This window comes from Streptomyces sp. AHA2 (assembly GCF_036857595.1).
GTDB lineage: Bacteria > Actinomycetota > Actinomycetes > Streptomycetales > Streptomycetaceae > Streptomyces.
In genome coordinates this window covers 115,344-173,014 of the sequence record NZ_JAUQWJ010000007.1, presented here as the reverse complement: position 1 = coordinate 173,014, position 57,671 = coordinate 115,344, and the positions used below count along the sequence as shown (strand labels likewise).

Here is a 57,671-nt window from a genome sequence, read left to right as displayed (position 1 = left end):
AGGAGTTCCTGCCCGCCGAGGACGCCGACGCCGTGCGCCGGCCCGTCACCCGGCACTGGACCGTCGCGGACGTGCCGCTGCTGGACGAGGCCGCCGAACTCCTCGGCCAGGACGACCGGCTCGCCCGGGACCGCGCCGCGCGGGAGCGGGAGCGGCAGATCGCCTACGCGCAGGGCGTGCTGGACGTGTCGTACGCCTCCCGGACCTACGAGTTCGAGGACAAGGAGGAGGACGACCCCGAGGGCTCCGAGGTGCTGTCCGCGCACGACATCATCGACGCCGAGCGGTTCGCGGAGCGGCACGAGGAGGACGACCACCGCAGCGCCGCCGAGCGCGCGGCGGCCGACCGCACCTGGGCGTTCGGTCACATCATCGTCGACGAGGCGCAGGAGCTGTCGCCGATGGCGTGGCGGCTGCTGATGCGGCGCAGCCCGACCCGTTCCATGACCCTGGTCGGCGATCCCGCGCAGACGGCGGAGGCGGCCGGGGTCGGCTCCTGGGCCGGCATCCTCGCCCCGTACGTGGAGGACCGCTGGGAGCACACCCGGCTGGGCGTCAACTACCGCACCCCGGCGGAGATCATGGACGTCGCGGCGGCCGTGGTGCGGGCCGAGAACCCGGAGTTCGAGCCGCCCGGTTCGGTCCGCTCCACCGGTGTGCGCCCCTGGGCCCGCGCCAGCGACGACCTCCCCGGCGCCGTCGCCAAGGCGGCCGGGGAACTCACCCCCGCCGAGGGGCGGCTCGCGGTGATCGCCCCGCGCGACCTGCACCGCTCCCTCGCGGCGCGGCTGGACGGTGTCACGGCGGGCGCGGAACCCGACCTCACCCGCGGTGTCGTGCTGCTCGACCCGCGCCAGGCCAAGGGCCTGGAGTTCGACTCCGTGCTCGTCGTCGAGCCCGGGCGCTACGGCACCAGCGACCTGTACGTGGCGCTGACCCGGGCCACCCAGCGGCTCGGCGTGGTGCACACCGGCCCGCTGCCGAAGGCACTCGCCGACGCCCTGGCGTGACGCGCCGAGGCCGTACCCGTCCCTCCCGGGGCGGGTACGGCCTCACCGCGGCGTCACCGGTCCGTCAGGCCGGCCGCAGCCAGACCGTGGCCAGGGGGGGCAGGGTCAGGCGGATGCTGGCCGGGCGGCCGTGCCAGGGCTGGGGTTCCGGCTTGACCGGGTCGGGGGCCGTCACGTCGCTGCCTCCGTAGCGGGCCGCGTCGGTGTTGAGGACCTCGTGCCAGGCGGGGATCTCCTCGGGCACGCCGAGGCGGTAGTCGTGGCGGATCACCGGTGCGAAGTTGGAGACCGCCAGCAGGGGGTTGCCCTCCGGGTCCAGCCGCAGGAACGCCACGACGTTGTCGTCGGCGGCGTCCCCGACGACCCACTCGAAGCCCGCCGGGTCGGTGTCCAGCCGCCACAGCGCCGGGGTGTCGCGGTAGACGGTGTTGAGATCGCGGACCAGGTCGCGCACGCCCCGGTGGTCCGCCTCCGCCCCGTAGCCCGGGTCGAGCAGCCACCAGTCCGGGCCGTGCACCTCGGACCACTCCGCGCCCTGCGCGAACTCCTGGCCCATGAACAGCAGTTGCTTGCCCGGGTGGGCCCACATGAAGCCGAGGTAGGACCGCACCCCGGCCCGCTGCTGCCACCAGTCGCCCGGCATCTTCGACACCAGCGAACCCTTGCCGTGCACGACCTCGTCGTGCGAGATCGGCAGCACGTAGTTCTCGCTGTAGGCGTACACCATGGAGAAGGTCATCTCCCCGTGGTGGTACTTGCGGTACACGGGCTCGTGGCTCATGTACTGCAGCGAGTCGTGCATCCAGCCCATGTTCCACTTCAGCCCGAAGCCGAGACCGCCGAAGCCGCTCGGGCCCTTGTGGTGGGTGGCCCGCGTGACGCCGTCCCACGCGGTGGACTCCTCGGCGACGGTCACCACGCCGGGCACCCTGCGGTACACCGTCGCGTTCATCTCCTGCAGGAACGCCACCGCGTCCAGGTTCTCCCGGCCGCCGTGCTCGTTCGGCGTCCACTGCCCCGGTTCGCGCGAGTAGTCCAGGTAGAGCATCGAGGCGACCGCGTCCACGCGCAGCCCGTCGATGTGGAACTCCTCGCACCAGTACACGGCGTTCGCCACGAGGAAGTTGCGCACCTCGTTGCGCCCGAAGTCGAACTCCAGCGTGCCCCAGTCGGGGTGCGCGGCCCGCAGCGGGTCCGCGTGCTCGTACAGCGGACGCCCGTCGAACTCGGCCAGTGCCCAGGCGTCACGCGGGAAGTGCGCCGGCACCCAGTCCATGAGGACGCCGATGCCCGCCTGGTGCAGCTTGTCGACCAGGTACCGGAAGTCGTCCGGCGTGCCCAGCCGGGCCGTCGGCGCGTAGAAGCCGGTGACCTGGTAGCCCCAGGACCCGCCGAAGGGGTGCTCGGCGACCGGCATCAGCTCGACGTGCGTGAACCCCAGGTCCTTCACGTACGCGGGCAGCTGCTCGGCGAGTTGACGGTAGGTCAGTCCCGGCCGCCAGGAGGGCAGGTGCACCTCGTAGACCGAGAACGGCGCCTCGTGCGCCGGGGCCTGCGCGCGGCGCTCCAGCCACTCGGCGTCACCCCACTCGTAGTGCGAGGAGGTGATGACCGACGACGTGGCGGGAGGCACCTCGGTGCGGCGGGCCAGCGGGTCGGCACGCATCGTCTTCGAACCGTCGGGCCGGGTGATCTCGAACTTGTACAGCTCGCCCTCGCCGACGTCCGGCAGGAACAGCTCCCACACCCCGGACGAACCCAGCGACCGCATGACGTGCCCGGTGCCGTCCCAGAAGTTGAACGTGCCGGCCACGCGCACGCCGCGCGCGTTCGGCGCCCACACCGCGAACCGGGTGCCGGTCACGCCCTGGTGGGTCATCGGGTGGGCGCCCAGCGCCTTCCACAGCTCCTCGTGGCGGCCCTCACCGATGAGGTGCAGGTCGAGATCGCCCAGCGTGGGCAGGAAGCGGTAGGCGTCCTCCGTCTCCAGCAGCGTCCCCTCGTACTGCACCAGCAGCCGGTACTCCGGGACCTCCGTCAGCGGCAGCAGCCCCGAGAAGAACCCCTCGCCGTCGTCGTGCAGCTCCGCCCGCACCTCGCCGGCGACGACCGTCACCGACAGGGCGTACGGTCGGAACGCCCGGAAGGCGATGCCGCCGGGAACGGGGTGCGCGCCGAGCACGGTGTGCGGGTCGTGGTGTGCGCCTTCGAGCAGCCGCGCACGGTCCTGGGGACCGACGGCGGGGGAGACGGCGACCTCCATCTCCGGGGGGACCACCTGGGCGGCGGTGTCCTGCCCGCCCGCGGACGCCGCCCCGGCGGAGACCTCCCGCGCCGGAGCCTTCGTGCCCGGGGCCTTCGAGGCCGGGGTCTTCCCGACGGCCTTCTTGACGGCCTTCTTCACCGTCGCGGCCTTCGCGGGGGCCGCCTTCCTCGCCGCGGTCTTCCTCGCGGGCGCCCCGGCGGCAGCCGGGGCGGCAGCCGCGGCCTTCGTGGCCGTGGCCCTGGCGGTCGCGGTCTTCTTGGTCGCGGTCTTCTTGGTCGTGGTCCTCTCGGCCGTGGCCGTGGCGGTCGTCTTCTTCGCCGCGGTCTTCTTGACGGCGGCCTTCTCGGCGGCAGTCTTCTCGGCCGTGGTCTTCTTCGCGGTGGCCTTCTCGGCGGCGGACTTCACCGCGGCCGCCCCGGTGGCCGTGGCCTTCTTCGCCGTGGCCTTCTTCGCGGCCGTGGCCGGTCCGGCGGTCGTGGCCGGTCCGGCGGACGCCTTCTGCGCCGCGGTCTTCCGCGCGGCCGTCTTCGTCGCGGCCACCTTCTTGGCCGCGGACCTGGCCGCGGCCGGCTTCGCCACAGCCTGCTTGGCGGTCGTCGCCTTCGCGGCGGCCGCCTTCTTGGTGACGGCCTTCTTCACGGCCGCCTTCTCGGGCGCCGCCTTCGCGGCAGTGGCCGTCTTCCTGACGGCTGCCTTCTTCGCGGCCGCCGTCTTCTTCACCGCTGCCTGCTTCGGCACCGCCGTCTTCTTCGCGGCGCTCTTCTGCTGCGCGGCCGTGGGCTGCTCGGGGATCTTCTCCCCGGCCGTCCCCTTGGGACGCGGACCGCTGGACTCAGGGCGGGGGGTCACGGGCGGAGCCTCCAGGGCGAGGGGGTGGGTCAGGTCAGGTGGCCGGACGAGGCCAGCCGCTCTATGGCGGCCATCGGCACCGGCAGCCAGTCGGGGCGGTGCCGGGCCTCGTACACCACCTCGTAGATCGCCTTGTCCGTCTCGAAGGCCCGCAGCAGGACCGGGTCGGTGCGCGGGTCGTGGCCCGAGGCGTCGGCGTAGCCGGAGCAGAAGGCGGCCCGGCAGGTCTCGGCCCACTCCGGCTGGGCCGGGTCCACCGAGCGCGCCGCGTAGTCGAAGGAACGCAGCATCCCGGCGACGTCCCGCACCGCGGGCTGCGGCATGCGCCGCTCGGGCAGGGGGCGGGCCGGTTCGCCCTCGAAGTCGATCAGCCACCACTCGCCGGACGGCGAGCGCAGGCACTGCCCCAGGTGGAGATCGCCGTGCACGCGCTGCGCGGTCCAGATCCGGCCCTCCGAGGCCAGGTCGCCCAGCGCCGTGAACGCGGACCGCAGCCCGTCGGCGTAGGGCCGCAGCGCGGGCACCGCCTGGACGGCCGCGTCCAGCCGCTCGACCATGCCGTCGACCATGAGCCGCAGCTGGGCGTGACCGAGCGTCACGGTGGGCAGCGCTCGGGCCAGCGCGGTGTGCACCTCGGCGGTGGCCCGCCCCAGGGCCCGTGCCTCGGCGGCGAAGTCCTCGCCCTTGGCCAGTTCGCGCAGGGCCAGCTCCCAGCCGTCGGAGGCGCCCTGCAGGAACGGCTGCAGCACCCCCAGCACGTACGGCTGTCCGGCACTGTCCGCCGGGCCGCCCAGGACGACCGGATCGGCCGCGGGGTCGACGTCCGCCACCATCCAGGCCGTCGGCGCGGGCACCCGGGGGCAGCCCTCGCGGGCCAGGGCCAGCGGCAGTTCCAGATCGGGGTTGATCCCCGGCACGATCCGCCGCAACAGCTTCAGGATGAACGTATCTCCGTAGACGATCGACGAGTTGGACTGCTCGGCGGTCACCACGCGGGGCACCAGCCCGGAGCGGATCTCCTGCTGCGGGTCCCGGTCGAAGCGCAGCCCGCCGATCCGTGCCCGGGTGCGCAGGGCCTCCAGGAGCAGTTCGGCGGGCCTGGTGTCGTGCAGGGCGTCGTAGACCGTGCGGCCGGCCAGCGGCCCCGTCGACACGTGTCCGATGAGCGCGGGCGCCAGCCGAGGCGGCAGCGCCTCGCGCACGCCTATCAGCAGCTGATAGCAGTCACCGGGGTGGTCGGGCGCCCCGTGGGACGGCACGAGCGGCTGGTGGGCGCGTACGAGCAGGTGGTAGAGGCCGAGCTTCGCGGTGCCCGGGAGCAGCTCGGTGGCCGCGACCAGGGTGAATCCGGTGACCGGCCGTCCCTTCCCCGCGAACCAGCGCTGCCGCGGCAGCCATTCCCGCAGCAGCGGCTCCAGGGATGCGAGGAGGCCGGGCGGGGTGGCGACGGTACGTGTGGCGGCTTCCGACATGGCCTCGCGTCCTTTCACCCATTCTTGATGCGCCCCCTGATGCCTGCAACCGGCCCGGACGGCGCTCCTCCGGCATACGCGGGTGGGCGGGGTGTTACTAGTGCGTGCCCCGGGCGGGGCGGAGGAAACGCCCCGCCACGGGGGATTGCGGCCCGCCGCGCGGATCAGGCCTCAGCGGGCCTGTCGTTCGGGTCTCACACGGCGTCCTTGCGGAGCCGGAACCAGTAGAAACCGTGCCCGCCGAGGGTCAGCAGGTACGGCAGTTCACCGATCGCGGGGAAGCGGACCCCGCCGAACAGCTCCACCGGGTGCCGGCCCTCGAAGGCGCTCAGATCCAGCTCCGTGGGCTGCGCGAAACGCGAGAAGTTGTTCACGCACAGCACCAGGTCGTCCTCGTACTCCCGCAGGAACGCCAGCACGGCGGGGTTGGACGAGGGCAGTTCGGTGTAGGAGCCGAGGCCGAACGCGGGGTTCTGCTTGCGGATCTCGATCATGCGCCGGGTCCAGTGCAGCAGCGACGACGGCGAGGCCATGGACGCCTCGACGTTGGTCACCTGGTAGCCGTAGACCGGGTCCATGATCGTGGGCAGGAACAGCCGCCCGGGATCGGACGAGGAGAAGCCCGCGTTGCGGTCGGGAGTCCACTGCATCGGCGTGCGCACCGCGTCGCGGTCGCCGAGCCAGATGTTGTCGCCCATGCCGATCTCGTCGCCGTAGTACAGGATCGGCGAACCGGGCAGCGACAGCAGCAGGGCCGTGAACAGCTCGATCTGGTTGCGGTCGTTGTCCAGCAGCGGGGCGAGCCTGCGGCGGATGCCGATGTTGGCCCGCATGCGCGGGTCCTTGGCGTACTCGGCCCACATGTAGTCGCGCTCTTCGTCGGTCACCATCTCGAGCGTCAGCTCGTCGTGGTTGCGCAGGAAGATGCCCCACTGGCAGCCCGAGGGGATGGCCGGGGTCTTGGCCAGGATCTCGGAGACCGGGTAGCGGGACTCGCGGCGCACGGCCATGAAGATGCGCGGCATGACCGGGAAGTGGAAGGCCATGTGGCACTCGTCGCCGCCGCTCGGGTAGTCGCCGAAGTAGTCGACGACGTCCTCGGGCCACTGGTTGGCCTCCGCCAGCAGCACGGTGTCCGGGTACTGGGCGTCGATCTCCTTGCGCACCCGCTTGAGGAACGCGTGGGTCGCCGGAAGGTTTTCGCAGTTGGTGCCCTCCTGCTGGTACAGGTACGGCACCGCGTCCAGCCGGAACCCGTCGATGCCCAGGTCCAGCCAGAACTTCAGCGCGGAGATCATCTCCTCCTGCACGGCCGGGTTCTCGTAGTTGAGGTCCGGCTGGTGGGAGAAGAAGCGGTGCCAGAAGTACTGCTTGCGGACCGGGTCGTAGGTCCAGTTGGACGCCTCGGTGTCGACGAAGATGATCCGCGCGTCCTGGAACTGCTTGTCGTCGTCGGCCCACACGTAGTAGTCGCCGTAGGGCCCGTCGGGGTCCTTCCTCGACTCCTGGAACCACGGGTGCTGGTCGCTGGTGTGGTTCATGACGAAGTCGATGATCACGCGCATGCCCCGCTGGTGGGCGGCGTCGACGAACTCCACGAAGTCGGCGAGGTCGCCGAACTCGGGCAGGACGGCGGTGTAGTCGCTGACGTCGTAGCCGCCGTCACGCAGGGGCGACTTGAAGAACGGCGGCAGCCACAGGCAGTCCACGCCGAGCCACTGGAGGTAGTCCAGCTTGGCGGTCAGGCCCTTGAGGTCGCCGACGCCGTCGCCGTTGCTGTCCTGGAACGAGCGGACCAGCACTTCGTAGAAGACGGCGCGCTTGAACCAGTCGGGGTCGCGGTCCCTGGCGGGAGTGTCCTCGAACGTGTCCGGCACGGGTTCGTTGACGATCATGTTGTGGGTGACCCTCCGATCTGCGGGGTGGACGGTCGCAGCACCGAGAAGACGTGCGCGGGACGGTGGCCCGGCTCGAGGCGCACATAGTTGGCCCTGCCCCAGTGATAGGTCTCGCCGGTGAGCTCGTCGCGCACCGGCACCGACTCGTGCCAGTCCAGGCCGAGTTGCGGCATGTCCAACGAGACCGTGGCCTCCTGGGTGTGGTGGGGATCGAGGTTCACGACCACCAGAACCGTGTTCGAACCCTTCCGCTTCGAATACACGATCACCGAGTCCTGGTCGGCGTGGTGGAAGTGCAGGTCGCGCAGTTGCTGCAGGGCCGGGTTCTCCCTGCGGACGGTGTTGAGGCGGGTGATCAGCGGGGCGATGCTGCGCCCCTGGCGTTCGGCCGCCTCCCAGTCGCGGGGCCGCAGCTGGTACTTCTCCGAGTCCAGGTACTCCTCGCTGCCCTCCTTCAACGGCACGTTCTCGCACAGCTCGTAACCCGAGTAGACACCCCACGTCGGCGACAGCGTCGCGGCGAGCACCGCCCGCACCTCGAAGGCGGGCCGCCCGCCGTGCTGCAGGTAGGCGTGCAGGATGTCGGGGGTGTTGGCGAAGAAGTTCGGCCGCATGTAGGAAGCCGCCTCACCCGACAGCTCCGTCAGGTACTCCGTCAGCTCCTGCTTGGTGTTGCGCCAGGTGAAGTACGTGTACGACTGCTGGAAACCGATCTGCGCCAGCGTGTGCATCATCGCCGGCCGGGTGAACGCCTCGGCCAGGAAGATCACATCCGGGTCGGTGCGGTTGATCTCCGCGATCACCCGCTCCCAGAACACCACCGGCTTGGTGTGCGGGTTGTCCACCCGGAAGATGCGCACCCCCGCGTCCATCCAGTGCCGCAGCACCCGGCACGTCTCCGCCACCAGACCGTCCATGTCCGCGTCGAAGGCGATGGGGTAGATGTCCTGGTACTTCTTCGGCGGGTTCTCCGCGTAGGCGATCGTGCCGTCGGGCCGGTGGTGGAACCACTCCGGGTGCTTGTGCACCCACGGATGGTCCGGCGAGCACTGCAGCGCGAAGTCCAGCGCGATCTCCAGCCCCAGCTCCCGCGCCTGTCCGACGAACCACACGAAGTCGTCCATCGTGCCCAGATCGGGATGCACGGCGTCGTGACCGCCCTCGGGCGAACCGATCGCCCACGGCACCCCCACATCGTCCGGACCGGGCGAGAGGGTGTTGTTCCTCCCCTTGCGGAAGGTGGTGCCGATCGGGTGGATCGGCGGCAGGTACACCACGTCGAAACCCATCGCCGCGATCGCCGGCAGCCGCCGCGCCGCCGTGCGGAACGTACCGTGCGGCCGCTCCGCCGTGCCCTCCGAACGCGGGAAGAACTCGTACCACGACCCGTACAGCGCCCGCTCCCGCTCCACCAGCAAGGGCAGGGGGTCACTGCTCGTGACGGGGTCGCGCAGCGGGTACCGGGCCAGGACCTCGTCGACGTCCGGGGTCAGGGCCGCCGCCAGCCGCGACGCCGCAGGACGCGTGTCGTCCCGCAGGGCGGCGGCAGCGGCCGTGATCACGCCGCGCAGTCCCTCCTCCTCGGGCACCCCGGCGGCCGCTCGCTCGTACAGGCGTGCGCCCTCCTCCAGGACGACGTCCGTGTCGATGCCCGCCGGGATCTTGATGCGGGCGTGGTGGCGCCAGGTGCTGACGGGGTCTCCCCACGCCTCGACCGTGAACGTCCACAGACCCGGTTCCCCGGCGGTGACGGTCGCGCCCCACCGGTCCGTCCCGGGCGCCAGCTCCCGCATCGGCGTCCACGGACCCGGGCGGCCCTCCGGGTCCCTCAGGACGACGTTGGCCGCGACCGCGTCGTGCCCCTCCCGGAACACGGTCGCCGAGACCTCGAAGCTCTCGCCGGTGACGGCCTTGGCGGGACGGCGTCCTCTCAGGACGGCGGGCCGGACGTCGAGGACGGGTATGCGCCCGACGGCCGTCGCCCCGTCGCCGGACGGTGGTGCCGCCCCCGACGAGCCGTGGTCCGCCGGGGGCGCGGGGCGTGCGTCGCCGCCGGGTGCGCGCGCCCCGGTGGTACGGCGGTTCGGGGGTGCTGGCGAATGGTGCTTGGCGGGCATGACCGCTCCTGTCCGCGTCAACGTGGGTGGGCGGATGACTGTGGGGAGGTGGGTCCTGCGTGGTGTTCCCGAGAGGGGTACCCGCTGGAGCCTTCCCACCCTGTTCGGGTGGGCAATCCGGCACTTTGTTAACTACTCACGCGTATGTCGACACACAAGACCGGCCTCCTCCGGGGCACACGGGACCGGCCTTCCGAGTGGCCGCTCCTTCGCCCTACCCCCGTCTTCCGCGCAGTAACTTGTCCGATCGACGTCCGTTGCGCACCGGCGTCCCGCCGGTCGTCGCTGGGACGGCCGCACCCATGCCGACCTGCGCCGGAGTTGCCGCCGGCCGGTTCGCCGGCCGAAGTGCGACCGTGCTCACGGCATGGACCGGCGCCGTCGCGGTACTCGGTCAGGTCCGGTCCCGACGCGGACGCGGGCGTGGCCCGGACGCCTCCGCGGCCGAGGGGACCGGCGCCGGACCGCGCTCGCAGAAGTCCGGTTTCGTACCCCCCGGGGCCGGTCGTCCCACGGTGTGCGCCCCCTTTTCGATCCGGCGCGCGGCCGTGGCGCCGCGGCGCGCACGGCGAACGCGGCCCGGGGCGCCGGGAGCGGCCTTCCGTGACGCATGCGTCCCGCGGCCGGCACCCGGGGAACGGATCCGGCCACGTCCGGGGACGGTGCCGCCCGGGCCGATCGGGGGTCCGGTCGCGGAGCCTCAGCGGAGGCGGCGCCGACGCCGGTAGTGTCGTAGGCGACGTCGATGCAGCCCTGCGTCGAAGCCCAGCGTGACGAGGTGGAAAGTGAAGGCGATCCGTCGGTTCACCGTCCGACCCGTGCTCCCCGAACCCCTCAGGCCGCTCAGCGATCTCGCCCGCAACCTGCGCTGGTCGTGGCATGCCGAGACCCGTGACCTGTTCCAGTCCGTCGACCCCGGGCGCTGGTCCGCCTCGGGGGGCGACCCGGTCCGCCTGCTGGGGAGCGTGCCGCCCGCACGCCTCGCCGAGCTGGCCGGGGACCGCCGCTTCCTGCGCCGCCTCGCCGCGGTGGCGGGCGACCTGCACGACTACACCACCGGCGACCGCTGGTACCAGGCCCAGACCGAGGCCCTGCCCGCCGCCGTCGCCTACTTCTCACCCGAGTTCGGCATCACGGCCGCCCTGCCGCAGTACTCCGGCGGCCTCGGCATCCTCGCCGGCGACCACCTGAAGGCGGCCAGCGACCTCGGCGTCCCGCTGATCGGCGTCGGCCTGCTCTACCGGCACGGCTACTTCCGCCAGACCCTGTCCCGGGACGGCTGGCAGCAGGAGCACTACCCGGTCCTCGACCCCAACGAGCTTCCCGTCGCGCAGTTGGAGGAGCCCGACGGCACCCCCGCCCAAGTCGCCCTCGCGCTGCCCGGCGGCAGGCAGTTGCACGCCCGGATCTGGCTGGCGCAGGTCGGCCGCGTCCCCTTGCTGCTGCTGGACTCCGACGTCGAGGAGAACGACCTCGGCGAACGCGGAGTGACCGACCGGCTCTACGGCGGCGGCAGCGAGCACCGGCTGCTGCAGGAGATGCTCCTCGGCATAGGAGGCGTCCGGGCGGTACGGACGTACTGCCGGCTGACCGGCCACCCCGAGCCGGAGGTGTTCCACACCAACGAGGGGCACGCCGGGTTCCTCGGCCTGGAGCGCATCGCCGAACTGTGCGACGCCGGGCTGGACTTCGACTCGGCGCTGGAGGCCGTCCGGGCCGGAACCGTCTTCACCACCCACACGCCCGTGCCGGCCGGCATCGACCGCTTCGACCGGGAACTGGTCGCCCGGCACTTCGGCCCCGGCGCCGAGCTGCCCCGCATCGACGTCGACCGCGTCCTGCGGCTCGGCATGGAGACCTATCCGGGCGGCGAGCCCAACCTGTTCAACATGGCCGTGATGGGCCTGCGCCTGGCCCAGCGAGCCAACGGGGTGTCGCTGCTGCACGGCAACGTCAGCCGCGAGATGTTCTCCGGCCTGTGGCCCGGGTTCGACGCCGACGAGGTGCCGATCACCTCCGTCACCAACGGTGTGCACGCGCCCACGTGGGTCGCCCCCGAGGTGTTCCGGCTCGGCGCCCGGCAGATCGGCGTCCAGCGCGCCGAGGACGCGATGAGCGTCGGCGGCTCGGAGCGCTGGGACTCGGTGGCGGACATCCCCGACCAGGACATCTGGGACCTGCGGCGGGTGCTGCGCGAGCAGCTCGTCGAGGAGGTCCGCGAGCGGCTGCGGGCCTCCTGGCGGCAGCGCGGCGCCGGTACGGCCGAACTGGGCTGGATCGACGGCGTGCTCGACCCGGACGTGCTGACCATCGGCTTCGCCCGGCGCGTGCCGTCGTACAAGCGCCTGACGCTGATGCTGCGCGACCGGGACCGGCTGATGGACCTGCTGCTGCACCCCGAGCGGCCGATCCAGATCGTCGTCGCGGGCAAGGCGCACCCCGCCGACGACGGCGGCAAGCGGCTGGTGCAGGAGCTGGTGCGGTTCACGGACGACCCGCGGGTGCGCCACCGCATCGTGTTCCTGCCCGACTACGGCATGGCGATGGCGCAGAAGCTCTACCCGGGCTGCGACATCTGGCTGAACAACCCGCTCCGGCCGCTGGAGGCCTGCGGCACGTCCGGTATGAAGGCCGCGCTCAACGGCTGCCTCAACCTGTCCGTCCTGGACGGCTGGTGGGACGAGTGGTTCCAGCCCGACTTCGGCTGGGCCATCCCCACGGCCGACGGCGCCGGGACCGACCCGGACCACCGCGACGACATAGAGGCCGCGGCGCTGTACGACCTGCTGGAGCAGCGGGTGACCCCCCGCTTCTACGAGCGCGGGCGCAGCGGCCTGCCCGACCGCTGGATCGAGATGGTCCGGCACACGCTCGGTTCGCTCGGGCCGAAGGTGCTGGCCGGGCGGATGGTCCGCGAGTACGTCGAGCGGCTCTACACGCCGGCTGCCGTCGCCCACCGTGCCCTGGGGCCGGACACCGCGCGGGACCTCGCCGAGTGGAAGGCCCGGGTGCGCGCGGCCTGGCCGGGCGTGACCGTCGACCACGTGGAGACGTCGGCCTCCGAGGCCCTGGCCGAACTCGGCATGACCCTGGGGCTCCGGGTGCGGGTCGGGCTCGGGGAACTCGGGCCCGAGGACGTCGAGGTCCAGGTGGTGTCCGGGCGGGTGGACGAGCAGGACCGGATCGGCGACGCGACGGTCGTCCCGCTGAAGGCGGTGGGTTCCGCCGAGCAGGACGGGCGGTGGGTCTACGAAGGGTCCCTGTCGCTGGACCGGACCGGACCGTTCGGGTACACGGTGCGGATCCTCCCCGCGCACCGGCTGCTGGCGTCGAGCGCGGAGCTGGGCCTGGTGGCCGGACCCTCCGAGGACCTGGTGGCGGCCGGGGGACTGCTGATGCGGTGAGTTCACCGCCCGCCGGGGCGTGGGACCGGGCCGCGCCCGATGGCGGAGGCCGCGGCGCGGTACGGTCCCGCACCCCTCAGGTGGCCGCGCCGCCCTGCGCCACCAGGTTCCGCAGGACGGTCCCGCACCGGCGGGCGTACGCGTGCTGGAAGCCCCGTGTCGCGGGGCCGCCGGCCTTCGCGTACCACTTGGCGGGCCGGCTGAAGGCGCTCACCGTCAGCCAGACGGTGCCGTCCCCCGTGCGGTCCACCACGAAGGACTCCTCGCCGCTCTCCGGGTGGCCGGGCAGCGTGCCGTACGCCCAGCCGGCGCGGCGGGGTTCCTCCACGGTCCACACCACCCGGCAGGGCGCCTTGATCATGCCGGCCAGGGTGACGGTGACGTCCACGCCCGGGGCCGCGCGGTCCGCGCCCGCGTCGAGGCCCACGCCCAGGGCGCGGTGCATCTCCCAGGTGAGGACGGCCTGTGAGGCCCGGCGGAAGACGTCCTCGCCCTCGCCGAGACGGGTGCGCACGCGCAGGGGACGGAAGCCCGGCGGGCAGAAATCCCGCTCACGGGTGGCGCCGACATCGGCGTAGGTGAAGTCCTGCGGATCCGTAGAAGACACGGTCCCCAAGAGTAGGGCGGTACCCGGACCCGCCCGGGTCCGGGTACCGCCGCAGGGCGTGCTCCGGTCAGTTGACGTTCACGGCGGACCAGGCGGCCGCGACCGCCTTGTACTCGGCGCTGGACGCGCCGTACAGGGCCGAGGCGGCGTTCAGCGTCGCCGTGCGGGCCTGCGCGTACTTCGTCGTCGACGTCATGTACGTGGTCAGCGCCTTGTACCAGATCTGCAGCGCCTTGGTGCGGCCGATGCCGGTGACCGTGGAGCCGTTGGACGTGGGCGAGTTGTAGGTCACGCCGTTGATCGTCTTCGATCCGCTGCCCTCGGCCAGCAGGTAGAAGAAGTGGTTGGCGGGACCGGACGAGTAGTGCACGTCCACGCCGCCCAGGCCGGAGGACCAGGCGTCCTTGGAGGCGCCGTCCTTGCTGGGCTTGTCCATGTAGCGCAGCGGCGTGCCGTCGCCGTTGATGTCGATCTCCTCGCCGATGAGGTAGTCACCGGCGTCGGCGGAGTTGTTCGCGAAGAACTCCGCGCCCGCGCCGAAGATGTCGCTGGTCGCCTCGTTCAGGCCGCCGGACTCGCCGCTGTAGTTCAGGCCCGCGGTGGCCGAGGTCAGGCCGTGGCTCATCTCGTGGGCCGCCACGTCGAGCGAGGTCAGGGGGTTGGCGTTGCCCGAGCCGTCGCCGTAGGTCATGCAGAAGCAGCTGTCGGACCAGAAGGCGTTGACGTAGTTGTTGCCGTAGTGGACGCGGGAGTAGGCGGCCCTGCCGTCGTTGCGGATGCCGTTGCGGCCGAAGGCGCTCTTGTAGAAGTCCCAGGTGACCTGGGCACCGTAGTGGGCGTCGGCGCCCGCGGTCTCCGCGTTGGAGGGGCTGCCGTTGCCCCAGACGTCGTCGGAGCCGGTGAAGAGCGTGCCGGTGCCGGAGGTGCCGCGGTTGAGGTTGTACGTCTTGTGCCCGCCGCGGGTGCCGTCGGTGAGGTTGTACGAGGTGCCCGACCCGGTGGTGGTCAGGGTGACCTGGCCGCTGTAGGTGGTGTTGCCCGTACCGGTCTCGATGGCCTGGTACTCGTACAGCTTCTTGCCGGTGGCCGCGTCGGTGATGACGTGCAGCTCGTTCGGGGTGCCGTCCTCCTGGAGGCCGCCGACGACGGTCTCGTAGGCGAGGACCGGCTCGCCGCTCGCGGCCCAGATCACCTTGCGCGGTGCGGACTCGGGCTCGGTCCTCTCCGAGCCGGCCGCCTCGGCGAGGGTCACGGCCTGCTTCTCGGCCTTGGCGGCGGCGATCACGGGCTTGAGCGAGGCGACCTTGATCGCGGCCTTCGTCGCTCTGGTGACCCCCTGGGCGGCCCCGGACCTCGAGGTGTGCACCACGAGGTCGCCGCCGAGCACCGGCAGGCCCGCGTAGGTGCGCTCGTAGCGGGTGTGGACGGTGCCGTCGGCGTCCTTCACGACGTCCTTGACGACGAGTTCCTCCCGGGCGCCGAGGCCTATCGCGTCGGCGGTGCGCGCGGCGCCGGCCTGCTGCTGCTGGACGAGCGCGGTGCGCGCGGGGGCGGAGAGCAGGACGGGCGCGGCGGCGGGCGTGCCGGGGGACTCGGCGGCGACGCTGCTGCCCGAGGTGAGGCCGGTGGCGAGGAGGGCGCCGGAGGCGACGGCGGTGGCGATGGCCAGCGTGGCGCGCTTACGACGCGGGTGACGGGAGGTGGACACACAGGCTCCTAGGTGTGGGGGAAGCTGCGGTGCTGTGCGGTGGGTGGGGGAAGAGTGGCACCGAGGACGCGTACATGTCAGGAGTGGCGGATGATGTTGGCCGGAAAACGACGGCGCATGATTGCCCCTGCACAGGAAGCGGGCGCCGCCCCGGGGGATTCGAACCCGCCGGGGCGACGCCCTGACTCGTGGCCTGCGACCTGCCGTTTCTACGGGAAGGTCAGCTTCCAGCTGTTGATGTGGCCGGTGTCGGCTGCCGCGTTGTCCTGGACCCGCAGTTTCCAGACGCCGTTGGCCACTTCGGAGGAGGCGTTCACCGTGTAGGTGGTGTTGATGTTGTCCGCGCTGCCGCCGGTGCCGTAGCCCTTGAGGGTGTAGGCCGTCCCGTCGGGGGCCACCAGATCCACCTTGAGGTCACCGATGTAGGTGTGGACGATGTCCACGGCGACCTGGAGGTTGGACGGTGCGTTGCCCGTCCGGCCGGAGACGGTGATCGAGGAGGTCACCGCCGAGCCGCGGTCCGGGATCGCCACGTCGGCGGTGTTCTCGAACGAGGTGCCCCCGCCGCCTCCGCCGCCGGAGCGGGCGCCGACGTTGACGCCCGCCCACGCGTCCTGGACCGCCTTGTACTCGGCGCTGTCCGTGCCGTACAGCTCACCGGTGGCCGCGAGGGTGCCCGTGCGGGCGCCCGCGTAGTTGGTGTTCGAGGTGAACTTCGTGGTGAGCGCGCGGAACCAAATCTTCTCGGCCTTGTCGCGACCGATGCCGGTGACCGGAAGGCCGTCCGAGGTGGGCGAGTTGTACGTGACACCGTTGATCGTCTTGGTGCCGCTGCCCTCGCTCAGCAGGTAGAAGAAGTGGTTGGCGGGACCCGACGAGTAGTGCACGTCGATCGAGCCGATGCCCGAGTACCAGGCGTCCTTGGAGGCCCCGTCCTTGCTGGGCTTGTCCATGTAGCGCAGCGGCGTGCCGTCGCCGTTGATGTCGATCTCCTCGCCGATGAGGTAGTCACCGACGTCGGAGGTGTTCTTGGCGAAGAACTCCACCGTCGAGCCGAAGATGTCGCTGGTCGCCTCGTTGAGGCCGCCCGACTCGCCGCTGTAGACGAGTCCGGCCGTGTTCGAGGTGAGCCCGTGGGTCATCTCGTGGGCGGCCACGTCGATCGACGTCAGGGGGTTGGCGTTGCCCGAGCCGTCGCCGTAGGTCATGCAGAAGCAGCTGTCGGACCAGAAGGCGTTGACGTAGTTGTTGCCGTAGTGCACCCGCGAGTACGCGCCCACGCCGTCGCCGCGGATACCGCTGCGGCCGTGCACGTTCTTGTAGTAGTCCCAGGTCAGGGCCGCGCCGTAGTGCGCGTCGGCGCCGGCGGACTCCAGGTTGGACGGGCTGCCGTTGCCCCAGATGTCGTCCGGGCCGGAGAAGAGGGTGCCCGTGCCGGAGGTGCCGCGGTTGAGGTTGTACGTCTTGTGGCCGCCGCGGGCGCCGTCGGTGAGGTTGTACGTCGACCCGGACTGGGTGGTGGTGAGGTCGACCGTGCCGGAGTACACCGTGTTGCCGGTGCCGGTCTCGATCGCCTCCCACTCGTACAGCTTCTCGCCGGTGGTGGCGTCGGTGACGACGTGCAGTTCCTGCGGGGTGCCGTCGTGCTGGAACCCGCCGACGACCGTCTCGTAGGCCACGACCGGCTTGCCGCTCGCGGCCCAGACCACCTTGCGGGGCTCGCGGTTGATGTCGGCGGTCCTGGCCTCGGCCCTGCCGGCGGTCAGCGCCTGCTTCCGGGCCTTGGCGGCGGGCAGCGCGGCGGTGGTGGTGGCCGGCCTCACCGAGGCACGGACCGCCTTGACGACGTCCCGGGTCGCACCGGACTTCGCCGTCTCGACCACCAGGTCCCCGCCGAGGACGGGCAGGCCGTCGTAGGTGCGCTCGTAGCGGGTGTGAACCGTGCCGTCGCGGTCCTTGACCACGTCCCGGACGACCAGCTTCTCCTCGGCACCGAGGCCCAGCTTCTTCGCCGTCTCCGCCTTGGCGGCGTCGGCGTCCCGGATCAGCGCGGCGCGCTGCGCGGGGGTCAGCCTGACCGACTCGGAGCCGGGGTTCGCCTTGCTCGCGGCCGACGGTGCCTTCTCCGGGGCTGCGACGGCGGTGCCGCTCTGGACGGCGGCGGCGATCAGCGCGGCGACGCCGGCCAGGGCCACGGCTGCGGTGCGGCGGGTGCGGGGAGCGGGTCTGTGGGAGGTGGCTCTGCGCGAGGAACTGCTTCTCAACACGGACTCCTTCTGCGGGACCGGGGATCGCCCGGCCTGGGGAGGTGGAGGTGTTGCTGTGGGGTTGCTGTGGAGCAGTCGCCACGGAAGCGTGGCAGGGGACCGCGCTTTCTGTCAGGGGCGCGTCAACACTATGGCCGGAAACGGTTCGTTGACCGGAAGTTCATGTTCGCAATACGAACACCTCGCCCGACCGGCACGGGCCCCCGGGAGGCCCGCGAGGCCCGGCGGTCCTACGTCAGACTGTCCCGCCAGGCCCGGTGCAGGTCTGCGAACCTGCCCGTGCCGTCGATGAGTTCGGCCGGGGTGCCGTCCTCGACGATCACGCCCCGCTCCATCACCAGGACGCGGTCCGCGATCTCCACCGTGGACAGCCGGTGGGCGATCACCACGGCCGTACGGCCCTTCAGCACCGTCGCCATCGCCCGCTGCACCGCGCGCTCGCCCGGGATGTCCAGCGAACTGGTCGCCTCGTCGAGGATCAGCACCGCCGGGTCGGCCAGCAACGCCCTCGCGAAGGCGACCAGTTGCCGCTGCCCGGCGGAGATGCGCCCGCCCCGCTTGCGCACGTCGGTGTCGTAGCCGTCGGGCAGCGCGGCGATGAAATCGTGCGCGCCGATGGCCTTCGCCGCCTGCTCCATCTCCGCACGGGTCGCGTCCGGGCGTCCGATCGCGATGTTGTCGGCGACCGTGCCCGAGAAGAGGAACGCCTCCTGCGTCACCATGACCACCCCGCGCCGCAGTTCGGGCACGGCCAGGTCGCGCAGGTCGACCCCGTCGAGCAGCACCCGGCCGTCGGAGGGGTCGTAGAAGCGGGCCAGCAGCTTGGCCAGGGTCGACTTGCCGGCGCCCGTGGAGCCCACGACCGCGACCGTCTGGCCGGCCGGGATCGTCAGGTCGAAGCGGGGCAGGATCTCGCGGCCCGTGCGGTAGGCGAAGCGCACGCCGTCGAAGACGACCTCGCGGCCCGGATGCTCCCCCGCGAGCGGCGGCAGTCGCCGGGGGTGCGCCGGCTCGGGCACGGACGGGGTCTGGGCCAGCAGACCCGCGATCTTCTCCAGGGAGGCCGCCGCCGACTGGTACGAGTTGAGGAACATCCCGAGCCGGTCGATCGGGTCGTACAGGCGCCGCAGGTACAGCACGGCCGCCGCCAGCACACCGAGGGCGAGCGTGCCGTCCGCGACGCGGTGGGCGCCCCACAGCACGATCGCCGCGACCGCCGTGTTCGCGATCAGCCGCGAGCCGGTGACGTAGCGGGCCATCTCCAGCAGCGCGTCGCCGTTGGTGCGCTCGTGCCGCCGGTTCAGCACGCCGAACTCCGCGTCGTTGGCGGCCTCGCGGCGGAAGGCGCGCACCGGCCGGATGCCGTTCATCGTCTCGACGAACTTGACGATGACGGCGGCGATCGCGGTCGACCGCGCCCGGTACACCCGTCCCGCCCGTCGCTGGTACAGCCGCACGAGCGCGTACAGCGGCACCAGCGACGCCACCGCCACGCCTCCGAGGCCGAGATCCAGCCACAGCAGCATCGCCGAGATGTAGACGAACGACAGGACGACCGTCACCAGCTCCTGCAGCCCCTCGTCCAGCAGCTCGCGCAGCGACTCCACGTCCGCCGTGGAGCGGGAGATGAGCCGGCCGGAGGTGTAGCGCTCGTGGAAGTCCACGCTCAGTGCCTGGGCGTGCCGGAAGATCCTGCCCCGCAGATCCAGCAGCACGTCCTGGCTGACCCGGGCCGCCGCGGCGACGAAGGCGAACTGCAGCCCGCCCGCCGCCAGCGCACAGGCCAGGTACCCGGCGGCCACCGCGACGAGCGGCCCGTGGTCCTGCGCCCGGAAGGCCGGAACGGCCCGGTCGATGGCGTACGCCACCAGCAGCGGACCTGCCTGCACGACCGCCTGCTGCACCAGCAGGAGCAGCGTCGTCACGACGACCCGCGCCTTCATCGGCGCGAGCAGGGACCGCAGCAGCGCGGCGGTGGCGCCCGGCGGGGTGGGCAGGACGTCCTGGTCGAAGGGGTCGCCGGCGGCCACCGCCGGGTCGTCCCCGGGCTGCGGGCCGGCCGGTGCCGTGGTGGCCGCCGTCATCGTGCGTCCTCCTCTTGCCCCGCCGGCTCCCCGGCCATCAGATGCGCGTACTCGGCGCTGGTGCGCAGCAGTTCGTGGTGGGTGCCGACCGCGGTGATCCGGCCGCCGGACAGCAGGGCGACGCGGTCGGCGAGCAGCACGGTCGACGGGCGGTGCGCCACGATCAGGGCCGTGGTGTCCGCGAGCACCTGCCGCAGGGCGGCCTCCACGGCGGCCTCCGTGTGCACGTCCAGGGCCGACAGCGGGTCGTCCAGCACGAGGAACTCCGGCTGCCCGACGACCGCCCGTGCCAGGGCCAGGCGCTGGCGCTGGCCACCGGACAGGCTCAGGCCCTGTTCGCCGACCCGGGTGTCCGCGCCCTGCGGCAGCGCGTGCACGAAGTCGGCCTGCGCCACGGCCAGGGCGCGCTCCAGGTCGGCCGCCGAGGCGGTGTCCCCGGCGCCCATGAGGACGTTCTCGCCCACCGCGGCGGAGAACAGCGTGGGCTCCTCGAACGCCACCGCTACCTTGGCCCGCAGTTCCTGCCGGGACAGCTCGGTGATGTCGGTGCCGTCGAGGGTGATGCGCCCCGAGGTGACCTCGTAGAGCCGGGGGACCAGGGCCGTGAGGGTGGTCTTGCCGCTGCCGGTGGCGCCCACCAGGGCCATCGACTCACCGGGGCGGATGTGCAGGTCGATGTCGCGCAGGACCGGCGGCGTGCCGGGCGGCGCGTCCGGATAGCGGAACGTCACGTCGTGGAAGCGCAGGCCCCTGTCCCGCGCGGGTGCGGCGGGGACGGTACGCGCCGCGGCCGGGCCGGCGGTGGCCCCCTCGGGCTCCTCGTCCATCACCTCGAAGTACCGCTCGGTGGCGGTCGCCGCCTCCTGGCTCATCGCCAGCAGAAAGCCGATCGACTCCACCGGCCAGCGCAGCGCCAGCGCCGTCGACAGGAACGCCACCAGCGTCCCCGCGGACAGCTCCCCGTCGGCGACCTGCACGACCCCCACCACCAGGGCGGCGCCGATCGCCACCTCCGGCAGCGTGACGATCACGCCCCAGATCGCCGCCAGCAGCCGCGCCTTGCGCAGTTCGGTGCCGCGCAGGGTCCGCGACAGGTCCCGGAACGCCGTCGCCTGGCTGCGGTGGCGGCCGAAGCCCTTGATGATGCGGATGCCGAGCACGCTCTCCTCGACGACCGTCGTCAGGTCGCCGACCTGGTCCTGGGCGCGCCGGGCCACCGCCGCGTAGCGCTTCTCGAAGATCACGCACATGACCACGACGGGCACCGCGGGCCCGAGGACGACCAGCCCGAGCGTCACGTCCTGGACCAGCATGATGATCACGCCGACCAGGATCGTGACCCCGTTGACCAGCAGGAACGTCAGCGGGAAGGCGAGGAACATGCGCAGCAGCATCAGATCCGTCGTCCCGCGGGACAGCAACTGCCCCGAGGCCCACCGGTCGTGGAAGGCCACCGGCAGCCGCTGGAGGTGGCGGTACAGATCCGCGCGCATCGACGCCTCGACCCGGGACAGCGGACGCGCCACCAGCCAGCGCCGCAGCCCGAACAGCAGGGCCTCCGCGAACCCGAGCAGCAGCAGGTACAGCGCGCCGAGCCAGACGCCGGCCGGGTCCCGGTCCGCGATCGGCCCGTCCACCATCCACTTCAGCACGAGCGGGATGACCAGCCCCACGCAGGAGGCGAGTATCGCGACGAACGCGGCGGTGAACAGCCGCACCCGGACGGGGCGTACGTACGGCCACAGGCGCAGCAGCGAACGTACGGCGGAGCGGTCCTGGGCGGGGGCGGGTGTCGTGGGCATCAGCAGCGAGCCTACGGTTCACCACTGACACTGCCCACCGGATTTCCGCCCGATCCGCCTCGGCCTGCGGTCCTACGACCTGCCTGTTCGCGGGACCGGGACGACCCCGGCCGGTACCGCGCGCCGGCCCGGCGCGGGGTGGACCCGCACGGGGTGGACCCGCACGGGTGGTCCGGCGCAGGGCGGTCATGTCGCCGGTGGGCGTCAGCCGCGGCGCTCCCGGCCGCGGTGGAATCAGCCCGCCACCCGCAGCAGCAGCACCGCCCTGGCCGGCATCGTGATCTCCGTCCCCGCCGGGTGCTCCACGCCCGGCGCCCGCCCCTGCTCCTCCAGGCTCGTGTCGACGACGACCTCGTAGCGCTCCGCCCACGGCGGCCCCGGCAGCACGAAGGCCACCGGCTCCTCGCCCGCGTGCAGCACCGCCAGGAAGCTGTCGTCGAGTATCTGGTCCCCGCGCTCGTCCCGGCCCGGGATGTCCCGGCCGGACAGGTACATGCCCAGCGTGGCCGCCGGCGCGTACCAGTCCCGCTCGGTCATCTCCGTGCCCCGGGAGGTGAACCAGGCCAGGTCGCGCAGCCCGTCGGCGGAGTGCGCCCGGCCGGAGAAGAACGCCCGGCGGCGCAGCACGGGGTGCCGGTGGCGCAGCGCGATCAGCCGGGAGGTCAGCTGGAACAGGGCCTGCCAGCCGGGGTCCTCCAGCAGCCCCCAGTCCACCCAGCTGATCTCGTTGTCCTGGCAGTAGGCGTTGTTGTTGCCGCGCTGCGTGCGGCCCAGCTCGTCTCCCGCGACCAGCATGGGCACACCCGTGGACAGCAGCAGCGTGGTCAGCAGGTTGCGCAGCTGCCTGCGCCTGAGCGCCCGCACGCCCTCGTCGTCCGTCTCGCCCTCGGCGCCGCAGTTCCAGGCCCGGTTGTCGTCCGTGCCGTCCCGGTTCCCCTCGCCGTTGGCCTCGTTGTGCTTGCGCTCGTAGGACACCAGATCGCGCAGGGTGAACCCGTCGTGCGCGGTGATGAAGTTGACCGACGCGTACGGCCGGCGCCCGCCCCAGGCGTACAGGTCGCTGGATCCCGACAGGCGGTAACCCATCTCGCGCACGTCCGGCAGCGCGTGCCGCCAGAAGTCCCGCACGGCGTTGCGGTACCGGTCGTTCCACTCCGTCCACAGCGGTGGGAAGGCGCCCACCTGGTAGCCGCCCGACCCCACGTCCCACGGCTCGGCGATCAGCTTCACCCGGCGCAGCACCGGGTCCTGGGCGATCACCGCCAGGAAGGGGGAGAGCATGTCGACGTCGTGCATCGAGCGGGCCAGCGCCGCCGCCAGGTCGAAGCGGAAACCGTCCACGCCCATCTCGGTGACCCAGTAGCGCAGCGAGTCCGTGATCAGGCGCAGCACGTGCGGCTGGACCACGTGCAGGGTGTTGCCGCAGCCGGTGTAGTCCGCGTAGCGGCGGGCGTCGTCCTGGAGGCGGTAGTAGCCGCGGTTGTCGATGCCCTTCAGCGACAGCGTCGGGCCCAGCTCCCCGGCCTCCGCGGTGTGGTTGTAGACCACGTCCAGGATGACCTCGATCCCGGCCGCGTGCAGGGCGCGCACCATCCGCTTGAACTCGCCGACCTGCTGCCCGCGCGTACCGGAGGCCGCGTAGGCCGCGTGCGGGGCGAAGTAGCCGACGGAGTTGTAGCCCCAGTAGTTGCGCAGGCTCCTGCGCAGCAGGTGGTCCTCGTGCGCGAACTGGTGCACCGGCAGCAGCTCCACCGCCGTCACGCCCAGTGCCACCAGGTGCTCCACGGCCGCCGGGTGCGCGAGGCCGGCGTAGGTGCCGCGCAGTTCCTCGGGGATGCCCGGGTGCAGCTGCGTGAAGCCCTTGACGTGCAGCTCGTAGATCACCGAGTCCGCCCAGGGGGTCTTCGGGCGCCGGTCGTCCGCCCAGTCGTCGTCGTCGTGGACGACGACGCCCTTCGGCACGTAGGGAGCCGAGTCCCGGTCGTCGCGCACGGTGTCGGCGACGTGCTGCTGCGGCCAGTCGCGGACGTGCCCGTACACCTCCGGCGGCAGCCCGAAGTCGCCGTCGACCGCCCGGGCGTAGGGGTCCAGCAGCAGCTTGGCGGGGTTCCAGCGGGCGCCCGTCCACGGGTCCCAGCGTCCCTGCACCCGGTAGCCGTAGCGCTGCCCGGGCAGGACGCCCGGCACGAAGCCGTGCCAGATCCCGTGGGTCAGCTCGGCCAGCCGCACCCGCGACTCCTTGTCCGCCTCGTCGAACAGGCACAGCTCCACCCCCTCGGCCCCGCCCGCCCACAACGCGAAGTTGGTCCCGGCCACTCCCGCCGGGCCGGCCCGGAACCGGGCGCCCAGCGGTGTCGGCGCGCCCGGCCAGGCGGGCACGACGGGCGGCGGCGCGGCCCTCCGCGCGCCGTTCACGGCGGCGGCCTGGCGCCCCGCCTCGGTGGCCCGACGACCGGCCACCGCCTCCTGCTCGGCTGCGCTGGACACCTGTCAGCCTCCCGCGGCTCGTGGAACGACGGGGAACAGGGGGGTGCGGCCCTGTGCTGCGGCCCGGGTCGCGGCTCCCCTGCGCGCCGTCCTCCCCACTGTTCTGCCCAGAGCATGGGTCGCACTCACGTTTCCCCGGAGGCGGGCATGGTCGTTTCCCGGGGACGCGCCCGGTCGTTGGGCACCCCGTGAGGCACGTACAAGGGCGCGCGCGGCGCGCGAGGGCCGCGCTGGCCGCCGTAGTGACATGGGCAGGGCTCCTCGCCGGGGCCACCGGCTGTACCTCGGACGACGGCGGCGGCATCGCCGGCGCCTTCGGCGCGCCCCCGGCGCCCGAGGACGTCATCGAGGTCTCGCCCGGCGACGGGAGCAGGGGCGTGCGCCCCGGCAGGCAACTGCGGGTGCGCGTGTCCGGTGGCCGGCTGGAGTCGGTGAAGGTCGTCCGCTCCCAGGACGCCCAGGACACCCCGGTGCCCGGGCGGATCTCCGCCGACGGCCTGAGCTGGGAGCCGGCGCAGGAACGGCTGGCGCTGGCCGCGAAGTACACGGTCGACGCGGTGGCCGTGGACGGCACCGGCCGACGCTCGGCCCGGCACACGACCTTCACCACGTACGTCCCGGAGGAGCGTTTCATCGGCTACGTCGCCCCGGAGCACCGTGCCACGGTCGGCACCGGGATGATCGTCTCGCTGGCGTTCAACCGGAAGATCGCGAACCGGGCCGCGGTGGAGCGCGCGGTGACGGTCACCGCCCGCCCCGCCGTCGAGGTCCGCCCGCACTGGTTCGGCCGCACCCGGCTCGACTTCCGTCCCGAGCACTACTGGAAGCCGGGCACCAAGGTCACCGTCTCCCTGCGCCTGCGGGACGTCGAGGGCGCACCCGGCGTCTACGGCCTGCAGCACAAGACGTTCGCGTTCACCGTCGGCCGCAGCCAGGTCTCGGTCGTCGACGCCGCCGCCCACTCCATGGAGGTCCGGCGCGACGGCGAGCCGCTGGCCACCGTGCCCGTGACGGCGGGCGCTCCGAAGACCACCACCTACAACGGCAAGATGGTGGTGACGGAGATGCTCGACGTCACCCGGATGAACGGTGCCACGGTGGGCTTCAAGAAGCGCGACGGCAAAGGCGAGTACGACATCCCGGACGTCCCGCACGCCATGCGCCTGACCGACTCCGGCACCTTCCTGCACGGCAACTACTGGGCCCACCGCTCCGTCTTCGGCCGCACCAACGTCAGCCACGGCTGCATCGGGCTGCGCGACGTGAAGGGCGGCGGCTCGGACACGCCGGCCGGCTGGTTCTTCGACCGCAGCCTCGTCGGGGACGTGATCGAGGTCGTCAACAGCAAGGACAAAAAGGTGGCTCCCGACAACGGGCTCGGAGGCTGGAATATGGGCTGGAATGCATGGAAGGCGGGCAGTGCGGTGAAGTAGCCCGACACGGGGGCGGGTCGACCCGGCGTTCCGTTGGGACCGAACGGTGACAATCGCGGGCCGCCGGGGCCGGCCGACCAGTGGTTACTATTCGCCGGTGCGCGGGGGTCACGCGCCGGGGAGCGGGCCTGGTCAGGCCCTGGGAGGGGAGAACCACGTGAACGGGCGACCGATATCGGGGGCGTCGGTTGGGCGCAGGAGGGGACGTCTCGCACTGGCCGTCGGGGCGCTGCTGTTCGCCGTGACGGCGTGCGGGGGCGGGGACACCGGCTCGGGCTCCGGCTCGGGCGGCGGTGAGGGCAAGGACTCGGGCAGCGCGCAGAGCAAGCAGTCCGAGGCGGTCGTCAGCATCGCGCCGAAGGACGGCGCGAAGTCCGTCGACACCAGCGGCGCGCTGAAGGTCACCGCCGCCAAGGGCAAGCTGACCGAGGTCGAGGTCAAGGACTCCGACGGCGAGAAGGTCGACGGGAAGATATCCGCCGACGGCGCCACCTGGACGCCGTCCACGCACCTGGCCGGCGCGACCAAGTACACCGTCCACGCGGTCGCCAAGGACTCCGAGGGCCGCACGGCCGCCGAGGACGCCGACTTCACCACGCTGACCCCGAAGAACACGTTCATCGGCACCTTCACCCCGGAGGACGGCTCCGAGGTGGGGGTCGGGATGCCGTTCTCGGTCCGCTTCTCACGGGGCATCACCAACCCCGACGACGTCGAGCGGGCCATCCGCATCAGGACGGAACCCGCCGTCGAGGTCGAGGGCCACTGGTTCGGCAACGACCGGCTCGACTTCCGCCCCGAGAAGTACTGGAAGCCCGGCACCAAGGTGACCGTCGACTTCGGCCTGGACGGTGTGGAGGGCAGGCCCGGCGTCTACGGCGAGCAGGACAAGAAGGTCGAGTTCACCATCGGCCGCAACCAGGTCTCCGTCGTCGACGCCAAGAAGCTCACGATGAAGGTCACCCGCGACGGCAGGACCGTCAAGACCATCCCGGTCACCACCGGCAAGCCCGGCATGGAGACCTGGAACGGCCAGATGGTCATCAGCGAGATGCTGGAGGTGACCCGGATGAACGGCGAGACCGTCGGCTACGGCGGCGAGTACGACATCAAGGACGTCCCGCACGCCGTCCGCCTGACCACCTCGGGCACGTTCCTGCACGGCAACTACTGGGCGAGCGGCGCCTTCGGGGAGTACAACGCCAGCCACGGCTGCATCGGACTGCGCGACGTGCGCGGCGGCTGGGACAAGAAGGTGCCGGCAGCCTGGTTCTTCGACAACTCGATGATCGGCGACGTGGTGGTCGTCAAGAACTCCGAGGACCGCACCGTCGCCCCGGACAACGGACTCAACGGCTGGAACATGTCGTGGGAGAAGTGGAAGAAGTAGCACCCCGCGGTCGACGACGGGGCCCCGGTGTGACGGACCGCACCGGGGCCCCGCGCGTTAATCCCCGTTAACCTGCTGCCCATGACCGTCTCTCTCGAAGTCGCCGAAGGCGTCGGCACGCTGCGGCTGGACCGACCGCCCATGAACGCGCTGGACATCGCCACGCAGGACCGGCTCAAGGAACTCGCCGAGGAGGCCACGCGCCGCGAGGACGTGCGCGCCGTGGTGGTCTACGGCGGCGAGAAGGTGTTCGCGGCGGGCGCGGACATCAAGGAGATGCAGGCGATGGACCACACCGCGATGGTCCTGCGCGCCCGCGCCCTGCAGGACGCGTTCACCGCGGTGGCCCGGATCCCCAAGCCGGTCGTCGCGGCCGTCACCGGCTACGCGCTGGGCGGCGGCTGCGAACTCGCCCTGTGCGCGGACTTCCGCATCGCCGCGGAGAACGCCAAGCTCGGCCAGCCGGAGATCCTGCTCGGCCTCATCCCCGGCGCGGGCGGCACCCAGCGCCTGGCGCGCCTGGTCGGCCCCTCGAAGGCCAAGGACCTCATCTTCATGGGCCGGATGGTCAAGGCCGACGAGGCCGAGCGGATCGGCCTGGTCGACCGGGTCGTGCCGGCCGCCGAGGTGTACCCCCAGGCACACGCCTGGGCTGCCCAGTTGGCGCAGGGGCCCGCACTGGCGCTGCGCGCGGCCAAGGAGGCGATCGACACCGGGCTGGAGACGGACATCGACACCGGCCTGGCGGTGGAACGGAACTGGTTCGCCGGCCTGTTCGCCACCGAGGACCGCGAGCGCGGGATGCGCAGCTTCGTCGAGGAGGGACCGGGCAAGGCGAAGTTCCTCTGAACGTTCCCTCGGGGACTTGCAATTGACGAGATGTCTGATCCGGGGTCCCTCGAAGGGGCGGTTTATGGCAGCCTTGTCGCAGCCTTAAGCCCATCTGGCCGAGGGAGTCCGTCCATTGCCCCGAAAAGGGACGTTCCAGCAGGTCGGAGGGGGTACTGACGGCCCCGAAGTGCCGCCGGCACATGCCGGAGGGTCACCTGGTGGGGGGTCGTCCCCGGGGGTGTGTTCCCCGGGAACGGCCTCCTCGGTCCTGCCCGGCGGCCATGATGGGGGCATGGCGGGGCTGGAGGGTACGGAACAGCCGCGGGGGCACGCCCATGCGGGCACGGCACGCTGGTCGCCGGCGGTCGAGGACGAACACGCGCTGCGGGCGCTGGAGTCGTACGGCGACCCTACCGAGGGGGAGGTCCCGCTGCCGTCCCGCCCGCAGTCCGCCGCCACCGCCCGGCGCCTCGTCCAGGTCGTGGTCCTGCGCCAGTGGGGACTCGCCCCCAGGACCGCGGAGGACGCCGTCCTGCTCGTCTCCGAACTGGTCGGCAACGCCGTGCGCCACACCGGCGCCCGCGTCTTCGGCCTGCGCATGCACCGGCGCCGCGGCTGGATCCGCGTGGAGGTGCGCGACCCGTCCCGCGGACTGCCCTGCCTGATGCCGGTCCAGGAGCTGGACATCAGCGGCCGGGGCCTGTTCCTCGTCGACAAGCTGGCCGACCGCTGGGGCGTCGACCTGCTGCCGCGGGGCAAGACCACCTGGTTCGAGATGCGGGTCGCCGAGCGCTGACGGCGGGGGCATTCCTCACCCGGCCGCCGGACGGGCGAATCACGGCTTTTCGGGCCGCCGGCTCCTTGAATGGTGCGATGCACCGCCATCTCGCCAAGAGCGCCCTCGTCGCGGGCGCCGCCGTCGCCGTCCTCGCCGCCTGCGGCGCCCCGAGCGGGGATCGGCCCGCCGAGTCCCGCGGCACCCGGGCCGCCGTGCCCGCCCCGCCCGAGAGGAAGCCCGTCCACGGCCTGCCCGGCATGCCGCCCGTGCTCGACCCCCGGGACGTGTACGCGGCCGACCGCCCCGGCAGGCTGTCGCCCGTGGTCAAGGACTTCCCCTCCCGGGTCTACGTCCCCAACACCGAGTCCGACACGGTGTCCGTCATCGACCCGAAGACCTACGAGATCGTCGAGACGATCAAGGTGGGCCGGCAACCCCAGCACGTCGTGCCCTCCTGGGACCTCAAGACGCTGTGGGTCAACAACAACCGCGGCCACACCCTCACCCCGATCGATCCGAGGACCGGTGAGGCGGGCGAGGAGGTCGACGTCCACGATCCCTACAACCTCTACTTCACCCCCGACGGCAAGTACGCCGTGGTGATGGCCTCCCTCGACCGCGAGCTCGTCTTCCGCGACCCGCACACCATGAAGATCGAGAAGACGGTCCCGGTCTCCTGCTACGGCGTCAACCACGCCGACTTCTCCCTCGACGGCCGCTACTTCGTCGTCTCCTGCGAGTTCAGCGGCGAACTGCTCAAGGTCGACACCGAGAAGATGGAGGTCGTCGCACAGCAGCGGCTGCCCTTCGAGGGCGCCATGCCGCAGGACGTGAAGCTCTCGCCCGACGGCAAGCGGTTCTACATCGCCGACATGACGGCCCACGGCATGTGGGTCCTCGACGGCGAGAAGTTCACCCCGCCCACGCTGCTGCCCACCGGCAAGGGCGCCCACGGCCTGTACGTCAGCCGGGACTCGCGTGAGATGTACGTGTCCAACCGCGGCGAGGGCACGATCTCCGTCTTCGACTTCACGCGCAACGAACTGACCAAGAAGTGGAAGCTGCCCGGCGGCGGCAGCCCCGACATGGGCGGCGTCTCCGCCGACGGAAAGGTGCTGTGGCTGTCCGGCCGCTACGACGGCGAGGTGTACGCCGTCGACACCCGCACCGGTGCCCAGCTCGCCCGCATCGAGGTCGGCAGCGGCCCGCACGGCCTCGCCGTGTACCCCCAGCCCGGCCGCTACTCCCTCGGCCACACGGGCGTCTTCCGGTGAGGCGCGTCGTCGTGCGGTGAGCGGACCCCCGTCGCCGTCGCCGCGCACCCGGGCCACCGCGCGGGCCGGCCGGGCGGGCGCCGCGTCGGCGGCCGGGGCGGGCGGATAACCTGACCTCCGTCAAACCCGCGTCACGAGGACGCGCAGCACGAGAAGAGGGGCGGATCGGTGGCGGACATCGAGGAAGCACGCAAGCAGTTCGAGCGGATCGATACGGACGGTGACGGCTACATCACCGCTGCCGAGTTCAAGACCGCCCTGGCCCAGTCGGGCGACTGGAACGTCACCGAGTCGGTCGCCGAGGTCGTCATCAAGGCCCGCGACCTGGACGGCGACAAGCAGCTCAGCTTCGACGAGTTCTGGGCCTTCCTGAACAAGTAGGCCGCGCGGCGCACGCGGTGCGAGGGGCCCGGTCCGCACCAGGACCGGGCCCCTCGGCGTGCCCGGGCCGAACCTTCGCCCGACCGGGTGAGAGGGCGGAATAGCCCGTCCACGGGCTCGGTTGACGCCGGTCACAGACGTTCGGCCGGCGTCACCGACCCCCGGAAGGGCCAGGCGAGGACATGAAGATCGGCATCATCGGAGCGGGCAACATCGGCGGCAACCTGACCCGGCGGCTCACCGCCCTCGGTCATGAAGTGTCCGTCGCCAACTCCCGCGGACCGCACACGCTCACGGCCCTGGCCGAGGAGACCGGCGCGACGCCCGTGCCCGTCGGGGAGGCGGCCCGGGGCGCGCAGGTGGTCGTGGTGACCATCCCGCTGAAGGCCGTCCCGGACCTGCCGTCCGGCGTGCTCGACGGCGCCGCCGAGGGCGTGGCCGTCATCGACACGGGCAACTACTACCCGAAGCAGCGCGACGGCCGGATCGCCGCGATCGAGGACGAGGGCCTCACCGAGAGCCGGTGGACCGAACGGCAGCTCGGCCACCCCGTGGTCAAGGCCTTCAACGGTACCTACGCCCAGGACATCCTGGACCGCCACCGCCCGGCCGGTGACCCCGAGCGCATGGCCCTGCCGGTGGCCGGCGACGACGAGGCCGCCAAGCGCACGGTGCGCGCCCTCATCGACGAGCTGGGCTTCGACACCGTCGACGCCGGCGGCATCGACGACTCCTGGCGCCAGCAGCCCGGCACCCCGGTCTACGGACTGCGCGCCGGCACGGCCGAGGTCGTCAAGGCGCTCGCGGAAGCCTCCCCGGAGCGCACCCCGGACTTCCGCGGTTAGGGCCTGTCTGACGATTCCCTCCTGCCTCGCGACGCCATGCACGCACGCGGCGGACGCGTGGTCCGGCGCGCGCGTCCGCGGCGTTGTCGTCGGTGCCCGGCGCGCTCGGCGGCGACAACTCCGCGGGCCGGTACACCCGGAGCCGTCTCAGGCGCCGGCGGCCCAGTTGTGCAGCGCCGCCCTGCTCTCGAAGGCGGCGACGTTCTTGTCCAGTGGGTCGTCGGTGTACTGGTGGAAGCGCCACTTCGCCTTGATCCGGGGCTTGCCCGCGCTCACGTAGTCGGCGATCCACAGACCGTCGCCCGCGTAGGAGGTCGTGTCGACGTTGAGCCAGAAGTCGCGGTTGCAGTAGAGCACGACGCGGTTGTCCGGGCGCAGTTGCTTGACCTTGCGAAGGAAGCGGTCCTTCTCGGCGTTGCTCGCGCGGGTCCCGTCGCCGGTCCTCTCCCAGTCGACGGCGAGGATGTCGCCCGGCCGGTCCGGGGCCTCGCCCACGAAGTACTCGGCCTGGCCGGTGAGGTTGCCGGGCCACAGGAAGTGGTAGAAGCCGACGACCAGTCCGGCGTCCCGCGCCCGCTTCGTCTGCGCGGCCAGCTTGGGGTTGACGTACGACCGGCCCTCCGTCGCCTTGACGAAGACGAAGGACAGGCCGTCCGTGGAGTAGGACGAGGACTGGTACGCGCTCACGTCGATTCCGCGCAGCATGGGGAGCTCCCTCACGTTCCGGTGGGGCGGAAGTGCACTGGGGTGGAGGGTGGTTGTATGCCCGCCGGAGGCGGCCGTACGCCGGGCGCGGGGAGGTTCGCGGCCCGGCGGAGGTGAGCGCCGGTGGGACTCAGGCGGCGGGGGCGGAGCTGACCGCTTCAGCCGGGGCGGCCTCCGCGTCGTCCAGGGAGACGTGCTTGGTCTCCGTGCTCAGCAGGAGCGCGACCAGCGTCAGCAGTGCCATCACCGAGAGGTAGACGCCGACCAGCCACGGCGAGCCGTCCCCGGTCTCCCACAGCGCCACGGCGATGAACGGGGCGACCGCCGCCCCCAGGATCGAACTGACGTTGTACGAGATGCCCGATCCGGTGTACCGGACGCCGGTCGGGAACAGCTCGGGCAGCAGCGCGCCCATCGGACCGAAGGTCAGGCCCATCAGGGTGAAGCCCAGCACCAGCCACAGCACCACGCCCGGCGTGCCCAGACCGATCAGCGGCACCCAGACCAGCCCGAAGACCACGATCGCGGCGGTGATCCAGAGAAGGCAGGTGCGCCGCCCGTAGCGGTCCGCGAGGGGGCCCGAGACGAGGGTGAAGGCGGCGAAGAACAGCACACCGAAGATCATCATGAGGACGAACGTGGTGTAGCCGTAGCCCAGTCCGGGCACGGCGGCGTCCTCGGGAGCGCGTCCGTAGCTCAGCGAGAACGTGGTCATCAGGTAGAAGAGCACGTAGGTCGCGAGCATGATGAAGGTGCCGAGGACCAGCTGCCTGCCGTGACTGCGCACCACGGTGGCCAGCGGCAGCCGTCGCACCCCGCCCGTGGCGCGGGTCCGGGTGAACACCGCCGACTCCACGAGCCGTGAGCGCACCCACAGGCCGATGGCGACCATCACGGCGGAGAAGAGGAACGGCACCCGCCAGCCCCAGCTGACGAAGGCGTCCGAGGGCTGGGAGGGGTCGGCGCCCGCCGCGGACGGCAGCAGGGCGCCCATGAGGAGGAACAGCCCGTTGCCGATGATGAAGCCGAACGGGGCGCCCAGCTGCGGGAAGGTGCCGTACAGGGCCCGCTTGCCGCTCGGGGCGTTCTCGGTGGCGACCAGGGCCGCGCCGCTCCACTCGCCGCCGAGGGCGAAGCCCTGCGCGAGCCGCATCAGCACCAGCAGCGCGGTGGCCACCCAGCCGGCCTGGGCGTAGGTGGGCAGGACGCCGATGAGGAAGGTGGCGATGCCCATGGTCAGCAGCGAGACGACGAGGGTCCTCTTGCGGCCGAGGCGGTCACCGAGGTGCCCGAAGACGACGGCCCCGACCGGCCGGGCGACCATCGCGGCGCCGAACACCGCGAAGGACGACAGCAGCGCGGTGGTCGGGTCGCTGCTCGGGAAGAACAGCTGCGGGAAGACGAGCACCGCGGCGGTCGCGTAGATGTAGAAGTCGTAGAACTCGATCGTCGTGCCGATGAGGCTGGCGACGAGGACACGGGACCGCGGGTTGGCGGGGGCCGGGGCGGTACCGGAGGCAGGAGCGGGCATCGATCGGTCTTTCACGCGCGAAACATGGCACGTACAACGATGTCAGCCATCTTGTTGCGCGGTACGGTCCTCTCGCGATGTGAGACGCGGGCGGACCGTGCCGCCGAGGCGGCTCAGCACTCGATGATGTTCACCGCCAGGCCGCCCCGGGCCGTCTCCTTGTACTTGACCGACATGTCGGCGCCGGTGTCCTTCATCGTCTTGATGACCTTGTCCAGGGAGACCTTGTGGGAGCCGTCGCCGCGCATCGCCATGCGGGCGGCGGTGACGGCCTTGACCGCCGCCATGCCGTTGCGCTCGATGCACGGGATCTGGACCAGGCCGCCGACCGGGTCGCAGGTGAGCCCGAGGTTGTGCTCCATGCCGATCTCGGCGGCGTTCTCCACCTGCTCGGGTGAGCCGCCGAGCACCTCGGCCAGTGCGCCCGCGGCCATGGAGCAGGCGGAGCCGACCTCGCCCTGGCAGCCGACCTCGGCGCCGGAGATGGAGGCGTTCTCCTTGAACAGCATGCCGATCGCACCCGCGGCCAGCAGGAAGCGGACCACGCCCTCCTCGTCGGCGCCCGGCACGAAGTTCATGTAGTAGTGCAGCACCGCCGGGATGATGCCGGCCGCGCCGTTCGTCGGGGCGGTGACGACCCGGCCGCCGGCCGCGTTCTCCTCGTTCACGGCCATCGCGTAGAGGGTGATCCACTCCATGGACAGGGCCTGCGGGTCGCCCTCGGAGCGGAGCTTGCGGGCGGTATTGGCGGCCCGGCGACGCACCTTCAGGCCGCCGGGCAGGATGCCCTCGCGGGACATGCCGCGGGCCACGCAGGCCTGCATCACGCGCCAGATCTCCAGCAGGCCCTCGCGGATCTCCTCCTCGGTGCGCCAGGCCCGCTCGTTCTCCAGCATCAGCGCCGAGATGGACAGACCGGTCTCCCGGGTGAGCCGGAGCAGCTCGTCCCCCGTGCGGAAGGGGTACTTCAGCACGGTGTCGTCGAGCTTGATGCGGTCCGCGCCGACCGCGTCCTCGTCGACGACGAACCCGCCGCCCACCGAGTAGTACGTCTTCGTCAGCAACTGGGCGCCCGAGGCGTCGTACGCCCACAGGGTCATGCCGTTGGCGTGGTAGGGCAGGGCCTTGCGGCGGTGCAGGACCATGTCGTCGTCGAAGGAGAAGGCGATCTCGTGCTCGCCGAGCAGGTTCAGCCGGCCGCCGGCCCTGATCGCCTCCACCCGCTCGTCGGCGGTCTCCACGTCCACCGTGCGCGGGGAGTCGCCCTCCAGGCCGAGCAGGACCGCCTTGGGCGTGCCGTGGCCGTGGCCGGTGGCGCCGAGCGAGCCGTACAGCTCCGCGCGGACCGAGGCGACGGACCCCAGGAGCTCCTCGTTGCGTAGCCGCCGGACGAACAGGCCGGCCGCGCGCATCGGCCCGACGGTGTGGGAGCTGGACGGGCCGATGCCGATCGAGAACAGGTCGAAGACCGAGATGGCCACGGGGGGAACTCCTGACTACGGGGGTGGTGCCAAGGGGGTGGGCACCGCGCCCGCTTGTGGCCGGCGCGGCGCCCGAAAGGTTTCTTCGTTACTTGTTCGGACCCGGGTACAGCGGGTGCCGGTCGGCCAGGGCCTTCACCCGGGCCTTGAGGGCCTCCGCGTCGTACGACGGCTTCAGCGCCTCGGCGATGACGTCCGCGACCTCGGCGAAGGCCTCGGCCCCGAAACCGCGGGTGGCCAGGGCCGGGGTGCCGATCCGCAGACCGGAGGTCACCATCGGCGGACGCGGGTCGTTCGGGATCGCGTTGCGGTTGACGGTGATGCCGATCTCGTGGAGCCGGTCCTCGGCCTGCTGCCCGTCCAGCTCGGAGTCGCGCAGGTCGACCAGGACCAGGTGCACGTCCGTGCCGCCGGACAGGACGTCCACACCCACGGCCCGGACGTCGTCCTTCACCAGACGCTCGGCCAGGATGCGGGCACCCTCCAGCGTACGGCGCTGGCGCTCCTTGAAGTCCTCCGAGGCGGCGACCTTGAAGGCGACGGCCTTGGCGGCGATCACGTGCTCCAGCGGACCACCCTGCTGACCGGGGAAGACGGCGGAGTTGATCTTCTTGGCCAGCTCGGCCGTGGAGAGGATCACACCGCCGCGCGGGCCGCCGAGGGTCTTGTGGGTCGTGGTGGTGACCACGTGCGCGTGCGGCACCGGGTTGGGGTGCAGCCCGGCCGCGACGAGCCCGGCGAAGTGCGCCATGTCGACCATCAGGTACGCGCCGACCTCGTCCGCGATCCGGCGGAACTCGGCGAAGTCCAGCTGCCGCGGGTACGCCGACCAGCCGGCGACGATCAGCTTCGGCCGGGACTCCTTGGCCAGCCGCTCGACCTCGGCCATGTCGACCCGGCCGTCCTCGCCCACGTGGTAGGCGACGACGTCGTAGAGCTTGCCGGAGAAGTTGATCTTCATGCCGTGGGTCAGGTGACCGCCGTGGGCGAGGTTCAGGCCCATGATCGTGTCGCCCGGCTTGAGCAGCGCGAACATCGCGGCCGCGTTGGCCTGGGCGCCGGAGTGGGGCTGCACGTTGGCGTGCTCGGCGCCGAACAGCTCCTTCACGCGGTCGATCGCGATCTGCTCGACCACGTCGACGTGCTCGCAGCCGCCGTAGTAGCGGCGGCCCGGGTAGCCCTCGGCGTACTTGTTGGTGAGGACCGAGCCCTGCGCCTCCATGACCGCGACCGGGGCGAAGTTCTCCGAGGCGATCATCTCGAGCGTGGACTGCTGGCGGTGCAGCTCGGCGTCGACCGCGGCGGCCACGGCCGGGTCGAGCTCGTGCAGGGGGGTGTTCAGGACGGACATACGGCTACGACTCCTCAGCCGGCGGAGAACGCGGTGTACTCGTCGGCGGAGAGCAGGTCGCCCGGCTCGTCCGTGACCCGCACCTTGAACAGCCAGCCGCCCTCGAAGGGGGCCGAGTTCACCAGCGACGGGTCGTTCACGACGTCCTCGTTGACCTCGGTGACCTCACCGGAGACCGGGGAGTACAGGTCGGACACCGACTTGGTCGACTCCAGCTCGCCGCAGGTCTCGCCCGCGGACACCGTGTCACCGACCTCGGGGAGCTGGACGAAGACCACGTCGCCGAGCGCGTTGGCCGCGTGCTCCGTGATGCCGACCGTCGACACGCCGTCCTCGGCGGCCGACAGCCACTCGTGCTCCTTGCTGTAGCGCAGCTGCTGGGGGTTGCTCATGGCCTGGATTCTCCTGTACGCGCGGGAGTGCTGTGAAAGGGGGGACTGCTGGTGAACCGGGTGACGGTGGCCGGGCCGCGCGGGCGGCCCACGGCCAGTGTCTACTTCTGCCGCTTGTAGAACGGCAGCGCCACGACCTCGTACGGCTCGTGGCTGCCCCGGATGTCCACACCCACGCCGGACGTGCCGGGCGCGGCGTGCGCGGCGTCGACGTAGGCCATGGCGATCGGCTTGCCCAGGGTGGGGGAGGGGGCGCCGGAGGTGACCTCGCCGATCACCTCGCCGCCCGAGACGACGGCGTACCCGGCGCGCGGGACCCGGCGGCCCTCGGCGACCAGGCCGACCAGCACCCGCGGCGGGTTCTGCTCGGCCCGGGCGGCGGCTTCCTCCAGGGCCTGGCGGCCCACGAAGTCGCCCTCCTTCTCGAACTTCACCACACGGCCGAGACCGGCGTCGAAGGGCGTCAGGGAGGTGGTCAGCTCGTGCCCGTACAGCGGCATGCCGGCCTCCAGGCGCAGCGTGTCGCGGCAGGACAGGCCGCACGGGACCAGCCCGGCGTCCTCGCCGGCCTTGGTCAGGGCCTGCCACAGCTCGACGGCGTGCTCCGGCTTCACGAACAGCTCGAAGCCGTCCTCGCCGGTGTAACCGGTGCGGGCGATCAGGGCCGGCACCCCGGCGACCGTGCCGGGCAGGCCGGCGTAGTACTTCAGCCCGTCCAGGTCGGCGTCGGTGAGGGACTTCAGGATGCCGGGGGACTCCGGGCCCTGGACGGCGATCAGCGCGTAGGCGTCCCGGTCGTCGCGCACCTCGGCGTCGAACCCGGCGGCGCGCTCGGTCAGCGCGTCCAGGACGACCTGGGCGTTGGAGGCGTTGGCGACGACCATGTACTCGCTCTCGCCCAGCCGGTAGACGATCAGGTCGTCGAGGATGCCGCCGTCGGCCCGGCAGATCATGGTGTAGCGGGCGCGGCCCGGCTTCACACCGCCGATGTTGCCCACCAGGGCGTAGTCGAGGAGGGCCGCTGCCTGCGGGCCGGTGACGGTGATCTCGCCCATGTGGGACAGGTCGAAGAGCCCGGCCCTCGTGCGCACGGCGAGGTGCTCGTCGCGCTCGGAGCCGTAGCGCAGGGGCATGTCCCAGCCGGCGAAGTCGGTCATCGTCGCGCCGAGCGAGCGATGCAGGGCATCGAGCGCGGTGTGACGGAGTTCTCCTGTACTGCTCACAGTCGGTCGTCTCCCAGGGCGATGGGGGTACCTCCCGCGCGAACTCGTTCGAGCGTGGGGGAGGGCGAGGTCGTTCCTCCCCATCTGTCATCGGAACCTGAGAGGTTCGCCATGACCGCGCTGGTCCATGGCTTGCACCTTGGGTGGAGCCGGCCTGCCGGAGCAGGGGAGGGCCCGCTTTTCAGATGTGCCTCGCCCGCGCGGTAACGGGGCCTGAGAGATTCAAGGGAGGGACTTGCTCCTTCGGCGCCCCAGCGTCAGCGGTGCTGGGGACTCTCCCGCGCGGATTCAAACGGCCGGTATGCAGTTGGCGCGCCCATCATTGCACGCATCCTTCCGGCGCGGCAGGGGGACCTTTCTCAGCAAGTGCGCCGTCCCACGCGCCGGGGCCCGGAGACCTGTGGCAACCCTGTTGCAGGAACCGCACCGAAATGAGAGGCCTGCGGCATTACCGTCTCTTTACACTCGGCGGGGAGGGTACCGGCGTACCTGGCCCCAGGGGAGGACGATCACGGTGAACAGGACCAGGGCGTACGCCGCGACCACGGGCGTCGCGCTGCCCGGGCAGCCGGCCGTACCGGCCCGGGCGGCCCGCGGCCCGCTGCCGGCGGCCACCGTGCGCGACCTGCGCGAGCGCGCCGACCGCGGCCCGCGGGCGCTGGTGTTCGGCGCCCGCGACGTCGTCGTGGTCACCGGGCTGCCCGGCAGCGGCAAGTCCACGCTGATGCGGCGCACCGTCCCGGGCCGGCGCGTCGACTCCCAGGACACCCGCGACCGCTGGGAACGCCGCATGCCGCGCTTCCTGCCGTACGCGGTCTACCGCCCGCTGGTCCGCCTCTCCCACTACGCCGGGCTGCGCCGCGCCCTGCGCACCGGTGAGGGGCTGGTGGTGCACGACTGCGGCACCCAGGCCTGGGTCCGCCGCTGGCTCGCCCGCGAGGCGAGCCGCCGAGGCGGCGCCCTGCACCTGCTCCTCCTCGACGTCACGCCCGAGCAGGCCCTGGCCGGCCAGCGGGACCGGGGCCGCGGCGTCTCCCGCTACGCCTTCCGCCGCCACCGCACGGCCATGGACCGCCTCCTGCGCGCGGTGCACCGCGGCCGCCTCCCCCGGGGCTGCGCCTCCGCCGTCCTCACCGACCGGGACACGGCAGCGGCACTGCACCGGATCACGTTCACGGACTGACGCTCGACGGGACCGGGACCCGGGACCCGCCCCCCGCAGGCACGTCGGCGGCAGGGACGGAGCCCTGCCCCGGCGCGTGCGCAGGAGCGGCCCCGCAGCCCGCCCCGGCCGCGCCCGGCGTCGAGCCGTTAGCCTTCTGGCGGCACTGGCAGTGGCTCGAGGCAGGCGGTAGGCAGATGGACTTTCCGGCGGAGTTCGGGGCCGGCTTCCCGGCGCAGACGCAGACCCACTCGCACGGGGGATGGCCCGGCAACGAGCTGGAGGAGGTGCTCTCGGCCTCCCTGGGCGCCGGGCCCGCGGCCGGCGGGCGGATCGTCGAGGTGCTCGGGCGGAGCTTCGTCTGGGTCCCGCTGCCCAACGGCGGCGGCCCGCACAGCGGCCCCCTCGACCTGCCGGCCGTGGAGCTGGACGGCCAGGCGTACGTGCCGGTGTTCAGCTCCGAGGAGCAGTTCCACCTCGCCGCCGGCTCGCAGATGTCGTACACCGTCGCCCCCGCCGTGGAGTTCGCCCGCGGGCTCCCCCCGCACGCCGGCATCGTGATCAACCCCGGGGGAGTGGTCGGCATACCCCTGCCGCCCCCCGCCGTCGCCGAGCTGTGCCGGGCCGGGCGCACCCCGCTCGACGGACCCGCGAGCGGCGGCCGCGTCCGCCTCTTCGAACCCGACTGGCAGGACGACCCGGTCGACTTCCTCGCCGCCGCCTCCGCCGAGTTCGAGGCCATCGGCGTCGTCGTCACCGCCCGCCGCTGCCTCGCCGCGATCGAGACCGCCGACCCCGTGATGTTCGTGGGCGTCGAACTCTCCCAGTGGGAGGGCGACCTGCGCGCCCTGCCCCTGGAGGCGCTCACCCGGGCCGTCACCGCCGCGCCCGCCCCCTGGCCGGTCAATCTGGTGCTCCTGGACGTGACGGAGGACCCCGTGGGCGCCTGGATGAGGGAGCGGGTCCGGCCCTTCTACCAGCGGTAGCGGCCGGCACGGCGGTGCGGGCGCGTCACCGCCGCGCGCGCACCGCCCGCGCGCGGGCAAGTCCCGAGCCGGTGGGCGGGCTTAAGCTAGGTCACGGTCGAGGCGTTGTACGAAGGGGCGGTAAAGGTGAGCGCGAGCGGCACGGCCGCGGCCGGACAGGTCGAGCACATGCTGCGCCAGGTCACGCCCGGGCGCTACGACGCCTACGAGGCACTCCTGCGCGCGCTCGCGACCCCGCACACCGGCCAGATCTGGATGCTCCTGTGGCACGGCCAGGCCGGTTCCCCGGACGCCCAGTACGGAAAGATGGAGGTCGACGGCCACGGCTACGCGCCCTGCGTCACCTCCGCCCAGGAGCTGTCCGCCAGCGGCTGGAACCGCTCCTACGAGGTGATCGACGGGCTCGACGTGGCCCGCGCCCTCTACCCCGACCACTACGGCCTCTGGCTCAACCCGCACGCTCCCGGCGGCGGCGTCGGCATCCCCTGGCTCGACCTGCGGCGGATCGCCACGGGCCTGGACCGGCAGCCGGCCGGCCCCCTGCGGCTGTCCGAACCGGCCATCGAGGTCCCGCAGTTCTACGCTCTGCTCGCGCAGAACGCCCACCGCACCCCGGCCGTCCGCTCGCTGCGCCGCGCCTGGGTGCAGCCCGCGCTCGGCGCGCCGTACCTCGCCATCGGACTGGACGTGTACGACACCTCGCCGCCGGCCGTGGACGCCGTGCGGGCGATGATGCAGCAGTCCCTGGGCGCCGTGCCGGACGGGCTTCCCGTCTCGACCGTCGCCATGTCGGACGAGCACGACCCGGTCGCCATGTGGCTGCGGGCCAAGGCCCGCCCCTTCTACGACCGCGAGGCCCACGCCACCGCCCCCGTCCAGGCCCCCGCGTCCGGCTACGGCTACCCTCCCGCGCAGGGCGGGTTCTGAGGGTCTCGCGAGCCGCTGCGGACCCCTTCGCGAACGTGACGGATGTTCACCTCTCCGCGCGTAGATGAGCGCTGCCTGGGCGCATTCGCCCTACTATGCCCCTGCTACGACGCGTCCGACCCCCGTTACCCGTTGTCCGGATAACGGAACCCCCCAGACAGCATCACGTTTACGCATCCATTCACCGCCAAGTCTGGCAACAGATCGCCAAAGCGTTGAAGACTCCCGGCAAGACACGGGCCGGTCGGTCGCGTGTACGAGACAAACAAAACCGCTACAGCGGCAGCCAGGGGCTCGGCGATCGCCGGCCCGAGAGGGGTCAATCGCACCGTGACCGCACCGATCGAGACCACCGGGGCGGAAGCCGGAGCACAGCCCGAGGCCGTGCTCTCCGGGGTCAAGAAGAGCCAGATCGAGGGGCGTTCGCTCACCCAGATCGCCTGGATGCGCTTCAAGCGGGACAAGGTGGCGATGGCGGGAGGCGTCGTCGTCATCCTCCTCGTGCTGATGGCGGTCCTCTCCAAGCCGATCCAGTGGGTCTTCGGCCTCGATCCCAACAAGTTCAACCAGGACCTCATCGACCCGGCGCTGCTCGCGCCCAAGGGCGGCTGGGGCGGCATGAGTTGGGACCACCCGCTGGGCGTGGACCCCCAGTACGGCCGCGACATGCTCGCGCGCATCATCGACGGCTCCTGGGTCTCCCTGCTGGTCGCGGGCGGAGCCACCCTGCTGTCCGTGTGCATCGGCACCGTGCTCGGTGTCGTCGCCGGCTACTACGGCGGCTGGATCGACAGCGTCATCAGCAGGCTGATGGACACCTTCCTGGCCTTCCCGCTGCTGCTGTTCGCCATCTCGATCTCCGCCTCGGTGCAGGACGGGTTCTTCGGTCTCGACGGCCTGTCGCTGCGCATCAGCGTGCTGATCTTCGTCATCGGCTTCTTCAGCTGGCCGTACATCGGCCGCATCGTGCGGGCCCAGACCATGACCCTGCGCAAGCGGGAGTTCATCGAGGCCTCCACGAGCCTCGGGGCGCGCGGCCCGTACATCCTGTTCCGGGAGCTGCTCCCGAACCTCGTCGCGCCGATCCTCGTCTACGCGACGCTGATCATCCCGACGAACATCCTTTTCGAGGCCGCGCTGAGCTTCCTCGGTGTCGGTATCGCTCCGCCGCAGGCCTCCTGGGGCGGCATGCTCAGCAACGCTGTGGATCTCTACACGGCCGATCCGCAGTACATGTTCGTGCCCGGACTGGCGATCTTCATCACCGTCCTGGCCTTCAACCTGCTGGGTGACGGGCTGCGTGACGCCCTCGACCCTCGCAGCAAGTGATCCATCGAATGAGGGGGCTTCCTCAGGTGAAGACGAGAAGGGTGACCGCCGGCGTTGCGTCGGTCCTGGCACTGTCGCTGGGTGCTGCCGCGTGCGGCGGCGGCGGAGGCGACGACAACGACGGGGGAGGCAGCGGCAAGAAGGACGCCGCGCTGAACTCGATCGTCAACGCGTCGGACAAGAAGGGAGGGACGGTCACGTACGAGCACTCGGACGTGCCGGACTCCCTCGACCCGGGCAACACGTACTACGGCTGGGTGCAGAACTTCTCCCGGCTCTACGGCAGGACGCTCACCACGTTCAAGCCGGCCGCGGGCAAGGAAGGCCTGGAGGTCGTGCCGGACCTCGCCGAGTCCCTCGGCAAGTCCAGCCCGGACGCCAAGACCTGGACGTACAAGCTGCGTGCGGGTGTGAAGTTCCAGGACGGCACCCCGGTGACGTCCAAGGACGTCAAGTACGCCATCGAGCGCTCCAACTTCGCGCCCGAGGCCCTGTCCAACGGCCCGACGTACTTCAAGGCCTACCTCCAGGGCGGCGACAAGTACAAGGGCCCCTACAAGGACAAGTCCGCCGAGGGCATCAAGTCCATCGAGACGCCGGACGACCGGACGATCGTCTTCAAGCTGAAGCAGCCGTTCGCCGACTTCGACTACCTGGCGACCTTCTCCCAGACGGCCCCCGTGCCGCAGGCGAAGGACACCGGCGCGAAGTACGTCCAGGCCATCCAGTCCTCCGGCCCGTACCAGTTCCAGTCCTACGAGGAGGGCCGCGGCGCCACCCTCGTGCGGAACAAGCAGTGGGACCCGAAGACGGACCCGATCCGCAAGGCCCTGCCGGACAAGATCACGATCAAGTTCAAGGTCAACCCGGTCACGGTCGACAACAACCTGCTGTCCGACAAGATCACGGCTGACGCGGCCGGCACGGGTGTGCAGCCGCAGACCCAGCCGAAGGTGCTGCGCGGCAAGTACGCCAACCAGACCGACAGCTCCTACGCGGGTGCCACGCAGTACATCGCGCTCAACGTCAACGTGAAGCCGTTCGACAACGAGCACTGCCGCAAGGCCGTCCAGTGGGGCCTGAACAAGCAGTCCGTGCTGGACGCGATGGGCGGCTCCCCGAAGGGCGACGTGGCCACCACGCTGCTGCCGCCGTCGGTCAACGGCTACACCAAGTTCGACACCTACGCGACCGAGGGTCACAAGGGTGACGTGGCCAAGGCCAAGGCCGAGCTGAAGGCGTGCGGCAAGCCGAACGGCTTCAACACGATCCTGACGGCCCGTTCGGACCGCCCGGCGGAGGTCGCTGCCGCGACCGCCATCCAGGCGTCGCTGAAGAACATCGGCGTCAACATCGAGATCAAGCAGTTCCCCTCCGGCAAGTACTTCTCGAACTTCGCCGGTGTCCCGAGCTACGTCCACGACAACAAGCTCGGCATGCTCTCGATGGCCTGGGGTGCCGACTGGCCGACCGGCTACGGCTTCCTCGACCAGATCATCAACGGTGCCGCCATCAAGCCCTCCGGTGGCAACAACCTGATGGAGCTGGACGACCCGAAGATCAACAAGGCCCTGACGGACGCGATCGCCAACACCGACGACGCGGCCCGCACCAAGGCCTGGGGCGACATCGACAAGATGGTCCTCGACAACGCCTCGGTCGTCCCGCTGGTCTACCGCAAGAACCTGCTGCTCCGGCCGGCGTCCGCCAACAACGTCACGGTCACGCAGGCCTACCTGGGCATGTACGACTACCTGCTGATGAGCTCCTCGAAGTAACTCAGCAGGCCGGATCCTTTCGAAAGGCAGGTGAAGGCAACGGGTGGCCGCGGCGGACGATCCCGCCGCGGCCACCCGGGGCCGTACAGCTGTGGCTGCGTACATCCTCCGACGCGTCATGGGCGCGGTGCTGTTGCTGCTGGTGGTCAGCGCAGTCACCTTCGCCATCTTCTTCCTCGTTCCCCGCCTCGGGGGGCAGACGGCCGACCAGTTGGCCACCCAGTACGTCGGCAAGGACGCGAACCCCGCCTCCGTCGCCGCGATCAAGCAGAACCTGGGACTGGACCAGCCGGTCTACGTCCAGTACTGGGACTTCATCAAGGGCCTCGTGGTGGGCGCCGACTACAAGTTCGGCCCTGACGCGACGCACTGCAGCGCACCCTGCTTCGGGTACTCCTTCAAGAGCCACATCGAGGTGTGGCCCCAGTTGGAGCAGCGGATCCCGGTGTCCTTCTCGCTGGCCATCGGTGCCGCGGTGATCTGGCTGGTCTCCGGCGTCACGACCGGTGTCATCTCCGCCCTGCGCAAGGGCAAGCCGATCGACCGCATCTCCATGTTCATCGCGCTGGCCGGCGTCTCCCTGCCGATCTTCTTCACCGGCCAGATCCTGCTGGCCCTCTTCGTCTACGAGATCCCCATCTGGGACAGCATCGACTACGTCCCGTTCACCGAGAACCCCGCCGAGTGGGCCTGGCACCTGGTGCTGCCCTGGGTCAGCCTCGCCTTCCTGTTCTCCGCGCTGTACGCCCGGCTCACCCGGGCGGGCATGCTGGAGACGATGAGCGAGGACTACATCCGCACGGCCCGGGCCAAGGGCCTGACCGAGTCCACGGTCGTCGCCAAGCACGGCCTGCGCTCCGCGCTCACCCCGATCGTCACCATCTTCGGCATGGACTTCGGCACCCTGGTCGGCACCGCGGTGCTCACCGAGACGGTGTTCTCCCTCCAGGGCATCGGCGCCTACTCGGTCCAGGCCATCAAGGACAACGACCTGCCCATCGTGATGGGCGTGACCCTGGTCGCCGCGTTCTTCATCGTCTTCTGCAACTTGATCGTCGACCTGGTGTACGCCGCCATCGACCCCCGGGTGAGGTACTCGTGAGCAAGCTCGACAAAGCCGCGCTCGGCGAACCGGACGACACCACCGCCCCGTCCGCCCCGGACGACGCGTTCCTGTCCGTCCGCGACCTGCGCATCCACTTCGACACCGACGACGGCCTGGTCAAGTCCGTCGACGGCGTCAGCTTCGACGTGCGCAAGGGCAAGACCCTCGGCATCGTGGGCGAGTCGGGCTCCGGCAAGTCCGTCACCTCGCTCGGCGTGATGGGCCTGCACCGCTCGGCGCGCGCCAAGGTCACCGGCGAGGTCTGGCTGGACGGCCAGGAGCTGATCGCGGCCGACCCCGACGACGTACGGCGGCTGCGCGGCCGGAAGATGGCCATGATCTTCCAGGACCCGCTGTCCGCGATGCACCCCTACTACACCGTCGGGCACCAGATCGTGGAGGCGTACCGCGTCCACCACGACGTCAGCAAGAAGGCCGCCAAGCAGCGGGCGGTGGACATGCTCGACCGGGTCGGCATCCCCGAGCCCGGCAAGCGCGTCGACAGCTACCCGCACGAGTTCTCCGGCGGTATGCGCCAGCGCGCCATGATCGCCATGGCCCTGGTGAACAACCCGGAGCTGCTCATCGCCGACGAGCCGACCACCGCCCTGGACGTCACCGTCCAGGCGCAGATCCTCGACCTGATCCGGGACCTGCAGAAGGAGTTCGGCTCCGCGGTCATCATGATCACCCACGACCTGGGCGTGGTGGCCGAGATGGCCGACGACCTGCTGGTCATGTACGGCGGCCGGTGCGTGGAGCGCGGCCCCGCCGGGGACGTGTTCTCCGAGCCCCGGCACCCCTACACCTGGGGCCTGCTCGGCTCGATGCCGCGTCTGGACCGCGAGGAGACCGACCGGCTCATCCCGATCAAGGGCGCGCCGCCCTCCCTCATCAACCTCCCGTCCGGCTGCGCCTTCCACCCGCGCTGCCCGTACGCGGACATCCCGAAGGACAACGTCACCCGCACGGTCCGTCCCGAGCTGACCGAGGTCGGCGGCTCGCACTGGGCCGCCTGCCACATGACCCAGGAGCAGCGGGAGCGTATCTGGACCGAAGAGATTGCGCCGAAGCTGTGAGCGACGACAAAACGGTGAGCGAACCGGACACCAGCGCACCCACCCTCACCGAGGACACCGCCGACGGCGAGGTCCTGCTGAAGGTGAGCGGCCTGGAGAAGCACTTCCCGATCCGCAAGGGCCTGCTCCAGCGGCAGACCGGCGCGGTCCGCGCCGTCGACGGCATCGACTTCGAGGTCCGCAAGGGCGAGACGCTCGGCGTCGTCGGCGAGTCGGGCTGCGGCAAGTCCACCATGGGCCGGCTGATCACCCGGCTGCTCGAACCGACCGGCGGCACGGTCGAGTTCGAGGGCAGGGATATCACGCACCTGAAGACCGGCGAGCTGCGCCCGATGCGCCGCGACGTCCAGATGATCTTCCAGGACCCGTACTCCTCGCTGAACCCGCGGCACACGATCGGCACGATCGTCGGCGCCCCCTTCCGGCTGCAGGGCGTCGAGCCCGAGGGCGGGGTCAAGAAGGAGGTCCAGCGGCTGCTGTCGGTGGTCGGCCTGAACCCCGAGCACTACAACCGCTATCCGCACGAGTTCTCCGGCGGCCAGCGCCAGCGCATCGGCATCGCCCGCGCGCTCGCGCTCAACCCCAAGCTGGTGGTGGCCGACGAGCCGGTCTCCGCGCTGGACGTGTCGATCCAGGCGCAGGTGGTGAACCTGCTGGACGACCTCCAGCAGGAACTCGGCCTGACCTACGTGATCATCGCGCACGACCTGTCGGTCGTCCGGCACGTCTCGGACCGCATCGCGGTGATGTACCTCGGCAAGATCGTCGAGCTGGCCGACCGCGACAAGCTCTACAAGTCGCCGATGCACCCGTACTCCAAGGCACTGCTGTCGGCGGTGCCGATCCCGGACCCCAAGCGCCGGGGCGTCAAGAGCGAGCGCATCCTGCTCAAGGGCGACGTGCCCTCGCCGATCGCGCCGCCGAGCGGCTGCCGCTTCCACACCCGGTGCTGGAAGGCGACGCAGATCTGCAAGACGACCGAGCCGCCGCTGGTGGAGCTGCGGGCCGGGCAGCGCGTCGCCTGCCACCACCCGGAGAACTTCGAGGACCAGCAGCCGCAGGACACCGAGCTGCTGTCCTCGGCCAAGGACGTCACGGTGGAGAACGCCGCCACGCCCGTGCAGAAGTGACTCCGCCCGAGCCCCCGCCCCGGCACATCGGGGCGGGGGCTCACCCGTGGGGGAAAATGCACGGGTGCTCCAGCAACTCTTCAGTCCGTCCGTCCAGCACACGCTCGACCTGATCGGCATCTTCGTCTTCGCGATCTCCGGCGCGCTGCTGGCCGTGCGCAAGAACTTCGACGTCTTCGGCATGGCGGTCCTCGCCGAGGTCACCGCGCTGGGCGGCGGGCTCTTCCGCGACCTGGTCATCGGGGCCGTCCCGCCCGCCGCCTTCACGGACCTGGGGTACTTCCTCACGCCGCTGCTCGCCACGCTCCTGGTGTTCTTCCTGCACCCCCAGGTGGAGCGCATCCAGGTCGCCGTGAACGTCTTCGACGCGGCGGGTCTCGGCCTGTTCTGCGTCGCCGGCACCACCAAGGCGTACGAGTACGGGCTGGGCCTGACCGCCTCCGCCGGCCTGGGGCTCACCACCGCGGTGGGCGGGGGCGTGCTGCGGGACGTCCTCGCCAACGAGGTGCCGTCCCTGCTGCGCTGGGACCGCGACCTCTACGCGGTCCCGGCGATCGTCGGCGCCGCCCTGGTCGCCCTGTGCATCCGCTACGACGCCCTCAACCCGTTCACCAGCTCCCTCGCGGTGATCACCGCCTTCGTGCTGCGCCTGCTGGCGATGCGCTACCACTGGCGGGCCCCGCGGGCATGGCACCGCCGGTCGACGGTGAGCGAGGAGGAGCAGCCCGTGCTGCCGTGACGGCCCGGGCGCCCTTCTTGGAGGAGGGGAATACAAAAGCTACCGCTTAGTAGCTGATTCTTGTACTGTTCAGCCATGCCAGAAGCAGCCTCCGCCCCGGCCGTCCGGGCCACGATCGGCGACAGCGAGTTCGACCGCGACACCGCGCTGACCCGCCGCGCGCCCGGCGTGTACGACATCGACCTCTCCGCCGGCTGGACGATCATCAGCGCCGTCAACGGCGGCTACCTGCTGGCCGTCCTCGGCCGCGCCCTCGCGGACGCCCTGCCGCACGCCGACCCCTTCACCGTCTCGGCGCACTACCTGACCGCGTCCCAGCCCGGCCCGGCCGTGGTCCGCACGGACGTCGTCCGCACCGGCCGCACCCTGTCGACCGGCCAGGCCTCGCTCTTCCAGTACGACGACGAGGGCCACGAGGTCGAACGCATCCGTGTCCTGGCCTCCTACGGCGACCTGGACGCCCTGCCCGACGACGTCCGCACCACGGCCCGGCCGCCCGCGATCCCGCCGCCGGAGCACTGCTTCGGCCCCGAGGACGGACCCGCCCCCGTGGACGGCAGTTCGGCGATCACCGAGCGCCTGATGCTGAAGCTCGACCCGTCCACCCTCGGCTGGGCCCTCGGGCAGCCGTCCGGCAAGGGCGAGATGCGGGCCTGGTTCGGCCTGAAGGACGGGCGCGACCCCGACCCGCTCGCCCTGCTGCTCGCGGTCGACGCCCTGCCGCCGACCGCCTTCGAGATGGGCCTGAAGGGCTGGGTGCCGACCGTCGAGCTGACCGTGCACGTCCGGTGCCGCCCGGCCCCGGGTCCGCTGCGGGTGTCGATCACCACGCGCAACCTCGCCGGCGGCTTCCTGGAGGAGGACGCCGAGGTCTGGGACAGCGCGGACCGGCTGGTGGCCCAGTCCCGCCAGCTGGCGCGGGTACGGCTGGGCTGAACCCCGGCGCCCCGGCGGGGTCTTGTGAGCGGCAGGGGCGGCACGTCCGGTGAACGGGCGTGCCGCCCCTGGGTGTTCGCGGGCCGGTCAATCGAGCCAATGCCGGCGGCCCAGGCCGATCAGCCGCATCTGACGGGCCGCCACCTGCGCGACCCGCCGCCTGCGCTCCTCGCGTTCCTCCTCGGGGCCCTCCAGCGCCTCCAGGAACAGCGACGCCGTGCTCAGCATCTGGTCCACGTAGAGGTGGGCCAGCATCAGCAGGTCGTCCCCGCTCCAGCCCCGCGACACCGGGTCCTTGGCCAGCTCGTCCCTCACCTCCCGGGCGAAGCGCGACAGCTGGTCCCGTATGGCCTCGCGCACCGGCTGGACCCCGCCGTGCCGTTCCCGGGCGATGAACCGCACGTGCGCGGGGTACCCGTCGACGTGACGGGCGATCAGGTCGATGGTGCGCGTGACGCGTTCCTCGTGGTCACCCGTCGTGGACACCGTCGTCCGGATCATCGGGTGCAGGCTGCCCAGCGCCTCCTCGACCAGGGCCACGCCCAGATCCGCCGTGGAGCGGAAGTGGCGGTAGAAGGCGGTCGGGGCGACCCCGACGGCGCGGGTGACCTCGCGCAGCCCGAGGCTGCTCAGGCTCTGCTCCTCCAGCAGCCCCAGGGCCGCGTCCAGGAGCGCCTGCCGGGTCTTCTGTTTCTGGGCCTGCCGGATCCCGAGGGTGTGACTCATACCATGCAGTTAACAACTGTTCTCTGAAATTGGAAAGTCATGAGAGACGCTAGACTGGGAAGTCAGTGAACAACTGTAACCACAATCGTCCACCGAAACTCAGGGAGCTGTTTCCCGTGCTGTTCATCGTCGCCGCGCTGCTGCTGCTGGGTGTCCTGCTGGGCACCGTGGCCCACGCACCGCTCACCTTCTCCGTCGGCGTGGGCATCGTCATCGCCATCTGGCTCGCCGTCTTCGCGCTGCGCGAGCGTGGCCGCCGCCACACGCAGGCCCGCTGACCACCGACCGCCGCACGACCGCACCCACTTCGGGAGTCGATCACCATGCAGCTCACCGCCCCGGCCTCGCGCCGCACCGGCCTCCGCGACACCGACGGCATGGCCGTCGCGTCCTTCGTCCTCGGCCTGCTCGGCCTGCTCGTGCTGAACCTCCTGCTCGGCCCCATCGCCATCGTGCTGGCGAGCGTCGCCCTGTGGCGCGGCACCGAGCGCCGCGGCCGCGCGCTCCTCGGCCTGGGTCTCGGCATCGCCGACCTGGTGGTCCTGGCGGCCTTCATGCAGGTCGACGGCTCCGTCTCCTGGAGCCTGTGACCCCGACGGCGTCCGTCCGCGCCGCAGGACGGCCGGGCCCGCGGACGACGGGCCGACGCCGCGCGAGGAGCGGTCCGGGTCGGGCCGGGCGCGATCCGGGACCCGCGCGGGGGAGCCGTAGAATCGGGCTCACCATGGCTTACCTCGACCACGCCGCGACCACCCCGATGCTCCCGGAGGCGGTTGAGGCGTTCACCGCCCAGCTGGGTGCCACCGGCAACGCGTCGTCCCTCCACGCTTCGGGCAGGCAGGCCCGCCGCACCGTCGAGGAGGCCCGCGAGTCCCTCGCCGAGGCCCTCGGCGCCCGCCCCAGCGAGGTCGTCTTCACCTCGGGCGGCACGGAGGCCGACAACCTCGCCGTCAAGGGCCTGTACTGGTCGCGCCGGGACGCCGACCCGGCCCGCACCCGCGTCCTCGCCAGCCCCGTCGAGCACCACGCGGTCCTCGACGCCGTGCACTGGCTCGGCGAACACGAGGGCGCCACCGTCGAGTACCTGCCCGTCGACGCCCACGGCCGCGTCCACCCCGACACCCTGCGCGAGGCCATCGCGCGCAACCCCGAAGACGTGGCCCTCGCCACCGTCATGTGGGCCAACAACGAGATCGGGACGATCCTGCCGGTCCGCGAACTGGCCGGCGCGGCCGCAGAGTTCGGCGTCCCGCTGCATTCGGACGCCGTCCAGGCCTTCGGCCAGATCCCCGTGGACTTCGCCGCGTCCGGCCTCGCCGCGATGACGGTGTCCGGCCACAAGATCGGCGGCCCCTACGGCATCGGCGCGCTCGTCCTCGGCCGGGAACACACCCCCGTGCCCGTCCTGCACGGCGGCGGCCAGGAGCGGCACGTGCGCTCCGGCACCCTCGACGTGCCCGCCATCGCCTCCTTCGCGGTCGCCGGGCGGCTCGCCGCCGAGCAGCGCGAGTGGTTCGCCCGCGAGATCGGAGCCCTGCGCGACGCCCTCGTCACCGCCGTCCTCCGGGCCGTCCCGGACGCCGTGCTCGGCGGCGACCCGGACCCGGCCGGACGCCTGCCCGCCAACGCGCACTTCACCTTCCCCGGCTGTGAGGGCGACTCCCTGCTGCTGCTCCTCGACGCCCAGGGCATCGAGTGCTCCACCGGCTCCGCCTGCACCGCCGGCGTCGCCCAGCCCAGTCACGTCCTCCTGGCCACCGGCACCGATCCGGACCTCGCCCGCGGCACCCTGCGCTTCTCCCTCGGCCACACCTCCACCGAGGCCGACGTCGAGGCCCTGGCCAAGGCCATCGGCCCGGTGGTGGAACGGGCCCGGGCTGCGGGGCTGACCTAGGCCCGGGGACCGGCGGAGCGCCCCGCGTGCACCCACCGTCCGCCCGGTCCGGCTCCTGCTCACCACGTCCACGGCGGACGCGCCCGAGGTGACGCTGTGGCGCTCCGGGGTCGCCGTGTACGACATCCTGCTCGGCCTCGGACTCCCCGCCCGGGTCGCGGCCCTGCACACCGGCGACGAGACCGCCGGGCGCACGCCGGTCCTCTTCCTGTGCGCCTTCCTGGTGGTGTCGCCGTCGCCTTCGCCGTGTCGTTCCCGCGGTCGCGGCGCGGCGCGCTGGGCCAGGGGCTGGCACCCGCCGTCGCCCTGCTCGCCGCCCTGCTCTGACGCCGGCCCGGTCAGGCGGGCGCGGTGCGCGCCCGGCGCACCAGCCGCATGTACCTGTCCCAGTCCCAGTGCGGCCCCGGGTCGGTGTGGTCCGTGCCCGGGACCTCCACGTGGCCGATGATGTGCTCGCGGTCGACGGGGATGTCGTAGCGGGCGCATATCCGGGCGGTGAGCCGGGCCGAGGCCTCGTACATCTCGTCCGTGAGGTCCTGCGGGCGGTCCACGAAGCCCTCGTGCTCGATGCCGACACTGCGCTCGTTGTAGGAGCGGTTGCCCGCGTGGTAGGCCACGTCCAGCTCACGGATCATCTGCGCGACGTGCCCGTCCTGGCGGACGATGTAGTGCGTGGCCGCCTTGTGGCCCGGGTCCTGGAAGGCCTTCACCGCGCTGTCGAAACTGCCCTGCGTCACATGGACGATCACCATGTCTATGCCGTAGTCGTCGGGCCGGTCCGCACGGCGCCAGTTCGCCTCCGACGCGGCCACCCAGCGCGCGCCCGCGTGGTCGACCTCGCCCTCCTTGCGGGGCTTCTCCACGCCGGGCGTGCGCCACCACAGCCGCGCCAGCTCGTCCCGGGCCAGCACGGCCGAACCCGCCGCGGCCACCGTGCCGCCGATCAGCAGCGCGCGGCGGCCGACCTTCCGGTCGCCGTCCTTCGAAGCCTTCCGCTCTCCCATGTGATCGTCAACGGATACCCGGCGGCCCCGGTTCCCGCGCCCCCGTACCCTGGAGGGGTTATGACTGAGACCCCGCAGCGCTCCCGCCCCCTCCGCGTCCTGGCCGCCATGTCCGGCGGCGTCGACTCCGCCGTCGCCGCCGCCCGCGCGGCCGAAGCGGGCCACGACGTGACCGGCGTGCACCTCGCGCTCTCCGCCAACCCCCAGTCCTTCCGGACCGGCGCGCGGGGCTGCTGCACCATCGAGGACTCCCGCGACGCCCGCCGCGCCGCCGACGTCATCGGCATCCCCTTCTACGTGTGGGACCTCGCCGACCGCTTCCGCGAGGACGTCGTCGAGGACTTCGTCGCCGAGTACGAGGCCGGCCGCACGCCCAACCCCTGCCTGCGCTGCAACGAGAAGATCAAGTTCGCCGCCCTCCTCGACAAGGCGCTCGCCCTCGGCTTCGACGCCGTCTGCACCGGCCACTACGCCAAGGTGATCGTCCGCGAGGACGGCACCCGGGAGCTGCACCGCGCCTCCGACCTGGCCAAGGACCAGTCCTACGTCCTCGGTGTGCTGGACGACCGGCAGCTCGCCCACGCCCTGTTCCCGCTCGGCGACACCGTCACCACCAAGGACGAGATCCGCGCGGAGGCCGAGCGGCGCGGTCTGGCGGTGGCCAGGAAGCCCGACTCGCACGACATCTGCTTCATCGCCGACGGCGACACCCAGGGCTTCCTGTCGCGGCGGCTGGGCAAGGCGGAGGGCGACATCGTCGACGAGGCCGGCAACAAGCTGGGCACCCACGAGGGCGCGTACGGCTTCACGATCGGCCAGCGCAAGGGACTGCGCATCGGCACGCCCGCCGCCGACGGCAAGCCCCGCTACGTCCTCGACATCTCCCCGGTGAACAACACGGTGACGGTCGGCCCGGCCGACGCCCTAGACGTCACCGGGCTGCGGGCGATCAAGCCGCGCTGGTGCGGCGCCGCCCCCACCGGCCCCGGCACCTACACGGCCCAGCTGCGCGCCCACGGCGGCGAGACCGAGGTCACCGCCGAACCGGTCGACGGCGCCCTGCGGGTCACCTTCACCGAACCGGTCCGCGGGGTGGCCCCCGGCCAGGCGATCGTGCTGTACGACGGCACGCGCGTGGTGGGCTCGGCGACCATCGCGTCGACCGTGCGGGCCACGGCCGGGGTGGCCTGACCCGCCGAGGCGGCCTCACCGGGCCCACCCACGCGTGGGCCCGGTCAGACCCGGCCGAAGAACTCCGTCAGCGCCGGCGCCAGCACGTTCGGCTCCACCATGTGCGTCTGGCCCTGCAGCGCCCGGTAGGCGCCCTGCGGCACGCAGTCCGCGATCGCCCGCGCCGCCTCGCGCAGCCACCCGGGGCTCGCCTCGCCCGCGACCGCCAGGACCGGCACCCCGACCGAGCCCAGGCGGTCGCGCGGGACCCGGCCGTCGCGCATCACGGCGTCGTCGTAGGCCAGGCTCGGGGCCATCGACTCCATGCCGGCCCACATCGGGGACTGGCGGGCACCCTGGATCACGTTCTCGGCCAGGCCGGTCAGCCGCAGGAACAGCTCCACCGCGTCCCCGCGCCGACCCTCGCCGAGCGCCTCCGTCAGCCTCCTGGTGTACTCCGCGCGCTCCTCGGCGCCCTCCTCGGACATGGCGAACGGCGTCTCGTACACCGCGACGCGCCGCACCGGCAGTCCGGCCGCCGCCGCCTCCAGGGCCAGTGCCCCGCCCGAGGAGATGCCGTACAGGAACGCCTCGCCGCCCACCGCCTCGATCACCGCCGCCAGGTCCTCGACCTCACGTTCCACGGCGTAGGGCGCGGTGTCGCCGCTGGCGCCGCGGCCCCGCCGGTCGTACACGACGGCCCGGAAACGCTCCGAGAGCGACACGGCCAGCGGCGCCAGGGTGCCGCCCGTCGACATCGCGCCGCTCACCAGCACGACCGCGGGGCCCTGCCCGGTGCTCTCGTAGGCGATGCGGGTGCCGTCGCGCGAAAGGGTCTTCTTGTCCATGCCCATGCAGACTGCCGCACCGCGCGGGCTTCATCGGTGAGGCCAGCCGCGCGTCAGCCGATCACACCACTTCCACCTCGTAGAAGCACAGGTGGTCCTTGATCCCGGCGACATCCGGCTTCGGGTCGGGATACGCCCAGACGAGGTCGTCCGCGCCGGGCCGCGACCAGTAGGCGGCGGTGCCCTTGAACGGGCAGTACGTGTGCGTGTCCGACGGTGTCAGCAGGTCCAGGCGCACGTCCTCGGGCGGGAGGTAGTACCGGTCCGGACAGCCCGTCTCGCGCAGGACCAGGGCCCGGTCGCTGTCCGCGAGGACCTCCCCGTCGTGCACCACGCGCACGTGCCGGTCGCTCCGCTCCACGGTGATGCGATGTCCTGTCGTCACGATCGCCCCTCCTCGGGTAGCCGACTCCTCGAATACAGCGCAGGCTGAAGCCGAGTTCTTCCCCCGCCGCAGGAGGCCCCATGCGCGCCACGGTCAGGTCCGGCAACCGCTCCAGCCTGCTGCACCAGGTCCGTTACGCCCTGCGCCACCCCGAGCGGGTCCCCGCGCACGCCCGGCGCGCGGCGCGGGACGCCCTGCTGCGGCTGCGCCACCGCGACCACATCGCCTACTACCGGGCCGTCATGGCCTCCGACGCGGCCCGCAGCGTCGAGGCCGCGGTGGGCCACAACCCCTCACGCGAACAGTGGGAGCGCATCGGGCGCCTGCAGTTCGACTACCTCGTCGGCCACGGCCTGCGGCCCCACCACCGGATGCTGGACATCGGCTGCGGCAACCTGCGCGCCGGACGGCTGTTCATCGGCCACCTCGACACGGGGAACTACTACGGCATCGACATCTCGCCGCACATCCTGCTCGCCGCCCAGGACACCCTGGTGGCCGACAAACTGCAGGCCAAGCTGCCGCACCTGACCCTCGCCGACGACCTCACCTTCGCGTTCCTGCCCGAGGGGCACTTCGACGTGGTGCACGCGCACAGCGTCTTCTCCCACTCCCCGCCGCACGTCATCGAGGAGTGCTTCGCCCACGTCGGACGCATCCTCGCCCCCGGCGGGTTCTTCGACTTCACCTTCGACCGCACGGAGGGCGAGGAGCACCAGGTGCTGCACGAGGACTTCTACTACCGCACGCGCACCCTGGCCGAACTGGCCGCACGGCACGGCCTGGACGCCCGGTTCATGGAGGACTGGGAGCGGCTGCCCCACCGGCAGTCCAAGATGCGCCTCACCGTCGCCTCCGGCCGGGACCGTACCGTGGGCGCATGAACATCTGCGTCTTCCTCTCCGCCGCCGACCTCGACGAGCGCTACACCCGGCCCGCCCGCGAGTTCGCCGAACTGCTGGGCAAGGGCGGTCACACGCTCGTGTGGGGCGGCTCGGACGTCGGCCTGATGAAGGTGGTCGCCGACGGCGTGCAGGAGGCGGGCGGCCGGCTGACCGGCGTGTCCGTGCGCTTCCTCGCGGCCAAGGCCCGGCCCGGTGTCGACGAGATGGTGATCGCGGAGGACCTCGCCGAGCGCAAGAGGCTGCTGCTAGAGAAGGCCGACGCCGTGGTCGTCATGGTCGGCGGCACGGGCACGCTCGACGAGGCCACCGAGATCCTGGAGCTGAAGAAGCACGGGCACACCGACATGCCGGTGGTCCTGCTCAACACGGCCGGTTTCTACGACGGGCTGAAGGAGCAGTTCCGGCGCATGGAGGCGGAGGGCTTCCTGCCCCGCCCGCTCACCGAGCTGGTGTTCTTCGCCGAGGAGCCGGTCGGGGCCCTGGCCTACCTGGAGGAGAGCCGGGGCATCGCCTGACCCGGCCCGGCGGGGGAGCGGGGCACGGCCGGTGTCCGCTGCGGTCCCGCCGGGGCCGGGTGCGGCGGGTGTGCCCGGTGCGGCCCCGCCGACGCCGGGTGCGGCCGGTAGGCGCTGCGGGCCCCGCAGGTGCCGGGCGCGGCCCGGTACCCGGTGCGGTGCCCGGGTGATGCGAGCATGGCGCCCATGGCTACTCATGTGATCACCGGAGCCGGCTCCGGCATCGGCGCGGCCGTGGCCCGCCGCCTGCACGCGCGCGGGGACGACCTCGTGCTGCACGCGCGCGACGCGGGCCGCGCCAAGGCACTGGCCGCCGCGTTCCCCGGCGCGAGGACCCTGGTCGGCGACCTCGCCGACCCCGACAAACTGTCCTGGGCCTTCTCCCACCAGTCGCTGCCGGACCGGGTGGACTCCCTGCTGCACATCGCCGGCGTGGTCGACCTCGGCCCGGTCGGCGAGCTCACCCCGAAGACCTGGCGCCACCAGCTCAACGTCAACCTCGTCGCCCCCGCCGAGCTGACCCGCCACTTCCTGCCGCAGCTGCGCGCCGCCCGCGGTCACGTGCTGTTCGTCAACTCCGGCGCCGGACTCAACGCGCACGCCGGCTGGTCCGCCTACGCCGCCTCCAAGCACGGCCTGAAGGCCCTCGCCGACTCCCTGCGCCACGAGGAGCACGGCAACGGCGTGCGGGTCACCTCGGTCTACCCGGGCCGCACGGCCAGCCCCATGCAGGCCAAGGTCCACCAGCAGGAGGGCAAGGAGTACGACGCCGCGCGCTGGATCGACCCGGAGTCGGTGGCCACGACCGTCGTGATGGCCCTGGACCTGCCGCGGGACGCCGAGGTCAACGACCTGACCGTGCGGCCGGGCGCCTGAGCGCGGCACCGCGTTCACTAGGCTGTTGCGGTGAGCGAAAACAGCCAGTTCAGGTTCGGTGCCGCCACCGGCGTGGGGTCCATGCCCGGCGGTGACGCCCGGGAGGCCGCCAAGACGGTCACCGGGAGCTTCGAGGACTTCCCCTTCCTGCCCGAACTGCCCGCCCGGGGTCCCGGCGCGGACATGATCGGGCGGACCGCCGGCATGCTCGTCGAGCTGTACGCGCGCGTGGAGCCCAGCGGCTGGCGGCTGGGGGACCGGCCGGGCCGGGACACCAAGCGGGCCCGGTCCTGGCTCGGCGAGGACCTCGACGCGCTGGAGGAGTTCACGCAGGAGTACCGGGGACCGCTGAAGGTCCAGGCCGTCGGGCCGTGGACCCTCGCGGCCAACCTGGAGCTGCGTAACGGCGAGGCCGCCCTGTCCGACGCCGGCGCCTGCCGCGACCTGGCCGCCTCCCTCGCCGAGGGGCTGCGCCAGCACCTGGCCGAGGTGCGGCGGCGGGTCCCGGGTGCGCAGCTCGTCCTGCAGCTCGACGAGCCGTCCCTCACCGCCGCCCTGCGCGGGCAGGTGAGGACCGCCAGCGGCTACCGC

General features: G+C 71.9%; 47 protein-coding genes and 2 riboswitches (2 of these 49 cut by a window edge). Of the genes, 27 read left to right on the top strand and 20 right to left on the bottom strand.

Annotated features, from left to right (window positions below):
- On the top strand, window positions 1-1,010 hold the 3' portion of the coding sequence (locus tag Q5694_RS16920; RefSeq protein ID WP_333933884.1) for a HelD family protein. Its footprint begins 1,222 nt before the window's first position; 1,010 of the gene's 2,232 nt are visible here — the last part of the coding sequence; its start codon lies beyond the left edge, outside the window; the stop codon is at window positions 1,008-1,010.
- A 64-nt stretch (window positions 1,011-1,074) separates the two neighbouring features.
- On the opposite strand, the gene glgB is transcribed toward Q5694_RS16920, so the two are convergent.
- The 4 genes from glgB to Q5694_RS16900 all read right to left on the bottom strand — a co-directional run bounded on the left by glgB (window position 1,075) and on the right by Q5694_RS16900 (window position 9,612).
- Entirely contained in the window at window positions 1,075-4,125 is a 3,051-nt protein-coding gene (gene glgB, locus Q5694_RS16915) for a 1,4-alpha-glucan branching enzyme (protein WP_333933883.1), read from the bottom strand.
- Window positions 4,126-4,154: 29 nt separating this feature from the next.
- Entirely contained in the window at window positions 4,155-5,597 is a 1,443-nt protein-coding gene (locus Q5694_RS16910; RefSeq protein WP_333933882.1) for a maltokinase N-terminal cap-like domain-containing protein, read from the bottom strand.
- A gap of 194 nt (window positions 5,598-5,791) precedes the next feature.
- Entirely contained in the window at window positions 5,792-7,492 is a 1,701-nt protein-coding gene (gene treS / locus Q5694_RS16905) for a maltose alpha-D-glucosyltransferase (RefSeq protein ID WP_333933881.1), read from the bottom strand.
- The gene (locus tag Q5694_RS16900; protein WP_333933880.1) at window positions 7,489-9,612 is read right to left on the bottom strand and encodes an alpha-1,4-glucan--maltose-1-phosphate maltosyltransferase; all 2,124 of its coding nucleotides are present in this window, start codon (window positions 9,610-9,612) and stop codon (window positions 7,489-7,491) included. The genes treS and Q5694_RS16900 overlap by 4 nt, the downstream gene beginning before the upstream one ends.
- A 785-nt stretch (window positions 9,613-10,397) precedes the next feature.
- Between Q5694_RS16900 and Q5694_RS16895 the strand changes: the two genes are divergently transcribed.
- On the top strand, window positions 10,398-13,016 hold the full coding sequence (locus Q5694_RS16895) for a glycosyltransferase family 1 protein (RefSeq protein WP_333933879.1): 2,619 nt from the start codon (window positions 10,398-10,400) through the stop codon (window positions 13,014-13,016).
- Between the two features lie 76 nt (window positions 13,017-13,092).
- Here the strand turns inward: Q5694_RS16895 and Q5694_RS16890 are convergent, their stop codons facing one another.
- The 6 genes from Q5694_RS16890 to glgX form a co-directional block, all read right to left on the bottom strand.
- Window positions 13,093-13,632, bottom strand: coding sequence for a DUF1990 family protein (locus Q5694_RS16890; protein WP_333933878.1), 540 nt, complete (start codon window positions 13,630-13,632; stop codon window positions 13,093-13,095).
- 58 nt (window positions 13,633-13,690) lie between these two features.
- Entirely contained in the window at window positions 13,691-15,331 is a 1,641-nt protein-coding gene (locus tag Q5694_RS16885; protein WP_333933877.1) for a M4 family metallopeptidase, read from the bottom strand.
- Window positions 15,332-15,540: 209 nt separating this feature from the next.
- Window positions 15,541-17,595, bottom strand: a complete 2,055-nt coding sequence (locus Q5694_RS16880; protein ID WP_333933876.1) for a M4 family metallopeptidase — start codon at window positions 17,593-17,595, stop codon at window positions 15,541-15,543.
- A gap of 233 nt (window positions 17,596-17,828) precedes the next feature.
- Window positions 17,829-19,682 (bottom strand): ABC transporter ATP-binding protein, encoded by a 1,854-nt coding sequence (locus tag Q5694_RS16875; RefSeq protein WP_333933875.1) that lies wholly within the window; start codon window positions 19,680-19,682, stop codon window positions 17,829-17,831.
- Window positions 19,679-21,484: an ABC transporter ATP-binding protein gene (locus Q5694_RS16870; protein ID WP_333933874.1), complete on the bottom strand. Its 1,806-nt coding sequence runs from the start codon at window positions 21,482-21,484 to the stop codon at window positions 19,679-19,681. Before Q5694_RS16870 ends, Q5694_RS16875 begins: the two co-directional genes overlap by 4 nt.
- A 234-nt stretch (window positions 21,485-21,718) precedes the next feature.
- Complete coding sequence (gene glgX / locus Q5694_RS16865; RefSeq protein ID WP_333933873.1) at window positions 21,719-23,971, bottom strand: glycogen debranching protein GlgX; 2,253 nt, start codon at window positions 23,969-23,971, stop codon at window positions 21,719-21,721.
- Window positions 23,972-24,159: 188 nt separating this feature from the next.
- Between glgX and Q5694_RS16860 the strand changes: the two genes are divergently transcribed.
- From Q5694_RS16860 to Q5694_RS16830, 7 genes are all read left to right on the top strand, one after another.
- Complete coding sequence (locus Q5694_RS16860; protein ID WP_333933872.1) at window positions 24,160-25,404, top strand: L,D-transpeptidase; 1,245 nt, start codon at window positions 24,160-24,162, stop codon at window positions 25,402-25,404.
- Between the two features lie 157 nt (window positions 25,405-25,561).
- Entirely contained in the window at window positions 25,562-26,794 is a 1,233-nt protein-coding gene (locus Q5694_RS16855) for a L,D-transpeptidase (RefSeq protein ID WP_333933871.1), read from the top strand.
- 81 nt (window positions 26,795-26,875) lie between these two features.
- Window positions 26,876-27,643, top strand: a complete 768-nt coding sequence (locus tag Q5694_RS16850) for an enoyl-CoA hydratase/isomerase family protein (RefSeq protein ID WP_333933870.1) — start codon at window positions 26,876-26,878, stop codon at window positions 27,641-27,643.
- Window positions 27,644-27,917: 274 nt separating this feature from the next.
- Entirely contained in the window at window positions 27,918-28,421 is a 504-nt protein-coding gene (locus tag Q5694_RS16845; RefSeq protein ID WP_333933868.1) for an ATP-binding protein, read from the top strand.
- A gap of 77 nt (window positions 28,422-28,498) precedes the next feature.
- Entirely contained in the window at window positions 28,499-29,677 is a 1,179-nt protein-coding gene (locus Q5694_RS16840; RefSeq protein ID WP_333933866.1) for a YncE family protein, read from the top strand.
- Between the two features lie 168 nt (window positions 29,678-29,845).
- Entirely contained in the window at window positions 29,846-30,058 is a 213-nt protein-coding gene (locus tag Q5694_RS16835) for an EF-hand domain-containing protein (protein WP_333933865.1), read from the top strand.
- 182 nt (window positions 30,059-30,240) lie between these two features.
- Window positions 30,241-30,903, top strand: coding sequence for an NADPH-dependent F420 reductase (locus Q5694_RS16830; protein WP_333933864.1), 663 nt, complete (start codon window positions 30,241-30,243; stop codon window positions 30,901-30,903).
- 147 nt (window positions 30,904-31,050) lie between these two features.
- On the opposite strand, the gene Q5694_RS16825 is transcribed toward Q5694_RS16830, so the two are convergent.
- The 6 genes from Q5694_RS16825 to gcvT form a co-directional block, all read right to left on the bottom strand.
- On the bottom strand, window positions 31,051-31,608 hold the full coding sequence (locus Q5694_RS16825; protein WP_333933863.1) for a glycoside hydrolase family 25 protein: 558 nt from the start codon (window positions 31,606-31,608) through the stop codon (window positions 31,051-31,053).
- Between the two features lie 130 nt (window positions 31,609-31,738).
- The gene (locus Q5694_RS16820; protein WP_333933862.1) at window positions 31,739-33,139 is read right to left on the bottom strand and encodes an MFS transporter; all 1,401 of its coding nucleotides are present in this window, start codon (window positions 33,137-33,139) and stop codon (window positions 31,739-31,741) included.
- A gap of 113 nt (window positions 33,140-33,252) precedes the next feature.
- A complete protein-coding gene (locus Q5694_RS16815) occupies window positions 33,253-34,620 on the bottom strand; it encodes an L-serine ammonia-lyase (RefSeq protein WP_333933861.1) in 1,368 nt (455 codons plus the stop codon).
- 88 nt (window positions 34,621-34,708) lie between these two features.
- Window positions 34,709-35,971: a serine hydroxymethyltransferase gene (gene glyA, locus Q5694_RS16810; protein ID WP_333933859.1), complete on the bottom strand. Its 1,263-nt coding sequence runs from the start codon at window positions 35,969-35,971 to the stop codon at window positions 34,709-34,711.
- 14 nt (window positions 35,972-35,985) lie between these two features.
- Entirely contained in the window at window positions 35,986-36,363 is a 378-nt protein-coding gene (gcvH, locus tag Q5694_RS16805) for a glycine cleavage system protein GcvH (RefSeq protein ID WP_086562694.1), read from the bottom strand.
- A 101-nt stretch (window positions 36,364-36,464) separates the two neighbouring features.
- A complete protein-coding gene (gene gcvT, locus Q5694_RS16800; protein WP_333933857.1) occupies window positions 36,465-37,586 on the bottom strand; it encodes a glycine cleavage system aminomethyltransferase GcvT in 1,122 nt (373 codons plus the stop codon).
- Window positions 37,587-37,660: 74 nt separating this feature from the next.
- Window positions 37,661-37,777, bottom strand: a riboswitch (glycine riboswitch).
- A riboswitch (glycine riboswitch) is annotated at window positions 37,778-37,877 on the bottom strand.
- A gap of 223 nt (window positions 37,878-38,100) precedes the next feature.
- Between gcvT and Q5694_RS16795 the strand changes: the two genes are divergently transcribed.
- The 10 genes from Q5694_RS16795 to Q5694_RS16750 all read left to right on the top strand — a co-directional run bounded on the left by Q5694_RS16795 (window position 38,101) and on the right by Q5694_RS16750 (window position 48,757).
- Window positions 38,101-38,769, top strand: a complete 669-nt coding sequence (locus tag Q5694_RS16795) for an AAA family ATPase (RefSeq protein ID WP_333933856.1) — start codon at window positions 38,101-38,103, stop codon at window positions 38,767-38,769.
- Between the two features lie 176 nt (window positions 38,770-38,945).
- A complete protein-coding gene (locus tag Q5694_RS16790) occupies window positions 38,946-39,734 on the top strand; it encodes an enhanced serine sensitivity protein SseB (RefSeq protein ID WP_333933855.1) in 789 nt (262 codons plus the stop codon).
- Window positions 39,735-39,860: 126 nt separating this feature from the next.
- Window positions 39,861-40,661, top strand: a complete 801-nt coding sequence (locus Q5694_RS16785) for an enhanced serine sensitivity protein SseB C-terminal domain-containing protein (protein ID WP_333933854.1) — start codon at window positions 39,861-39,863, stop codon at window positions 40,659-40,661.
- A 330-nt stretch (window positions 40,662-40,991) separates the two neighbouring features.
- Window positions 40,992-41,990 carry an ABC transporter permease gene (locus Q5694_RS16780; RefSeq protein ID WP_333933852.1) on the top strand — a complete coding sequence of 333 codons (999 nt, stop codon included), beginning with the start codon at window positions 40,992-40,994 and terminating at the stop codon, window positions 41,988-41,990.
- An 8-nt stretch (window positions 41,991-41,998) separates the two neighbouring features.
- Window positions 41,999-43,768, top strand: coding sequence for an ABC transporter substrate-binding protein (locus Q5694_RS16775; protein WP_333933851.1), 1,770 nt, complete (start codon window positions 41,999-42,001; stop codon window positions 43,766-43,768).
- A gap of 91 nt (window positions 43,769-43,859) precedes the next feature.
- Window positions 43,860-44,870, top strand: coding sequence for an ABC transporter permease (locus Q5694_RS16770; protein WP_333933850.1), 1,011 nt, complete (start codon window positions 43,860-43,862; stop codon window positions 44,868-44,870).
- A complete protein-coding gene (locus Q5694_RS16765) occupies window positions 44,867-45,952 on the top strand; it encodes an ABC transporter ATP-binding protein (RefSeq protein WP_333933849.1) in 1,086 nt (361 codons plus the stop codon). Before Q5694_RS16770 ends, Q5694_RS16765 begins: the two co-directional genes overlap by 4 nt.
- Window positions 45,949-47,082, top strand: a complete 1,134-nt coding sequence (locus tag Q5694_RS16760; RefSeq protein WP_333933848.1) for an ABC transporter ATP-binding protein — start codon at window positions 45,949-45,951, stop codon at window positions 47,080-47,082. The genes Q5694_RS16765 and Q5694_RS16760 overlap by 4 nt, the downstream gene beginning before the upstream one ends.
- A gap of 64 nt (window positions 47,083-47,146) precedes the next feature.
- Window positions 47,147-47,821, top strand: a complete 675-nt coding sequence (locus Q5694_RS16755; RefSeq protein WP_333933847.1) for a trimeric intracellular cation channel family protein — start codon at window positions 47,147-47,149, stop codon at window positions 47,819-47,821.
- A gap of 75 nt (window positions 47,822-47,896) precedes the next feature.
- The gene (locus Q5694_RS16750; RefSeq protein ID WP_333933846.1) at window positions 47,897-48,757 is read left to right on the top strand and encodes a thioesterase family protein; all 861 of its coding nucleotides are present in this window, start codon (window positions 47,897-47,899) and stop codon (window positions 48,755-48,757) included.
- Between the two features lie 87 nt (window positions 48,758-48,844).
- Here Q5694_RS16750 and Q5694_RS16745 read toward each other — a convergent pair whose 3' ends face one another.
- Window positions 48,845-49,483 carry a TetR family transcriptional regulator gene (locus Q5694_RS16745; protein WP_333933845.1) on the bottom strand — a complete coding sequence of 213 codons (639 nt, stop codon included), beginning with the start codon at window positions 49,481-49,483 and terminating at the stop codon, window positions 48,845-48,847.
- Between the two features lie 116 nt (window positions 49,484-49,599).
- Here Q5694_RS16745 and Q5694_RS16740 point away from each other — a divergent pair, with 116 nt between their 5' ends.
- The 3 genes from Q5694_RS16740 to Q5694_RS16730 all read left to right on the top strand — a co-directional run bounded on the left by Q5694_RS16740 (window position 49,600) and on the right by Q5694_RS16730 (window position 51,377).
- Window positions 49,600-49,761, top strand: coding sequence for a hypothetical protein (locus tag Q5694_RS16740; RefSeq protein ID WP_333933843.1), 162 nt, complete (start codon window positions 49,600-49,602; stop codon window positions 49,759-49,761).
- Between the two features lie 45 nt (window positions 49,762-49,806).
- Entirely contained in the window at window positions 49,807-50,073 is a 267-nt protein-coding gene (locus Q5694_RS16735) for a DUF4190 domain-containing protein (protein WP_333933842.1), read from the top strand.
- A gap of 134 nt (window positions 50,074-50,207) precedes the next feature.
- Entirely contained in the window at window positions 50,208-51,377 is a 1,170-nt protein-coding gene (locus Q5694_RS16730) for a cysteine desulfurase family protein (RefSeq protein WP_333933841.1), read from the top strand.
- Between the two features lie 338 nt (window positions 51,378-51,715).
- On the opposite strand, the gene Q5694_RS16725 is transcribed toward Q5694_RS16730, so the two are convergent.
- On the bottom strand, window positions 51,716-52,381 hold the full coding sequence (locus tag Q5694_RS16725) for an N-acetylmuramoyl-L-alanine amidase (RefSeq protein WP_333933840.1): 666 nt from the start codon (window positions 52,379-52,381) through the stop codon (window positions 51,716-51,718).
- Window positions 52,382-52,441: 60 nt separating this feature from the next.
- Between Q5694_RS16725 and mnmA the strand changes: the two genes are divergently transcribed.
- Window positions 52,442-53,572: a tRNA 2-thiouridine(34) synthase MnmA gene (mnmA, locus tag Q5694_RS16720; protein WP_333933839.1), complete on the top strand. Its 1,131-nt coding sequence runs from the start codon at window positions 52,442-52,444 to the stop codon at window positions 53,570-53,572.
- A gap of 44 nt (window positions 53,573-53,616) precedes the next feature.
- Here the strand turns inward: mnmA and Q5694_RS16715 are convergent, their stop codons facing one another.
- Complete coding sequence (locus Q5694_RS16715) at window positions 53,617-54,399, bottom strand: alpha/beta fold hydrolase (RefSeq protein ID WP_333933837.1); 783 nt, start codon at window positions 54,397-54,399, stop codon at window positions 53,617-53,619.
- A 61-nt stretch (window positions 54,400-54,460) separates the two neighbouring features.
- The gene (locus Q5694_RS16710) at window positions 54,461-54,784 is read right to left on the bottom strand and encodes a DUF427 domain-containing protein (RefSeq protein ID WP_333933835.1); all 324 of its coding nucleotides are present in this window, start codon (window positions 54,782-54,784) and stop codon (window positions 54,461-54,463) included.
- Between the two features lie 80 nt (window positions 54,785-54,864).
- Between Q5694_RS16710 and Q5694_RS16705 the strand changes: the two genes are divergently transcribed.
- From Q5694_RS16705 to Q5694_RS16690, 4 genes are all read left to right on the top strand, one after another.
- Window positions 54,865-55,668: a class I SAM-dependent DNA methyltransferase gene (locus tag Q5694_RS16705; RefSeq protein ID WP_333933834.1), complete on the top strand. Its 804-nt coding sequence runs from the start codon at window positions 54,865-54,867 to the stop codon at window positions 55,666-55,668.
- On the top strand, window positions 55,665-56,204 hold the full coding sequence (locus tag Q5694_RS16700; RefSeq protein WP_333933833.1) for a TIGR00730 family Rossman fold protein: 540 nt from the start codon (window positions 55,665-55,667) through the stop codon (window positions 56,202-56,204). The genes Q5694_RS16705 and Q5694_RS16700 overlap by 4 nt, the downstream gene beginning before the upstream one ends.
- A 186-nt stretch (window positions 56,205-56,390) precedes the next feature.
- Entirely contained in the window at window positions 56,391-57,080 is a 690-nt protein-coding gene (locus tag Q5694_RS16695) for an SDR family oxidoreductase (RefSeq protein ID WP_333933832.1), read from the top strand.
- A 30-nt stretch (window positions 57,081-57,110) separates the two neighbouring features.
- Window positions 57,111-57,671 carry the 5' portion of a methionine synthase gene (locus tag Q5694_RS16690; protein WP_333933831.1) on the top strand. It continues 447 nt past the right edge of the window, so the window shows 561 of its 1,008 coding nt (coding positions 1-561); the start codon lies at window positions 57,111-57,113; the stop codon falls past the right edge of the window.

Excerpts from the sequence above, each read along its gene's own strand:
- Q5694_RS16695 (WP_333933832.1), top strand. The coding sequence starts at position 56,391 with ATGGCTACTCATGTGATCACCGGAGCCGGCTCCGGCATCGGCGCGGCC.
- mnmA (WP_333933839.1), top strand. The coding sequence starts at position 52,442 with ATGACTGAGACCCCGCAGCGCTCCCGCCCCCTCCGCGTCCTGGCCGCC.
- Q5694_RS16845 (WP_333933868.1), top strand. The coding sequence starts at position 27,918 with ATGGCGGGGCTGGAGGGTACGGAACAGCCGCGGGGGCACGCCCATGCG.
- glyA (WP_333933859.1), bottom strand. The coding sequence starts at position 35,971 with ATGTCCGTCCTGAACACCCCCCTGCACGAGCTCGACCCGGCCGTGGCC.
- Q5694_RS16730 (WP_333933841.1), top strand. The coding sequence starts at position 50,208 with ATGGCTTACCTCGACCACGCCGCGACCACCCCGATGCTCCCGGAGGCG.
- Q5694_RS16705 (WP_333933834.1), top strand. The coding sequence starts at position 54,865 with ATGCGCGCCACGGTCAGGTCCGGCAACCGCTCCAGCCTGCTGCACCAG.
- Q5694_RS16700 (WP_333933833.1), top strand. The coding sequence starts at position 55,665 with ATGAACATCTGCGTCTTCCTCTCCGCCGCCGACCTCGACGAGCGCTAC.
- Q5694_RS16775 (WP_333933851.1), top strand. The coding sequence starts at position 41,999 with ATGAGGGGGCTTCCTCAGGTGAAGACGAGAAGGGTGACCGCCGGCGTT.
- Q5694_RS16830 (WP_333933864.1), top strand. The coding sequence starts at position 30,241 with ATGAAGATCGGCATCATCGGAGCGGGCAACATCGGCGGCAACCTGACC.
- gcvH (WP_086562694.1), bottom strand. The coding sequence starts at position 36,363 with ATGAGCAACCCCCAGCAGCTGCGCTACAGCAAGGAGCACGAGTGGCTG.
- Q5694_RS16900 (WP_333933880.1), bottom strand. The coding sequence starts at position 9,612 with ATGCCCGCCAAGCACCATTCGCCAGCACCCCCGAACCGCCGTACCACC.
- Q5694_RS16745 (WP_333933845.1), bottom strand. The coding sequence starts at position 49,483 with ATGAGTCACACCCTCGGGATCCGGCAGGCCCAGAAACAGAAGACCCGG.
- Q5694_RS16820 (WP_333933862.1), bottom strand. The coding sequence starts at position 33,139 with ATGCCCGCTCCTGCCTCCGGTACCGCCCCGGCCCCCGCCAACCCGCGG.
- Q5694_RS16850 (WP_333933870.1), top strand. The coding sequence starts at position 26,876 with ATGACCGTCTCTCTCGAAGTCGCCGAAGGCGTCGGCACGCTGCGGCTG.
- Q5694_RS16875 (WP_333933875.1), bottom strand. The coding sequence starts at position 19,682 with ATGACGGCGGCCACCACGGCACCGGCCGGCCCGCAGCCCGGGGACGAC.
- Q5694_RS16715 (WP_333933837.1), bottom strand. The coding sequence starts at position 54,399 with ATGGACAAGAAGACCCTTTCGCGCGACGGCACCCGCATCGCCTACGAG.
- Q5694_RS16870 (WP_333933874.1), bottom strand. The coding sequence starts at position 21,484 with ATGCCCACGACACCCGCCCCCGCCCAGGACCGCTCCGCCGTACGTTCG.
- Q5694_RS16790 (WP_333933855.1), top strand. The coding sequence starts at position 38,946 with ATGGACTTTCCGGCGGAGTTCGGGGCCGGCTTCCCGGCGCAGACGCAG.
- Q5694_RS16735 (WP_333933842.1), top strand. The coding sequence starts at position 49,807 with ATGCAGCTCACCGCCCCGGCCTCGCGCCGCACCGGCCTCCGCGACACC.
- Q5694_RS16725 (WP_333933840.1), bottom strand. The coding sequence starts at position 52,381 with ATGGGAGAGCGGAAGGCTTCGAAGGACGGCGACCGGAAGGTCGGCCGC.
- treS (WP_333933881.1), bottom strand. The coding sequence starts at position 7,492 with ATGATCGTCAACGAACCCGTGCCGGACACGTTCGAGGACACTCCCGCC.
- Q5694_RS16910 (WP_333933882.1), bottom strand. The coding sequence starts at position 5,597 with ATGTCGGAAGCCGCCACACGTACCGTCGCCACCCCGCCCGGCCTCCTC.
- Q5694_RS16840 (WP_333933866.1), top strand. The coding sequence starts at position 28,499 with ATGCACCGCCATCTCGCCAAGAGCGCCCTCGTCGCGGGCGCCGCCGTC.
- Q5694_RS16750 (WP_333933846.1), top strand. The coding sequence starts at position 47,897 with ATGCCAGAAGCAGCCTCCGCCCCGGCCGTCCGGGCCACGATCGGCGAC.
- Q5694_RS16825 (WP_333933863.1), bottom strand. The coding sequence starts at position 31,608 with ATGCTGCGCGGAATCGACGTGAGCGCGTACCAGTCCTCGTCCTACTCC.